Genomic DNA, 55,800 nt, shown 5'->3' with positions numbered 1-55,800 from the left:
TTGAGGTTGCCCAGCGCATTGCCGATGCCGCGGCGCACCGGGTCGGGCGTGACCTGCTTGTAGCCACGAGCCGCCGGGCTCAGAACGTAGAAATCCAGGGTGTCGTTGAACACATAGACCTGGCGGTTGACCGGCTCGAGCGGATCCCAGGGGTCCTCTGGCGGCGAGTGGGCGCAGCCGGCGCTCAGACCCACGACCAGCATCAGAAACACGCATCTTGTCCGGGCAGTCATAAGGGCCTCTCGTTATAAAATCGGCGCCGCCAGCCGGCGCTGCGCCTACTTGTTGCCACGATAGAATGCGAACAACTCGCCGAAGTCGCGGCTCGGCACGAAATCGAAGGTGCGCTCGAACCGACTGCCGTCGAGCACCACCGCGTACTTGAAGAAGTCCGTCAGATACGCCGGGAAAGAGAACCGGCCCAGCAGGCCCGCCAGAGTGCGCGGCAACACCGGCGGCAGCGAGGGCATGAACAGCCGCCGGCAACCCGCCAGCTCCAGCGCATCCTGATAAGCGACGTAGTCATCCGGCGCCACATTGTAGACACCCGGGCGGTTGCCCTTGAGGGCGGCTACCACCGCGTCGGCCAGATCTTCCACATGAATGAATTGCATCAGCGGCGAGAAACCGCTCAGGCAGGGCGCCACCGACTGGCCCAGCAGCCGGCTGATGGCGTTGGACACGCCCGGGCCGGCCACATTGCAGGGCCGCAGCAGCGTCATGTGCAGCTCCGGATGCTTGTAGAGATAGATGTTGGCGAGGTTCTCCAGTTCCACCGCGTCGATCAGCTGGCGATGCAGATTGGCCGCCTGCAGCGGGAAGTCTTCGTCGATCAGCGACGGGTTGTTCGGCTCGGCCCCGTATACGTGGTAGGTGGACAGCACCGTCACCTGCTCCACCCCGTACTTGAGGGCGAAACGAAACAACCGGTCGGTACCCACCACGTTGGCGGAGAAACGCCGGCCGGCGTTGAGCTGACTCGACTGGATGCGCCCCAGGTGCAGGATGGCGTCGAACTGGTGTTCGCGGAACACGTCCTCGAAGGTGCGCTTGTTGAAATCGACCTCGTAGTCAACGGACTCCGGGTGCATGCTGTGCAGGCCGCGGAAATCCACCCCGATCACGTCGTAGTCGCCGCGCAGGCGGTCCATCACCTGCTTGGCCAGAGCCCCGGCCGCGCCGGTGACCATCACCTTGCCGCGACGGCCGGCGGCCGGGACCGGCCGGCTGGCGGCCGCCGGCTGACGCCGGGCCGGGGCCTTGCGCCGGACACTGTTGCGGGCGGGTTTGTTCTTGCTGTCTGCCATGACGGTTATCGCTGCTGACGGCGGGCGGCCAGCCCCTGCTCGAGCAGATCGCGGATGGCGTCCTTGACCTGTTCGACCCGGCGCTCGACCTCGCCTTCGTTGCGGGCATCGTTGGCAAATTCCATCGGCGCCCCGAAACTGAGCGTGATCTTGGCCGGCAGCGGCAGCAGGGGGGCCAGCGGAAAATAGGGCACGTTGAGCATCTTCGCCAATGGCTTAATGTTGGTCAGCGAAGGCATGGTTTCCTCGGCCCCCACCACCGCCACCGGCACGATCGGCGTCTGATGTTCCATCGCCAGATGCATGAAGCCGTGACCGAAGCGCTGTAGCTGATAGCGCAGCCGATAGGGCTTGCCCGAACCGCGGATTCCCTCCGGAAACACGATAATTGCCTCCTCGCGTTCCAGCATCTTGGCGCAGTTGACGGGGTCGCCGACCACACCGCCGAGCTGATTGATCAGGTTGCCGAGAAACGGCACCGTCGGGAACCAGCGCTCGACCATGGTGCGCGGCAGTCGCGCACCGTTCTCGTTGGTGGCGATGGCATAGGCCATCATCACCCCGTCCAGGGGTAGCTGTCCGCTATGGTTGCCGATCAGCAGCAGGCGGCCGTCGGCGGGGATGTTCTCGAGCCCGCGCGCCTCGACTCGGAAGTAATCCTCGTACAGCCAGCGGATGGCGGAAAAGGCAATCTTGGCGGTATCCAGATTCAGGCCCCAGGGGTCGTACCCGCAGGAACCAACATTCTGGCGCGGCAGCGCGTCGATCATGGCGTCAATTTCCGGCGACACCGCGCGCGGCTTGATGTAGTTGCGGAATCGCATCCGGGTTTCGTCCCCTGCTACTGACCACCCGGCACGGCCGGGCGCAACTGCTATGATCGCCAACCGATCTGGCACTCGAGCTTAGCACGGCATGGCGCAGCCCCCGGAATCCCAGGCGGTCCGACGACTGGCCGTCGACATGATCCACCCGGGCACCTTCCAGGCCCGCCGCCGCTTCTCGGAAACCGCCCTGGCGGAGCTGGCCCACTCCATCGGCGAGTCCGGGGTGGTGCAGCCGGTGGTGGTGCGCACGCGCGGCGACGACAACTACGAGCTGCTGGCCGGCGAGCGCCGCTGGAGGGCCGCTCAGCTGGCCGGCCTGCACGACCTCCCGGCGGTGGTCCGTGACGACCTCACTGACGCCGAAGCCGCCATCCTGGGCCTGATCGAGAACCTGCAGCGGGAATCGCTGGGACCCATGGAAACCGCCCGCGGTCTGGAAAGCCTGTGCCGCGAACACGGCCTCACCCATGACGGCGCAGCCGAACGCATCGGCAAATCACGCGCCTACGTCACCAACTACCTGCGCCTGCTCAAGCTTGAAGTAAGCGTCCAGAGCGCCATCGACGACGGCGAACTGACGCTGGGCCACGCCAAGATCCTGGCCGGCATTCCCCCGGCGGAACAACCAGTGTTTGCCCGCCACGCAGTGCGCCGGCGGCTGTCGGTGCGGGCACTGGAGACCGCCTGGCGACGCTCGCAGGCCCGCGACGACCAGCAGGTGGCCGGGGATGCCGGGGCCAGCCGCGAAATGGCGGAACTGGAGCGGGCCCTGTCCGAGCATCTGGGCAACGCCGTGCACATCCGCTACGACCCCGACCGCCGCAAGGGCGAAGTGCGGGTGACATTCCACGATCTGGACGAATTCGACGGGCTGCTGCAGCGCTGGGGCTTCGCGAAGGAGTGACCCCGACACCGTAAGCGCTCATTCACAGTACAGATTACCGTAGGTCATTTTTTGACGCTATTATCATCCATCCATAAGGCATTGCTTATGATCTGCAGTGGCATAAAAATAGATGCGCAAAGCCAAGTATTATTCCGTTACAGTCAAGCTCCCTTCTGGAAAGCATGCGGCTGTGTTTGGCCACCTCGGCGAGCCCTGTCCCACGCTGACAGAATTCGCCCGAATCAGTCAGCGCCACGTCACTCTAAGCTCCAGCAAGGTCTATCTCGCACACCTTCTCCGCTTCGCTAACTGGCTAGTAGAGTCAGAGAACCTCGACGTCGGCGCCTTAAGACCCTTACCAAAACAGCGTCTTCGACAATTAGTTGAAAATTTCTTGCGGGAAAGCTTTAGCTGCCGCATCCGGGATGGCCTTGGTGGCCGCAAGCTCGTGGTTTCGAGGGCATCCAACCAATCTGGCGTATCCACCGCTCTCGCCGCATTAAAACTGTTTTTCCGCTTGGGCTATAAGCAGGCGTGGGTTAGGTCAGACAACCCCCTCGGCCTAGTCACCATCGGGAACGATCAAAAAACAGCGATCTCCGACTACGAATGCATCCCTTCTTCAAAGGGAAGCATGCCCCAAAAGAGTGGCGTGGTGCCGCCACCGGTGAAACGACACACACTCACTGCCTCGTACTTGGTAGTTCAGGGCAAAGACTGGGTTCCGCAGATACTCGATGATGATGACTTTCCGTCTCGGATTTACTCTGCGGGCGAATCCTATGGGTGGAACTTGCGGGACCGACTGGTTACCCGTTTGCTGTTCGAAAGCGGCGCCCGAGTATCGGAAATTTGCTCACTCACGATAAGTGACTGGTCAATATCCGAATATCGGACTGAAGCCAGTTGCAAGAACAAAGGCTCTGGCAATGTTCGGGATAAGTGGATCCGCTTTAGCCATCAGACAGAGCGACTAATGACTAAATACATAAAGCAGGAACGCGCCTCGCTCTGCAATCAGGATGGCAGCCACCACTATAAGTTTTTAAAAACACTACCCTCTGAAGTTGCAAGAACAACACCGATATTTATAACTCGGCAAAAATCCGGATTAACGGCGGATACATATCGATCAACAACATGGTATCCCCTATGCCGCCATGCCGGCATCAAAGCACGAGTGCATCAAATCCGACATTGGTACGTTACTCGAGCAATCAATTTAATCTATCGAAGCAAGCTGAGCGAAACCGAAAGAGAAAGAAGGATTCAGCATTTAATTAGCTATATGGGCTGGCGTTCCGGCAAGAAAACCATGGAAGCGTATGAGCATTTTTTCAATGCAAGAGAGCATCATGAGTTGCAGGATGAATTGCATCGTGTGTTGAACGCCGTCCACTCAAGACCTGTTGAAGCACAAATTGGGAAGCCATCAAATACGACTGCGGGACTTCATTCCGACACTGAATGGGATTATCTAATGAAGCTAGCGGGTGAATAGACCCATGACAACACCCTTCACCCTTAGCGCGAAAAGAAATAATTACGACCTTGCCGACATGAACGGGCTATCTCCTTATATCTTTGAAGCGCCACAAACCGCTTTCGATTTAAGTCGCAGTAAGAAGTTACCGGGCCTTCACGCGAAGTCGATCACTTACTTGATCAAGCACATCAACGAGCAGCCCTGGGCGGACGCCTTGACGCTATGGGCACTGATTGTTTCCGCTCAGAACGTAGCACCCAGTAGTACCTACTCCACCCTTGGGCTGCTCAGCAAGCGTTTCCGGCTTTTTTTTGGTCACTCCCGATACTTGCCGCGACGGCTGACGTCTATGACAGATTTTCAGCCGGACGAGGTGCTTCCCGCATACGCGAGCGGATTGATCGGGCGGGACTCCGCCCGAACACGAACCGACTTTCTTTGGCGTTATCAAGCCGCCGCAACGAAAATGCACCGCTGGCATCAAGCTTTACCCTTCCACCTGAAACCCAATTACAGGCCGCTTTTACTACCTCTCGCCAACCTAACCTCTACCAAAATTTATTTAACTCAAAATAATCTAGACGCACATACAAGGCAGAAGCGCCGAGAGCACGTCGACGTTGTAATGCCTACATACTCAGAATTGAGGGCAGCAGCGTACCAGCGAACCAATGAGTTACAGCGCCTGCTGGGCATCTATCGCGACAACATTCATCTAGCAGAGAAATCTTTTTATAATTTCCCACCTTCTGTCGCATACGAAGAGCATGGCCGAACTATTCAATTACGCTTTTGGACGTGGCCGGCTTTCGTAATAAGACATAGCAATAAGTTCTCGGAAAAGATTCTTGATTTAGCTTGGGCGGCAGCTGCGGACAACGAATATGGGCAGCCGTTCGTCGAGGTATTACGTGACGAAGATCAGGCCGAGCCACCATTCTGGTTTTACGAACTCGCCGAAGCGGGATTGATCGGAGCTTCCAGAAACCCCAATTCAAATGCGGCCCGCAACCTTCTAAGAGATTGGGGCTATCCGGAGACGGCATTCACCACCACTCATAAGGGCCTCCTTTGCTTGAACAAGCCGACGCTACCCCAAGGAATAGCTGCCTCACGGCTAGCCAAGGCTGCCGACGGAGTATTGCTTGACCCGGAGAGTATGTATTTGAGCGCGCTCTTTGGGTTGTTAGCGCTAAATGTTGTCACGACCACAGGCGCGCGAATGTCGGAAGTTTTACAGGTAGCATTGGATCGAGACAGTCTTGTTCGGCTCAACTTTCGGGCGCCTACTGGCAAAAAAGGCACTACGAAAAAAGAGCGGTACATTCTACGTGTAACGCCCAAAGGCGCTAAGTCAGACGAGAAAGCCGATTACTTCATAGGGGACGATACAAAAAAATTGCTATACCGCGTTGCGAGAGCTTTAGCAGAAAATTATGAACTCCCAGCAGGGCAACCGTTGCCCGTAGTCCCTTTCTCAACATATTCCAGTCGATTTTCAGATTTTCTTCCAAGGCGCTATGTTTTCCAGCTACACGGCAGGCACTTGTCGCCGAGCACACTTCAATCTTGCTTGCGATTTATAACTCATGGATGCAGCGGCCGAGCCGTAGACGGCAGCGCAGTCAACATAACCGCCCACCTGCTTCGCCACGTTTTCGCGACTCATGCTGTACAGGTAGCTAAAATGCCTGTAGATGTCGTCGCGGAGCTACTCCACCAAAAAAATGTGGATGTGACCAAGTACTATTCAGGGCCCACGCGCTCGATGGTCGCGCAATCTGCCGACGAGTACTTGTCCAGTGTCGCCCTTGATCTGGATGTCGAAGAGAAGCTAACTCGCTCACCCGCTGAGCTTCAGGAATTGTATCAAGAAGCCCAGGGTAAAGCAGGCACCCTCAGCGAGGTCATCGGGGGAGTCTGTGTGAGCCACGGCTACTGCCAAACAAAGTTCGAGTGCATTGGTTGCGCAGGCAAAGTCCCCGACCCCACGAAGCGCTCGCAAGTCATTAGAAAACTGGACTGGGCAAAGGGTGAGGTCGGCTATGCTACCAACGAAGGCCTATTGCCGGAGGCAGCACGGATGCGACGCCTAGTAGAAGACTGCAAGCTAGAATTACGAGAGATGGATCTGATGGAGGAATGCGAATCGGATGAGAAAAATGAGCAACCTTCCATTAGCATCGATTATCGAACATGAAAGCCAGCAATACACAACAAAAGCCCTGGCTCACACCGATTTACCAGGCAAAGCGCGAGCGGACGGTTAGATTGGTCCGGCTCGCCATAGAGGAATTACAAAAGAAAAAACAACGCGTCACCCTGGCTGCGATCTGCTCGACATCAAAACATTTAGACAGTGAGCATAAAGGGATTAGTCAGTCAGCGATCATTACCAATGAAGATGCGCGACGTCTATTCGATCAAGCGAAGCACATTGGCCGCGTAAACAATCGTCGAGCGCGTAAAAGTGTATCTCGATCGAATCTGGCTCGCTTAGCAGTTGGACGAGATACCCCTGCCGCAAGGAGGCGGCTATTACGTCTGACGAAGAATGAGCTTGTGGATCGTTTAACGTTTATCGAATTAGAATATGCCGATTTACATGATCGCTACGCTCGACTAAGCCTAGGCTTGGTTGGAGAGCCAACACTTAGCGAAGACGGGTAGATAACGCCCTCCACAGGATCGGGGGACAAATTATGGGACAGGCTGTGGATAAATCCCGTCAGGCACAGCCGAGACGCCCCTCCGAGCCTAATTGGTCAGAAAATACACAGCATACTCCTGCCGTTCCTTGTGGATACGGAAGCCCGCAAGTGCAATCTGCTTATTTGTGAACGCAAATGGATTTGCGTAGTCTACCTTCGCAATGACTAGGGCCGTACGCCACTCTCGAAGCTATTTAAACGCTGTTCACTGGCTGGCAGCGTTCATGCTTGGCGTAAGCGCAATTGCTTGGGCTTGGCATGTGGACATACCGATTGCCACCGATGAAGCCGCGCAGGTTGCCAACGGCCATGCGCACGAAGATAACGGTGACGTGGTGGATCGCTGCGACCATTGCTGTCACGCCGGGGCCCATCTGGTGGCCTTGGCCCCCTCATTATTTGACGCCGATTTCGAGTCGACGACAGATCATCGTAGAACGAGCAATCCGGCGCTGACTACGCTCCAGACCGACCCGCCCTTCATACCTCCCATAGCCTGAGTCCCTTCGCGTCAATCGCGCGGGCTGATGCCTGCGCGCCTTTCCAAGCGATGAGGACTCGCAATGCGATTTTTCCTGTTGATCGGCGTGGCCGGACTCTGTCTGCCAGCCGGCGGCCATGCGGCTGAACGCGAACAACTGCCGCAGCCGTTAACCTTGAATCAGGCCCTGTCCTGGGCCGGCCAATACAACCCCACTTTGCGCGGTGCTCGCATCGAGCTTCGTCGCAGCGAGGGCGTGCTCGAGCACGCCGACGTGGCGGTGCCTTCCAATCCGCAACTGCAACTTGGCACAGCCGAGCGCGAAGGGCCCAGCGGCGCCACGTCGACGGACATCGATATCCGCCTATCCCAGACTTTCTGGATTGCAGGCCAGGGCGGTTTACGCGAGGACGCTGCGAAATCCCGCCTGTCGGGCGCGCAGTCGCGGCTGGATTTTCTCGGCAGCGCGACGTTCGCGCGGGTGCGCGCGGCTTTTTTACAGGCCTTGGTGGCCGAACGGGCGGTGGCTACCGCCGAGGACGTGCTGCAGGTCAACCGCGATCTGGAAAACTACGCTAAGCGTCGCCTGGAGGCCGGCAAGGCCACACGGCTGGAAGCCAACACCGCCCGCATCGGGCTGGGCCGCAGCCAAGCCCTGCTCGCGCAGGCCGAGAACCGACAGGCCCAGGCACGTCTGCAGTTGGCTGAGTTGCTCGCCGTCGACCCCGCAAAGTCGATTTCCCTGCAGGGCCGGCTAAACCCGGCGCCTCTAGAGCTGCCGAGTCAGGCGCAATTGCTGCAACGCGCGATTGCCAGACGTGGCGATCTGGCCGCTGCGGCAAGGGAAGTCAGCGCCTCGCAGGAGGAACTCAAGCTCGCGCATCGTCAGATCGTGCCCAACCTCACGGTGTTCGGCTTTTACGGTGAGGAGGAGACGAACGAGATAACCGGCGGCGGTGTGTCCTTCGAGCTGCCGCTACTGCACCGCTTTGGCGGCGAGCGCAAGCAGGCCCAGGCGGAGCTGGACGCCGCGCGTCTGGAGCGCGACGTCCTTCAACTGACCGTACGCAGCCAGGTGCTTTCCGCCGTAGCCGACTACGAGGCCGCGCGCCAGCGGGTCGCTGCACTGTCCGACGAAGTGGTCGATGCCGCCCGGCAGAACTTCGAACTGACTCAGCGTGCCTTCGAAGCCGGCGAACTCGGCGCCCCGGCCCTGACCGCCGCGCAGGACACACTGATCAACACCCGCCGCGACTATCTCGATGCACTGGAAGCGTTGGTTAACGCCGGCACCGATCTGGAACGTGCCACCGGAGGTCTGGTGGTGATGAGCAATACGAGCGCGGCCAATTCCGGCCCGCGGAAATAGACATCTCCCGGAGACTCAGATGCCAAACGTTCATTGGTTGAGAATTTTCTGCCTGCTCGCGGTAGCGACACCGCTTGCCGCCTGCAATCCGCTATCCGGTGACTCGGCAAATGCCGCCGACACCGGCAAGCAGCCGACATCCGATCATCAAGATGAAGGCCAGAATCACGGCAACTCGGAACACGAGGGCGAGCATGAAGGCGAACACACCGGGCAGACATCCGGCGATTCGCATGAGGAAGAGGGCGGTGGACACGACGAGCATGCCGGCGACAAGCGCCGCATCCATCTGACGTCGGATCAGCGCCAGCAGCTCGATCTGAAAATCAGTGCAGCCGGGGCCGGTTCGGCCACCGCCGTGGTGCAGGCGCCGGCTACCGCGCGCTTCGACGCCGACCGGGTCGCCCGGGTCGGTCCCCGCCTTGAGGCCAAGGTGGTCGAGGTCACGAAGGATCTCGGCGACACCGTTGCCGCCGGCGACACCGTCGCGATACTCGATTCGGTGGAACTCGGGCGAGCCAAGGCAAGCTACCTGACGGCACAAGCCCGTTTCGGCGCGGCACTCTCGGAATATCAGCGCGACAAGAAGCTGGCCGAGGACCAGATCACCAGCGAGGCCGAGCTGCTCGAATCGCGCGCCGACTACCAGCAGGCCAAGGCGGAACGCGATGCCGCCCGCGCCGAGCTGCGCCTGTACGGGCTCGACGACGGGGACATCGGCGCGATTTCAGTGGGCGGCGAACAGCCGCTGTCGCGTTATCAGCTGACCGCGCCCCTTGCCGGCACCATCCAGCGTCGGGACCTGGTGCCGGGGCAGACCGTATCCGCTCAGCAGACGCCTATCCACATCGTCAACAACGAAACCATGTGGGTAATGATCGAGGCGTTCGAGAAAGACCTGCCGCGGCTGGGCCTGGGCCAACAGGTGACACTGAGCGTGCGGGCGCTGCCCAACCAGACGTTTGAGGGCAAGACTGACTGGGTCTCACGCGAGCTGGACGAGCAATCACGCACGGTACGGGTACGCGCCGTGGTGCCCAACGACGACGGCAACCTGCGCGCCGGCATGTTCGGCACCGCCCGCATTCAGACCGATGCCGAGCAGCGCTTTGCGCTGGTGCCGGTCGACGCGGTCCAGACCGTCGAGGATGACTCGGTGGTATTCGTGCCCGGTGACGAGGATGGCGCTTTCAGGGCCGTCACGGTGACAACCGGTGACGAGGGCGGTGGTCAGGTGGAAATCCGCAGCGGACTCGCCGCGGGCGACCGGGTCGTTACCACCGGTGCCTTCGACCTCAAGTCCGCATTGACCGCCTCCGGCCGTAGCGCCGCGCACAGCCACTAATCTGGCAGGGAGCACATCATGATCGACGGACTCGTCCGTTACGCACTCAACAACCGCCTGCTGGTACTGGTCGCCGTCGCCGGCCTTGCCCTGGGCGGCTATCTGTCGCTCAAGCAACTGCCGGTGGATGCCTTCCCGGACGCTACGCCGACGCTGGTGCAGATCTATACCGCCAGCGAAGGCCTGTCGCCGGTGGATGTGGAGACGCTGATCTCCTATCCCATCGAGATCAGCATGTACGGCCTGCCGCAACTCGAGAAGGTGCAATCCACCTCGATATTCGGGCTGTCCCGGGTGGACGTTTATTTCGAGGACGGCACCGACATCTACTTTGCCCGGCGACTGGTGCTGGAGCGCCTGGCCGAGGCCCGCCGCGGTATTCCGCCGGGGTTGGGCGAGCCGCAACTCGGCCCGATCACCACCGGACTGGGCCGCATCATGCAGTACACCCTGGAAGGCGAGAACTACTCGCTGATGGAAAAGCGCACCTTTCAGGACTGGATAGTCAAGCCTCAGTTGCGCACGGTGCCGGGCGTGACCGGGGTGCTGTCCATCGGCGGATACGAGAAGCAATACCAGGTAAAGCTTGATCAGAATGCCCTGCTGGCGCGTGACCTGAGCGTGGCCGACGTGCGCGAGGCCCTGGCCGCCAACAACCGCAATGTGGGCGCATCGTTCATCAACCGCGGCGGCGAGGAGTACATCATCCGCGGCTACGGCTGGGTCGATTCCGGTGAGGCGGGGCTGGACGACCTGCGCGGCATCATCGTGGCCGAGCGCAACGGCAATCCGGTCTATGTTGGCGATATCGCGGAAGTGGGTTTCGGCGCCGCCATTCGGCGCGGCGCGCAGGTGGCCAACGGTGAAGAATCCGCCGGCGGCTATGTGTTCAAGTTGATCGACACCAATACGCAAAAAGTTCTCGCAGACGTCGAGGCGAAGGTCGCCGAAATCAATAAGTCTCTACCGGAAGGCTTACAAATATCGCCTTTCTATTCGCAGGGCAGTCTGGTTGAGCAAGCCATCGGCACGGTGCAGGGCGCTTTGTTAACAGGCTCACTGCTGGTGCTGGTGGTGTTGTACTTGTTCATGGGAAATCTGCGCTCGACCCTGATCGTGGTCGCGAGCCTGCCGCTCTCCGTTCTGGTCGCGTTCATTGCGATGAATATCGTCGGCCTATCCGCCAACCTGATGAGCCTCGGTGGCCTAGCCATTGCCATCGGCATGGTGGTAGACGGCTCGGTGGTCATTACCGAGAACATCTTTCGCCACCTAGAAACGCGATCCGCTCAAAACGTTTCCATGCTGCGCCTGGTCAGCGAGGCCTCGCGAGAGGTCGCACGGCCGATTGTGTTCGCGGTAAGCATCATCATCATCGTATTCCTGCCGCTGTTCACACTCCAGGGCGTGGAGGGAAAGCTCTTCTCGCCCATGGCCTACACCATCAGTTTTGCGTTGTTCGGCGCCTTGATTGTGGCGCTGACGCTGGCGCCGGTCATGGTCTCACTGTTGTTCAAAAAGGGGAGCGCGCACGGCGAGCCTAGGCTCGTGGGCTGGATCAAGGCAGGCTACCGGCCGATTCGCGATGCCGCGCTGCAATTTCCGGCGTTGGTGCTCGGCGTCACGGTGGTCCTGTTCAGCGCCAGCGTGCTGACCTTTCCAAGTTTGGGTACGGAATTCGTACCCACCCTGCGCGAGGGCACCATGATGGTTAGGTCCACCCTGCCAGCGGGTGCCAGTCTCGAGTCGGCCATTGAATACGGTAAGCGCATTCAGTCCGTAATCAAAGGCTTTCCCGAAGTAACCGGCACATACTCCCGGATCGGGCGCGCCGAGGTTGGCGGTGACCCCGAACCAGTCAACGTGGTCGCCACGGTCATTACTCTGAAACCCCTGGGCAAATGGAAATCAGGCCGAGATTACGAAGAACTGCAGTCGGCCATGGCCGAGCGGGTTTCGGCACAGATTCCGGGCTTAGCAAATAACTTCTCCCAGCCGATTCAGCTGCGCACCGACGAGCTTCTGTCCGGCGTACAAGCCCAGCTTGTCGCATCCATCTTTGGTGAAGACCTGGACAAGCTCTCCGAGGTGGGCGATCAGGTCGAAGCGCTGGCAAAGAACGTACCCGGTGCCACCGATGTGCGCAAGCAGCAGCAGGGTGGCAAGCGCCAGATAGTGGTCAAGCCGGACCGCGACGCTCTGTCACGCTACGGCATTTCCGTGGATAAGGTGATGGATACGCTTTCGGTAGGCGTCGGCGGCGATTCAGTCGGGCTGGTATTCGACGGCATTCGCCGCTTCGACATCTTCCTGCGGCTGCAGGAGGACCAGCGGGAGCGCCTGGATGTAATCCGGCAACTACCGTTGCAAACCACCGACGGTGCCACGATTCCGCTGTCGCGCGTGGCCGACGTGTCGATCTACACCGGGCCCAAGAAGATATCGCGCTCGAATGCCAGCCGCCGCATTTACGTGCAAATGAATGTGCGGGGACGTGACATGGGCGGCGTTGTCCAAGACTTACGTCAGCGCATTGCTGAAGAAATCGACATGCCGCCGGGCTATTTTGTTGAGTTCGGCGGCCAGTTCGAGAATCAGGAACGCGCGATGAAAAGGCTCACCCTGGTAGTGCCCACCACGCTGGGACTGATCTTTCTGCTGTTGTTTAGTGCTTTTAATAGTCTGCGCTACGCGACTCTAATTTTTCTCAACGTGCCTTTTGCAATAACCGGCGGCATCTTTGCACTCTGGATATCCGGACTCTATGTCTCGGTACCTGCAGCCGTTGGCTTCATCGCAGTATTCGGCGTAGCGGTGCTCAACGGCGTGGTTCTCGTCGAATACATCAACCAGCTTCGCAATGAGGGTATGGAGATGGAGGAGGCAGTTCGCACGGGCGCTGAACATCGCTTGCGGCCGGTATTGATGACTGCATTAACCAGCATTCTGGGCTTGCTGCCACTGCTCCTGGCCAATGGCATCGGCGCCAACGTGCAACGGCCGCTCGCCGCGGTGGTGGTTGGCGGACTCATTACATCCACTTTGCTGACATTGCTCGTGCTGCCGGCGGTTTATAAGTGGTTCGCCGAGCCGCGGCGTGAAGTCGAAATTTAAGGAGGGCAGGATCATGCAGGAAATTAAAGCTTATGTCCGGAAGAACATGCTTGATGCGGTACTTGACAGCCTCAACACGATCGAAGGTCTGCCGGGTATCGCGATCGTCGATGTCCAAGGCTTCGGGCACCACGCCGCAAAAGATGCCCCCCTGACCAAAACAGACATGGCCAAGCTGGAAATCGACGTGCCGGATGAGTTGGTCGCGCCCGTGGTAGAAACCATTCTTGCACAGGCCCGCACCGGGGAGGGCCATCCCGGCGACGGCAAGGTGTTCGTTACCGAGCTGCGCGAAGCCATCCGCATAGCTGACGGCGCGCGTGGCGATATGGCGGTACTGCGATGAGTGGAATCAATTACCGGTGGCACCTTCCGGCGTCGTTACTCAGCGCCATCTTCCGGCTGGCGGCGTGCTCGGTGGGGCAGGCGGCGCACATCTCCTTTCTGCCCATCCGGAAAGCAACTCTCTGCGGGCGATCCCAACGCCGCAAGAATGGAAGCAGCGGGGGAGTGGCGTGACGATACTGCCCCGCATTTCGGCAATGACCGCCAACATCACCTGTCACGTTATCGGCAAGTGTCGGTTTGGCCGCGACATAGATCAGTACAACGACGAACGCCTTGCTTTTCTTTGCAAAAATGATTGCGTCGTCGTAACCAGCTAATGCAGTTATCACCGAATACAAGGCAAAGCCTGGCTGGTCGTTTGGCGTATCCACTGCGCCAATTTGCTGCCTACGAGCCCTCCAGCGGTATCTTGTTGGTGGCGACCGCCATGGCAGCGCTTGCCTGGGCCAATGTCGAAGCCTTGCCCAGTTACGCCGGCTTCTGGAATACGGAACTGGCGATTCGTCTCGGCGACTGGTCCTTATCGTTGTCGGTGCATGATTGGATCGACGATGCGGTGATGACGGTCTTTTTCTTGCAGATCAGCCTGGAAGTTAAGCACGAGTTCGCCCGGGGGTCCCTGTCTTCTTGGCATACCGCGGTGCTGCCGCTGGCCGCGGCTGTGGGCGGCATGTTGGTGCCGGTAGCGATCTACTTGGCGTTCAACGCGAAGGGCGACGCGGCGACAGGCTGGGCGGTGCCTATGGCGACGGATGTGGCCTTCGCCATTGCGTTATTGAGTTTGTTGGGGCGGCGGGTGCCCGTCGGGCTGCGGGCACTTCTATTGGCATTGGCCGTGATCGACGATATCGGCACCATCCTCGTGATCGCGTTGTTCTACAGCAGCAAGATTGCTGCCGGCCCGTTGCTTGCCGCGGGCGGAGGTCTACTGCTGGTTTGGGGGATGCGATCGGCGGGGGTTCGGAGCTTCCTCCCGTACTGGCTAGCGGGCGCGGCAATCTGGCTGGCGATGGAAAAATCCGGCGTTCATCCCACGGTTGCGGGTGTACTGCTGGGTTTGATGACGCCGTTGTCGGTGCCTCGGCACAGGAAGGGACGAAGCCGAGAAGCGGCTGCGCGTATTCCGCACCTACTCCGCAGCCAGGATACGCCGAATTGGCGCCTGAAACGTGAGCTGGCAACCGCTGAGCGCGGGGCGTTGGCACCGTTGGATATCTTGCGTTACCAACTCGAGCCCTGGGTGCTCTACCTGATCATGCCGCTGTTCGCGCTGGCCAATGCCGGTGTTGAACTGGGAGCTGCCGATTTATCTGCTGATGGCAATTTCAGGATATTCGCCGGCGTCGCGCTCGGGTTGCTGGTGGGCAAACCGCTGGGAATCTTGGCCTTCGCCTGGCTGGCCAAGCAACTGGTTAATGCCAGCTTGCCGGCTGGCGTTTCCTGGCCGGCGATGGTTGGCCTGGGCTTGCTAGCAGGTGTCGGCTTCACGGTAGCCTTGTTCCTGACCAGCCTCGCATTTCCCGGGCAGTCGGCTGCTGTCGTGGCACGGCTTGGAATCCTGGCCGGCTCCCTTGCAGCAGCCGTTATCGGATTAGCTATTCTGTGGTGGACACTCCGCGTGCAAAGCCAGCCAGGTTCTGTCAGGGGCGATCGCACATCGACAACAGACTCCAATAACCATCGGAACGAGGAATTGGAGGCTTGAATTGGCATGGTCCAAAGTCGAATTTCGCACCCAGTACACCTGACTGTTCGTCGACAGGGCACGGTTTAGCGTGACCCGCCCGCCAACAGGATTCAGACGCCCGTATTTGCCGCAGCCCTGGAGTTGAACATGCGTAGTCGTATTCTTTCGCTGTTCGTTTGATACGTCGCAAGAAAGCTCGGCGGCAAGACCGTGATGGGCTCGTCCTCACGGGGCGGGGCCAGGGGTTTAAAAGGCCTAATCCGCCTGTGCCGTGGCGGCCATAATGTATCCATAGCGGTCGATGGTCCCCGCGGTCCGCGCCATCAGGTCAAGCCGGGCGTGTTCCCAATTGCCCGTTTGAGCGGCGGCGTAATCGTGCCGGTTGGGATCGCCTGCAGCCATCGTCATGTCTTCAAGAATTCCTAGAACCGGGCCGTGTTGCCTTGGCCGTTTGCCAAGGTGGTCATATGTTTCGGCTAAGCGCAATGGGCGGATGCTGAGCGTGATCGGGACGCTGACAAGCTTGTTGCCGATAAATTGAAACGACAAAAGGATCTCGCAGCCGATAGTGCTGAAGCCGCATGTTTCGGGGCTTGGCAGCGCGATGAATGAAATCGGCGCGATCCTTCATAGACGTGATTCGCCGCGGTGCAGCTTGATTACACATGAAACTGCACCTGTACAACTGGTATCGAGCACGCCCTGGCGATCTCTGGTCCTCGCCGCGCTCATAGCCGGGCATCGAGGACGTCGTCGATATCTGCCTTGAACGTATCGGGGTCAAGCGCTGGTAGCCGCTGCCAGCGGGCCAGCAGCGTCGTAGCCGGCAATGGGGCGCGCGCCAGGGGGCTGAGTTGGGTGATCGGCTCGCCGTTGCGAGTGACGGTCAATACTTCGCCTTGACTGACTCGCGCCAACACCTGTCCGCCCTGGTTGCGCAACTCTCGAATGGTGACATCGCGGTTCATGCCTTGAATGCATCACTCGTGAGACGCACCGACAATACCGAGTCTTCGGGCGCGGCTCGAGCGCAGCACGCTTGATGCACTAAGGGATTGTCGAGCCGGCCACCAATTCGTGACCCATGCCGCGGGCACCGCTGGATTTCCAACGTGACGTGGATCAAGCTGGGTAGTGTCTCCTGCAAGCGGGCTCGGTAGTGCTCCGGGGTCTTCGGGTCATCCGCCACCAGGGCAACGATGGCGGCGTGGATACCAGGTCCGATGGACCAAACGTGCAGGTCGCTGATGCGTTCGTCGGCGCGGACGCGGTCCTGGCCGAAGGCATGGCCATGTTGCCAGGCTTCGATGTTTTGCCTATGCATGATTGCCCGCCCCGTTTTGTGTTGTCGGCCCGCCCTGCACAATGGCGCCGAAGCGCGAATACAGCGCCGGCACCACCAGCATGTTCAGTGCGGTGGAGGACAGCAGGCCGAACAGGATCACCAGAGCCATGGGCGCCTGGATTTCGCTGCCGGGCTTGCCTAGGCTCAGCGCCAGCGGCACCAGCGCCAAGCCCGTGGCCAGAGCGGTCATCAGGATCGGGGCTAGCCGCTCGTGGGCGCCGCGACGGATGGCGTCCAGCGGCGTGGTTTCCGCGCCGGAGGCATATAGCCGCTGGATATGATCGACCATGATCACACCGTTGCGGGTGGCGATACCGAACAGGGTAATAAAGCCGATGATGGCGGCGATGGAAACCACCCCGCCAGCTAGGTAAACGCCAACCACACCACCGATCAGCGCCAGCGGCAGGTTGAGCATGACCAGCAGCGCATCGCGCGCGGAGGCCAGCGCCACCATGAGCAGAAGGAAGATGCCCAGGATGACCACGATGCTCAGAACCAGCAGCGTGCGGGTAGCCTCCTCGGCGCTTTCGAACTGACCACCGTATTCGATGTGGTAACCGGTGGGCAGATTCAGTTCGGTCTCAAGCTTGGTGCGGATGTCACCCACCACGCTGACCAGGTCGCGGCCGGCCACGTTGGCCGCCACCACCCGCTGGCGTTGCACGTTTTCGCGACTGATGTTGTTGGCGCCACGCTCTTTGCGTATATCCGCCAACGCGTGTAGTGGCACCCGCGCGCCTGATTCGGTGGTAATCAGCGTGGCGCGGATGGCGTCCAGGTCCTGCTTGAAGCGTGGCGGGTAGCGCACCACCAGGTCGAACGCGGCCTGGCCTTCCAGGATTTGCGAGACCTCATTGCCATTGAAGGCAGTCTCCAGAAATTCACCCGCCTCACCGACAGTCAGGCCGTAGCGCGCCAGCGCCTGGCGATCCCAGGTCACGTTCAGGAACGGCACTTCGGCGCGGCTGGCCAGCGACACATCCACCGCGCCGGGCACTTGCTTGGTCAGGCCTTCTGCCTGCTTGGCCAGGCGGTCCAGCTCGGCCAAATCATCGCCGAATATCTTGATGGCGATATTGGCCCGGGTGCCGGAGAGCATGTGGTCGATGCGGTGCGAGATCGGCTGGCCGATGATGATGTTGGCGCCGGCGATCGCGCCGAGTTCGTCGCGTAACTCGGCCATCATTGCCGCTTTTCCGCGCTCGGACAGCTCCAGGCTGACGTCGATTTCCGATGCGTAGACGGCTTGCGCGTGGGGGTCGAGTTCGGCGCGCCCGGTACGCCGCGCGGTGGCGACCACCTCCGGGGTGTCGAGCAATACCTTTTCCACCCGCTGGCCGATGGCGTCGGATTTCTCCAGCGACGTGCCCGGCAGCGTGACCACGGAAAGCGTCAGACTGCCTTCGTTGAACTCCGGCAGAAAGGATCGCCCGGCCAGGCCGAGCGCGATGGCGGCCACCACCAGCAGAGCCAGCGCCGCGGCCGCCACCAGCCACCAGAAGCGCAGCGCCGCCTCCAGCAAGGGCCGGTAGCCGCGCTTCAAGGCCGCGATCAGCCGGCTGTCGTGGGCGCCGGACACGGTCTTCGAGCCCGGCAGCAGGCTCAGGCTGAGTACCGGCGTGACGGTTAGCGCCACTACCAAAGATGCGCCCAGGGCCAGCACATAGGCCAGGCCCAGCGGTTGCAGTAGCCGGCCTTGCACGCCGGTCAGGAAAAACAGCGGCACGAACACCAGGACAATGATGAGCGTGGCGAAAACGATGGAGGACTCGATCTCGCGGGTGGCCTCGAACACTACGCGGTGGTTGGACTGGCGCTCGCTAGCGGCCAGAGCCTGGTTCTCGCGCAGGCGGCGTACGATGTTTTCCACCACGATGATGGCGTCGTCCACCAGCGCGCCCAGGGCGATGGCGATGCCGCCCAGGGTCATGGTATTGATGGTCGAACCCGTCGCGCGCAGCACCAGCAGGGTGGCGATGATCGATAGCGGCAACGCCAGCAGCGTGATGGTGGTGGCCCTGCCGCTGAGCAAAAAGATGAACACGATGGCGACCACCAGAATGGCGCCGTCGCGGATGGCCGCGGACAGGTTCTCGATGGCCAGGCCGATGAAATCCGCCTGCCGGAAGGCGTCCGTTTCGATGCGCATGCCTTCCGGCAGCGAGGCCTGGATTTCTTCGATGGCCGTATCCAGCCGCTCGGTCAGTTCCAGGGTATTGGCCTCGGGCTGTTTCTGGATCCCCAGGATGACCGCGTCCTGGCCGTTGTAGCTGCCGGTGCCACGCCGCGGCGCCGGGCCGATTTTCACAGAACCCAGGTCGCTGACCTTGACCGGCACGCCGTCACGCCGGGCTACCACGGTTTGCGCGATGTCCTCGATGTTTTCCACCCGGCCGCGGCCGTGGATCAGGAATTCCTGATCGTTTTCGGCGTAAAAGCCGCCGCCGGCGCTCTGATTGGTCGCACCCACGGCGTCGATCACTTTTTGGACAGCGATTCCATAGGCGGACAAACGCTCGGGCCGAAGCTGCACCTGGTATTGCTTGGTCAGCCCGCCGGTGGGGATCACCTGGGCCACGCCCCGTACCGCCAGCAGGCGCCGGCGCACCACCCAGTCGGCGGCGGTCTTGAGCGCCATCGGGTCGTGCTGGTCCGAGCGCAAGGCAATGAACATCACCTCGCCCATGATCGAAGTAATCGGCGCGAGCACCGGCGGCGGCACGTCCGGCGGCAACCGGCTGCGCGCGGTTTGCAGCCTCTCGGTGACGATTTGGCGGGCCTTGTAGATGTCGGTGTCCCAGTCGAACTCCACCGTAATCACCGCCAGACCCACCGTAGTATTGGAGCGCACCCGGCGCACCCCGGCGGCGCCGTTCATCGCGGTCTCTATGGGGAAGGTCACCAGCTTCTCGACTTCCTGCGGCGCCATGCCGTGGACTTCTGCGACGATGGTGACCGCCGGCGCCGTCAGATCGGGAAACACGTCCACCGGTGTTTGGAAGGCCTGCCAGCCGCCCCAGGCCAGCAGCAGGGCCGCGGCGGCCAGCACCAGCACACGGTTGCCCAGTGAGGCGCCAATAATGCGGTCAATCACGAACGACTCCCGGCGTTAATGCGCATGGCCGTGACCGGCCTCGGCCGGCGAGGCCGCGGCCAAACGCAGGTCGTAGGCGCCCGTGGTCACGACGCGTTCGCCGGCCTGCAAGCCGCTCTCCACGGCTACATATTCGGCGCCCCGCAGGCCAAGCCGCACCGCGCGCCGGGTGAAGGTTTCGCCGCCGGTCTGCACGAACACCACTGGCTGGCCGCCGTCGTCGATCACCGCCGAGCGCGGCACCGCCAGTGCCTCGACCGTCTCGCCGGTGTAGACGCGCGCGTCCAGGCCCTGGTTGAGCAGCGGGGTGGTATCGGTTTCGGTGAACTCGAAGATCACCGGTACGGTGCGGCTGACCGGGTCGATCACCCCGCCCGCGGTAATCAGCCGGGCGTTATCACCCACGCGCAGTACCCGGCGCTGGCCGCCCAGTTCGAACCACGCCCCGGTGGGCTGGCGCAGCCGGTCGGCGTCAGCCTCCGGGACGCGCGCCTCCAGCCAGCGCTGGTCGCCGCCGGCGATTTGCATCAGCACCTGGTCGGGAGAGACGAATTCGCCCGGCGCCACCGCAACCGCGACGATGCGTCCGGCGATCGGCGCGATGACGGGCACGCCGGCATCCTCGGCGCCGCCCTGGTACTGGTGCAGGCGCGCTCGCGCGGCGTCGTGTTCGGCGTGGGCCACGGCCGCGGCATTTTCCGCCTCGCGCACGCGGTAGGCAGCTACCGCGCCGTCGTCCAGCAAACCGCGCAGGCGTTCAAGGTTTTCGCGGGCCAGGCGGTATTCGGCCCGGGCGCGCTCCACTGCCAGCCGCAGACTAGACAAGTCCACGCCGCCGGCCAGGCGGGCGCGCAGGGTGCCCAGGCGCTGGCCTTTTTCGACCTCGGTACCGACTACCGGGAACTGCTCGCCGAAGGCCGCGAACAGGCCTTCCGCCGGGGCGCGCACTCGCGCGCTGCGATCGCCCGGCGGACGCAGCTCGGCGGTGGCGTAGACCGAGGCGCGTAGCCGGCGTTGGGCGACCCCCTCGGTACCGAACGTCCCCTGCCATTGCTGTTCTTTCAAATAGCTGATTTCGCCGCCGGCTTCTTCCGGGGATGGCTGCGCGGCATGGGCGTCGGCATAGACCGTGACTTCACCGAGTTCGTGTGTGGTCTCCAGGCCGGGTGCGGCCACCCGCAGACTCAGCCGGTAAATACCGGGCTCGCGCGGGCGCACGGCCGGCGTGAATATGCCCGGCCGCGCCGGGGCCTCCACCACGAAGCGGGCGCGGGTTTTGCCGTTCTGGGTCAATAGCACGCTCAGTGTGCCTTCGCGCACGGGGCTGTAATCGGCCAGCCGGGTCACATGCGCGGCAAAGCGCGAATCCTGTCCGGCAACCAGCACCGGAAACTCCACGAATAATTCGCTTTGCTCGGTGTAGTGGGTGAACACACGCGTGGGTCGCTCGCCATCATGATCGCGATGCTCGGCGTGCTCGCCGCCGTCCTGCGGCGCCCAGCCGCAAGCCGAAAGGCCTAGCAGCAGCGCCAGACTGAGGAGCGCGGGCTTAATGGCTGTGGCCATGGTCGTCGTCGTGCGCGTGGTCGCTCGGGGTTTCGGCAGCCGTGTCGGCGGACGGGTCTTTGTCTTGCTGGGCGGAAGCGGGGCTTTCTTCGTCGCCGTAGTAGGCCTTGGTTTCGGGCGCGGTCTGCTGCTCGCCGTGGGGCTCGTGCGAGGAGCCTTCCGCATGGTCGTGGCCGAGATCTTCGCCCTGCGCGCTGTGGGTATCGCTGCCGCAGGCGGATAACGCCAACAGGGCAGTAGCCAGGGCGATCGGTACTAGCTTGTGAGCATGTTTCATGGTTGCGGTACTCCGTGGGTGAGTGCTTGTAAATCGATATGGGCATCGCGCGCCTGCTTTTGCAGTTTCAGCACGCGTAGCTCGGCCTCCAGGGCGCTTTCGTAGGCGTCGACCACTTCCAGCACGCCGACCTCGGCGCCGCGGTAGCCGGATTCGGCGGCGCGCAGCAGTTTTCGGGTCGAGGCGGCGTTGCTTAGCCGGTAGGCCTCGGTGCTTTCGAGCAGCGCCCGCAGTTGCAGCCAGCGGCCGCGAATGTCGCCGCGCAGTTCGGCCAGGGCCAGGCGATACTCGGCCTCGCTGGCTTGGGCCGCGGCCTTGGCACTGGCGCGTTTGCCCTGATTGCGATCGAACAGCGGGATGCGCATGCTCAGCCCGATGAGGTTACCGTCGAAGCTGCGGCCGAATTCTTCTTGTTCCTTGTAGCCCACGCCGAGGGTGACGTCCGGAATAGCGGCGCGCCCCTCGGCCTGGGCCGTTAACGCACTGGCGCGGGCCTGGGCTTGCAGTTGCTGTAACCGGGGCAGAGCGTCGATGGCGTCGAGCAGGCTATCCAGCGCCGCTGGCGGAGCCGGTGCCAGTTCGCCCGCCAGCCGTTGGGGCGGTACATCGTTCGACGGGTCTCCAAGCAACGCGGTCAGGCGGGCCAGCGAGCGCTCACGCTCGGCCTTCAGCCTGGCCGCGCGCGCGCCGAGCGCGTCGGCGGCGCGTTCCAGCCGGACAACGTCGTATTGTGCCGCCTGTCCGGCTTGTTTCTGCCGGCGAACCCGGTCGACCAGCTCGGCCAGGCGCTCGCGGCGGGCAGCGACGGCCTCAACTTGCCGCTGGCGGTACAGGCTGTCGAAGAATAGCCGCCGCACGCGGGTGCGGATGTCCATGCGGGTGGCGCCGGCGGCAAAACCGGTGGCCTCCAGCCGGGCCTGGGCCGCCTCGCGCCGCAGGCCCCGTTCGCCTGAAACGTCGAATTCCTGATATAGCCAGTAAAAACGCTCGCGCGAGGTGGTTTCGGCCAGATCAGTGCTTTCCTGGGACAGCTCGATCGTTGGGTTGGACCAGAGCCCTGCGGTGGTCAGCTCGCCCTCGGCTTGCTGCCGGCGGCTGTCGAGCAACCGGGTAACGTTGTCGCGTTCCAGCGCGCGTTTTTCGGCTTGTTCGAGGCTCAGCGTCCCGGCCGCGGCGACCGGCGTCGCCATACTCAGCGCGAAAGCGGCTATCGCCAGCCGCTGTGCGCTGACGTGAATGGGTCTGGTAAAAATCATAAACCGGTGGCGGGGAGCAGATGCTCCATCCAGTGATGTACGGCCGGGCCGGCCAAGGCCAACGCGCCCAAAGCAACGCCGAATACACCCATCAGGGAAAGCGCCGGCGCGGGACCTGAACCGGCGGGCGGGTTGAGCAAGGCACGCACCCGCGCATCCAGTTGACCGACCACCAGATGACAGGCGGGGATCATCAAACGACGCTGGTGCTCTTTTTGCAGGCGCGCGACTCGAATCAGGCAGTCCGCTACGGCCAGCCCGTCTCCGATCTGCCGCGCGACGGACGCGTCGCAGCGCTGTTCCGCCGCAAGCTGCCAGGCCCGCCGGAGGGCGCCGCCGATCATTGGAACATGCAACCTGGACAGGCTGTTGATCAGCGCCGTGGCTAGCATATCGTGACGCCGCACATGGACTTCTTCATGGGCCAGGACGATAGCCAGACTGGATTCGTCCAGTTGCTGTTTGAGTCCCTTGCTGATGTACGTGTGCCCGCGGAATAGACCTGCCGCAAAAGCCAACGGCTCGTTTATGGGCAGGAGAAAATAACGGCCGTCGGCCTGCCCGTCGGCCAAGTGCTGCATCAAGCGCAATCGGTGCTGCGCAGCAATCAGGCGAGCGATCTTGTAGCTGCCGGCGAGCAGCACTGAACCGAGCAACAGCAAAACTGTCAACGTCAACCAGGCTGGTAACGCAATCTGCGGTGCGTGCCACTGACATAGCGCGCCGTGGGTCTCGGGGTGGGCGCTGCAATGGGCCAGCAGCTCGTTACCCGAAAACAGCGAAATAGGCGCTGACATGGATAGCATCAGTGCCAGCGTGGCAATGACGGGACAAAGCAGTAACGCGGTCAACCAGCGCTGCCGCGCCGCGGGCGGGCAGGCACCAATCCAACGCCGGCTGCCGAAATAAAGCAACGCAGCCAGCACAGCCCCGATAGCTATGCCGGCGCAAGCAAGCGCCGCATAGATCGCGATGCTCTCGACGCTGCCCGGTATCGCCAGATCATTCATCCTGGCCAGCCTCCGAGTCACGCTGGCGACGCTGAGCGTCTATCAGCTGTTGCAGGCGCTCCAGATTGGCCGGGTCATCGCGTTCGGCCAACTCCACAAAAGAAGCCATCAATGCACCGCTATCGCGGGCGCCCAACGTGTCCGCGATCTGTCCCATGGTCTGCACCAGTAGCGCTTCGCGCCCGACGATTGGGCTGTAGATATAGGCACGGCTGCGTTTTTCGCGGCTGAGCAATTGTTTGCGGTAGAGTCGCTCTAGCGTGGACTGAACGGTATTCAAACTCCGCCGGCTGTCTTTACCCACCACCTCGTAAACGGCCTTCACTTCGGCCGGACCCGCGTCCCAGAGGCATTCCATGACCTCAAGTTCCAACTCGCCCAAAGGCAGATGAATTTCTTTGCTGCGCATCACGTTACCGATTTACATTGCGGCTCGCAGTGTGCTCATGCGAAAACCGACTGTCAATCGGATTTAGGGCTTGAGTCCATCCATTGCTTTGACGCGAAGCCGTGGTCTTGCGGTTGACCCGCCTGGGGATGATGGTTCATATGTGAACATATCTTCATATATTTATTGAGTCATGCCCGGCATTCATCTGGAACCCGATCAAGCCACCGAACTCGCTGAGGTGTTCCACCTGCTCGGCGAGCCCAACCGTCTGCGGCTGGTATGCAGCTGCCTCGATGAACCGGTCAGCGTGCATGACTTGGCCGAGCAACTGGGAATTTCATCGTCGCTGGTCAGCCACCACCTGCGGTTACTGAAAGCAGCGCGGTTGATGCGCGCGGAGAAACGGGGCCGGCAGGTGTTCTACCAGGCGGCCGATGAGCACGTGCGCCGCATGCTGCGCGATATGACAGATCACCTGGACGAAGAGTAGTCATGGCCTGGAGCAAAGCCGAATTCCGCGAGCAGTACAGCAAGCTGGCAAGCATCTACGACCCCGGCATGTGGCTGTATCGGGCCGTCGGCCTGCGCATCTCCGCCTACCGGCAGGCGGCGGTCGAGGCGTTGCGCTTGCAGCCGGGCGACACCGTGGTCGATCTGGGCTGCGGCACCGGCCTGAATTTACCGTACCTGCATGCGGCAGTGGGCGACTCCGGCCGCATCATCGGTGTCGATCTCACACCCGAGATGCTGGAACGGGCCGAGCACCGCGCACGCAAGGCCGGCTGGACAAACGTGGAATTGGTGGAAGCGGACATGTCCGCATACCGGTATCCGGCAGATGCGCAGGGCCTGCTGGCCACCCTCGCGCTGGCGACCGTGCCGGACTACGACGACATCCTGGCCCGGGCGGCATTGGAGCTGCCCGCCGGCGCGCGCATCGCCAACTTCGAGCTGCAATGGCCCGAACGCTGGCCGACCTGGCTGGCGCGATTCGCCGCATGGCTTAACCGGCCGGCCGGAGTCACCCCGGATATCGTGGATCGCCGGCCCGCCGACGCCATCGCGCGGCACTTCGTTGAGGTCGAGGCCCGAGAAGTCTATTTCGGCGCTGGGATCATTTGTTCGGGTACCGTGCCAAGGAGTTAAACATGTCTGAGCACAATCATAGCCACGGCAGCGGCAAGACGCTGGCGTTCGCACTGGTATTCACCACCGGCTTCGCCATTGTCGAACTGGTGGGCGGCCTGTGGTCGGGCTCCCTGGCGCTGCTCTCCGACGCCGGACACATGCTCACGGACTCCCTGTCCCTGGGCGTGGGCGCTTTCGCCGCCTGGCTGGCGACCAAGCCGGCCTCGCGCAAGCACTCCTTCGGCTTGCAGCGGGCCGAGGTGCTCGGGGCCTTGTTCAACGTCATCTTCATGTTCGCGGTAGTCGCGTATATCGTCTACGAGGCCATCCGCCGCATGGCCGATCCGCCCGAAGTGATCGGCGGCGCGGTATTGCTGATCGGCGGCCTCGGTCTGCTGGTGAACATCACCGTGGCCTGGGTGCTGATGCGCGGCGAGCAGACCATGAACGTGCGCGGTGCGCTGTTGCACGTGATGGGTGATTTGCTCGGTTCGGTCGCGGCGCTGGCCGCCGGTGCAATCATTTATTTGGGCGGACCGCTGATCGTCGACCCGTTGCTGTCGCTGTTCGTCAGCCTGCTGATTCTGGCCTCGGCCGGGCGTTTGCTGCGCGAAGTCACGCGCGTATTGATGGAGGGGGTGCCGCGGGATGTCGATGCCAGCGAGGTCGCCAGCGTACTGATCGAGGTGACGGGCGTGCGTGCCGTGCACGACATGCACATCTGGACCTTGTCATCCAAAACTTATGCGCTGGCCGCGCATGTCGATCTGGACGCCATGGCCGAGTGGCAACAGGCCCTGCCACAGTTGCAAATGTTGCTGCGGGAACGCTTCGATATTACGCATAGCACCTTGCAACCGGAGGACGAGTCGATTCGAAAGACCTGCGACGCAGCGATTAATTGCGGTGCTCCAAACTCAAAGTCGTCATGAATCAAGTTCGATCTGCGCAATATATCAGCGAATTCTCCGTCCCCAAGATGGATTGCCCCTCCGAGGAGGCCATGATCCGAATGGCACTGGATCGAATGACCGGCTTACGTGGCCTCGCATTCGATCTGGGCGAGCATCAGATCCAGGTGCTGCACGACGCGGGCTTGGGCGAAATTGCACCCAAACTCGAACCCTTGGGCCTGGGGGCGCGCCTGCTGCATACGCGAGATGCGGACGACGACGATCTACAAGCGATGCAACAGAGCGGCGAGGCGGATGCGCAGGAGTCCAGCACGCTGAAATTACTGTTAGCCATCAACGGCTTAATGTTCCTCGCCGAATTCGCACTCGGGTGGCTAGCTAAATCCGCCGGCCTGCTCGCCGATTCGCTGGACATGTTCGCCGATGCCTCAGTCTACGGCGTAGCCCTATATGCCGTGGGTCGGCGCATGCAACTGAAAAACCGCGCAGTGCACTTGGCCGGCTGCCTACAACTGCTAATGGCCTTGGGCGTGATCTTTGAGGTTGGCCGCCGATTTATATTCGGCAGCAATCCTGAATCCTTGTTGATGATCACGGTCGGTGCGGCCGCGCTGGCTGCCAACGTAACCTGCCTACTTCTGATTTACCGCCACCGCCACGGCGGCTCGCACATGAAGGCTAGTTGGATATTCTCGGCCAACGATGTGATCGCGAATCTTGGTCTGATGGTCGCCGCAGTGCTGGTGGCCTGGACCGGATCGCGTTATCCGGACTTATTTATCGGCACCATCATTGGTATCGTGGTGTTACATGGCGCCTGGCGGATACTGAAATTACGAAACTGATAACTATGGTCAAGAATAATCTTTACCCAGGCAATTCACGGACGCTTTTTCCTAAAGTGGATGAGTACAACGATAGCCGGCGTAGTCCTGCCGGCGGCGGTCTTCGCTGCCTGATTTGGTGGTGGCTTGCGCCGCGTGGGGCCTCAGCGTGTTTATCCTTTTATCAGCCCATCGGGTTCCGCGCTGAACTCAGTGCTTCAGCGTCTGCGTTGCGGCATAGGACGTAAGTACGGCTCCCTCACTAAACACGCCCGAAGCGGGCACGTAGCTGGTCCCTCTCAGCGTGCAATCCATGCTCTCTGTTTGCGCAAAAATTCACGGCCTTTGGGCCGAGTCTAACAAAAAGTGTGCAATACAAAACATCAATAAAATTATTTTGTTATAGTTCTTTTTCTGCTCTCGCTAAAAAATTCGACTGGATAAGCCTGTGGATAACCGTGGGGAGGCTGGCGCCAGCCACCGTGGGGACGGCGGCGAGAACGGTTTGGGCAGTCTTTAACCAGCGACCGGGCGGCAGCCCAGCAGGATGTCGCGGTGGCGCAGGTCAACCAGGGTCGCCGCACCGCCCTCGATCACCGCATCGGGCTGCGGATGCTGCATTTCCGCGGCGATGACGGCCAGGTGCTCGCGTCCCGATCGCTCGGGCTCAGATTCGATCAGCTGCAGCAGGCGCGCGGTCACCGGGTTGATCTTGAGGAAGTGCACCCGCTCCTCGCGGGTCCGGTCCCGGTAGACCACCAGGCAGGTGGGCTGAGCCGGCGCTTCGGTGGGCGGGTCGGCGGGATCGATATCGTGCACCGGGTACTGATAGGCCAGGTTGTACACCAGCGGCGAGATCATCGGCGCCCCGTCCAGTAGATCGCCGTTGGGATCCACCCCGGCCATATCCGGCTCCACGTCCAGCACGTAGAGCATCATCTCGACCCACTCGTAGTGGGCCAGCTCCAGCATGAACGGGGGATCCACCGGCCTCGGCTGGTGTTCGTTCTGCAAGAACGCCAGAAACTCCTCGGCGGCCTGGAAGAACTGCGGCTTGTGGCAGTGATGGTTGACGAAGAACTCGCGCACCAACGCATGCCAGTCGGCATCCGCGTAATAGGCCCGCAGTACCGGAAAGGCGTTGCTGAAATAGCCTTCCAGATTGTTGTAGACCAGCCGCTTGTACACCGCCATGCGTTCGGCGGCCACGTCATCCGGGGCCGGCGCGCCAGCCGGATTGCGGATGTGGGCGGTGAAATCGTACTGCAGCTGCTGGAAGCGCGGCAGCGAATCGGAACCGAGTACGGCGTTGCTCATGGTCGCTTCAGGTGCCGACCGCGGCGACGCGCGGCTGATGCCGCGCCTGGATGACCTTGATCTGGTCGACTTCCCCGAGCAGCTCGGGCAGCGGCGGCAGATTGAAGTCCCGCTCCAGCAGGGTCGGGAACACGCCGAACCGGGCATAGGCCTTGTCCAGCAGGTCCCACACCGGGTCGATCACGTCGGCCCCGTGGGTGTCCACACACAGGCCCGGCCCCTCTTCATGGTGGCCGGCGATGTGGCAGTAGGCGATCCGGTGTCCCGGAATGGCATCCAGGAACTCGATCGGGTCATAGCCGAAATTCACGCTGTTGACGTAAATGTTGTTCACGTCCAGCAGCAGGTCGCAGTCGGCGCGTTCCAGCACCGCACACACGAAATCGATCTCGCTCATCTGTGCGCCCGGGGTGGCGTAGCAGGACACGTTCTCCACCGCGATGCGTCGTCCCAGAATATCCTGGGCGCGGGCGATGCGGGTGGACACGTAGTCCACGGCCTCCTCGGTGAACGGGATCGGCAGCAGGTCATAGAGCGTGCCATCGTCGCCGCAATAGGACAGATGCTCGGAGTAGTAGCGCACGCCGTGGGTGTCGAGAAAATCCCGCACCTGGCGCAGGAAGGTCTCGTCCAGCGGTGCCGGACCGCCCAGCGACAGCGACAGCCCGTGCGAGACGAATGGATAAGCCTCCGTGAACGCACGGAATTTCTTCGCCCGCGCCCCGCCGATGCCGATCCAGTTCTCCGGAGCGACCTCGAGAAAGTCCAGTTGCGCCGGCGGCTGGTCCGCGAGCGGGCCCATCAGGGCCCGCCGCAGACCCAGACCGGCGCCATGAACGACGTAGTCCTGGGTCGTGGTCATGACGTCAGTCCTTTGGGCAATCAGCCCTTGGCGCCACCGCAGCTACCTTCGCCGCAGTTGCCTTCACCGTCTTTTTCACCGCAATTGCCTTCGCCGTCCTTCTCGCCGCAGTTGCCTTCACCGCAGTTGCCTTCGGCAAGCTGGGTGTAGCTGCTCGGTGCCTTCAGTTCTTCCACCTGGAAGGGATTGCTGTCAGCACTGGCAACACCAGCAAACGAGGACGCCGCGAATGCGGTGCCAAGCGCAATGGCCAACGGCTTGCTATCAAACTTCTTCGCCATGATGAGTTACCTCCTATGGATTGGGGCCTTGCCCCGAGTGGTTCGACACCCGACAGGGGTGCCGTTATCGACATCGTCTTCAAACCATACGACCGCCGGGCGGCCGTTTCCATTACAGCGGCACCGCATCGAGTCAATCTGTTGCGGATACCACATTACTACCGCCCCAGCCGTTCGGCCAACAGCGATTCGAACCCGGCCACGCTGAACTGCGGCAGCGAACAGTGCTGATCGGCACAGTAGAACGCGACGGGTTTTTCGAGATCGGGATAGGTCACGTCCGGGTTGGGCAACACGCCACGGTCCCGGTTCCACCATTCCACCCGGGGATACCGGCCGGGAACCTCCAGGGCGCGGCGGAACAGCCTGCGCGCCTCGGCGCTGTCCGTCCGCGAAACCACCGTGACATGCACCGGGTCAGGGCCTCGCGCTGGTCGGCATCGGGCCGGCGCCCCGGCGATCCGGGGCACGTCATTGGCCGGTTCACGGCCGTCCGCGGCCAGCCAAACCTGCGCCGGCCAGCGCCAGGCCCGGTAGCGGTTGGCCAGATCCGGCATGGCGTCGTGGTTGACCCGCACCGCCACCACCTGCTCGTTGAGCAGTTCCGCCACCGCGGGGTCGCCGAGGGTGTTGCGCTGCATTACATGGCACCAGTGGCACCACACCGCTTCCAGGTACAGATACATCGGCTTGTTCTGAGCCCGCGCCTGCTCGAAGGCGACGTCTGCCCCAACCTGCCAGTCGATCGCGTCATCCGTCTGCGGCGCTGCCCAGGCGGTTGCCCCCAGCAGCAGCATCGCCCCGCTAATTGCCCGCCCGATAGCCATTCCGGCTCCGTGGCATGTGGTAATCCGGTCTACGCGGGAGCCGCCGTGACGGATGCGGCGACCGCAGGGCGGGGGCCCCTCGTCAGTGACCGAAGCCGAAACGCAGACCGGCACCGAACACGGTCTGTTCCACCTCGGTGGTGGCACCGGCGCCTTCGATTTCGGCATCGGTGTAGCGGCTGTGCAGCAGCAGCGCCACCGCCGGGGACAGGCGGTAAAGCAGGTCGAGCGACCAGGACTGGCCATCGAAGTCTGCGCCGTTGCCATCGGTGGCGAAGGCCTTCACCGCGGGCGCGATCTCGAAACCGGCCACGCGGTAACGGGCCCCGAGGGTGGCGCCGGGGCCGTCGAAGATAGCGCCAAGGGTGACGCGCTCGTAACTGGCGCGACCGAACAGATCGAGTTCCCCGGCACCCAGCGCGAACGCCCCGCGCAGGCCCGGGCCCACGCTGTACCAGTCGCCGGCCGCATCCTCGGCCTGGCCGGCAGTGTCCACGTGCAGCGTATCCACCCCGGCCTCGACGAAGGCGAGTTCACCCAGGGCAGCGGAGCCGCGCACCCGCAGGCCGCGATCGATATCGGCTCGTGTCTGCGTGCCACCCTGGCGCGTCTCGACCTCGTCACCGAACAGATAGACGAACTCGACGAAATCGAACGGGTCGGCATCTGCCGGCTGCGCGTCGTCGCCACCACGCGCGATCAGGCCGCGGGGATCGGTGCCGTAGTTCCAGCGCACGCCCAGCAGCCAGCGACGATACTCGATGTCCGAACCGCCGGCGGTCAGCACCGCATCCTCATCCTCGATTTCGCCGGCGCGGTAGCCGGCGGTGAGCATCCACTCGGGCGTCAGCGCCAGCCGCGCCGCCACCTCGATCGATCGGTCTTCCAGAGGCGCTTCGCCGGTGCCGGGGCCGGCGAGACCACCTACCCGGCCAGCTTCTCCGGTCACCGCCAGCTCGAGCCGGTCGGCCAGCAACCAGCGCAGGCCGACGGCCGCACCGTAGCCATCGAACGTGAGACCGGCCACGCTGTCGCGCCGCAGGTCCAACCGCGCCCAGGGAGCTATCACGGTATTGCCGACAGGCAAGTCGACGGTCACCCCGGGCCCGATGGCCAGCCGGTCATAGGCGGCATCGGCCGCACCGAGCTCGACGTCGGCGGCCTCGAATCCGGCCTGGAAGAAGATGTTATCGCCCAGCCCCAGCGACGCATTGATATCCAGGCCATCAGCGTCGGCATCGGGCCCGAAATCGGGCTCCAGCTCGCCGCCAACCAGGGCCTGCGTTTCCAGATAACTCCAGGCGGGACCGTCAGCCGCCACCGGGGCGGCGACGAACATGACAACAAGCAATGCCGGCAGGCGATACATGCGCGAGGACTCCACGCTGGGAACGGTCGCCCGGCGGCAATGCGCCGCCGGACTCAGGGGTTGAGTTCGGGAATGTGCAGCAGCGATTCCTGCTTCGCGTAGAACCGCGCCAGGGCCTTCAGCTGCGCATCGGTCATGCCCTGTACCTGCCCGGCCATGATCGCGTTGTTGCGATCACCGTCACGGTAGGCCTTCAGCGCATGCACGAGATAGCTCTCGTACTGCCCGGCGATGGTGGGGTACATCGGCGTCTGCGACACCCCCGCCTTGCCGTGGCAGCTGGCGCATACCTGGGCCTTTTCCTTGACCCATTCGGCGCCGTGCGGCGGGGCGGGTTCGCCCTCTTCGGCCGCCATGGCGGGAATAGCCGGCGCCAGCGTCGCGGCAACAAAAAACGTCATCAAGTACTTGCGCATCACCGCTACCACCTTGTTCATTCGCCGGGCGATTCGGACAGGTAGGCGGCGATGTCCGCCATGTCCTGATCGGAGAGACTGGACGCCTGCGCATTCATGGTCGGGTGATTCCGCTGACCATCACGGTAGGCCTTGAGGGCCGACTCGATGTAGTCGGCATGCTGTCCACCCAGGCGGGGGACGGCAAACGTCGGATAGACGTTGCTGTAATCCTTGATGCCGTGGCAGCCCATGCAAGTGCTGGCCTTGATCCGCCCGGCCTCGGGGTCCCCCTCCTGCGCCGCAGCCGGCCCCGCGAACCCGACGGCCGCAAGAACGCCAGCGGCGCCGATGCGCCAGATCTTCTTCATTCACCCTCTCCGATTTATGCTGCGCCCGGTCGCGACGCGGGCCTAATGCTGTTCAAAAACGCCGCCCGAGTCAATTCGCGCCGGCACCACCGGCCACGCGGCCGGGGCGCGGCATGACAGTGATCAGGGAGTCCGGTCGTCGCCCGGATCCCGACGGACCGGGTCGGTCACCGTGGCCACACTGGCCGAAAAGTTAAACGGTCCGCTGACGGCTCCGACAGGCAAGTCGCGATCGTCGAACTGCAGCAGCGCCAGTTGGGCGCTGCCGCCATCGGGCCCGGCGCCCCGATCCATCCAGACGCCCACCCGGGGTTCGCCCGGCGCGGCCGCCTGCAGTGGCCCGCACAGCTGCCGGACCCGCTCCGGCAGCAGCGAGGCGGCACCATTGGCCAGCGGTTCGGTCGAGGCCCGCACGTCGATCCAGGTGCGCAGGCGGCGCTCGCCCGCCGGCAACGGCAGTCGCGTGATGCCTTCACGCAGCAGCGCCCCGGCTGCCTTGCGGCCGTACCCGACCAGGCCCGATCCGCGCGGCTGCGAGGCCGCCAGAGCCGTGCGCGGCTGCGATTCGCTGCCGCGGCGCCACCAGCCATCGAACTGCGCCTGCACCCGCAGGCTTTCGCCCCGGGCATGGCGGCTGGCGGTTACCGCCACGCTGGCACGGCAAAGGGGCGCCCCGCCCCAGGGATTGGGCACGGCGAAATCCAGCTGCGTGCGGCGCGGCGCATCGACCAACGCCGGCGGTGCGGCCCGCACACGGCGGGACAGGTTTCGGAATTGACCCCAGAGCGACATAGCGTTCGAATCGGTCGCGGTATTCATCCGGCATTATAAACGGGCATCGCCATGAGCACGCACATCTGTCGACAATTCCGTGTAACCGGCCGGGTACAGGGCGTGTTCTTCCGTGCCAGCGCCCGGCAGGAGGCTAAGCGGCTGGGCCTGACCGGTCACGCGCGCAATGAACCCGACGGCTCGGTAACCGGCCTGATCTGTGGCGATCGGGAGGCAATAGCCGCATTCGAGGCCTGGCTCTGGCAGGGCCCCGATGCCGCACTTGTCAGCCGGGTCGAGCTGAGTGACAGCGATGCGGACCCGCCGACGGATTTCGGAACCGGCTGATCAAAAAAGCCCGGCTCCGGAGGGGGGCCAGAGACCGGGCAGCAGGGCAGGCTAGGAGGAATCGTGCCAGCCGGTTGTCACCGGCTCAGCGAGTAGTCGTTTTTGTTGCGCACTATGATGACGTCAGCCGACTATTTTTCAAATGAATTGTCAGTAACGATCCAATAGCAAACGACTATAATTGCCTGTACAGCTCGGCCCGCAGCCGTTAAGCTCGCGCGGCTTTTTCCCAGCAGGTTCCCATGTCTACTGCCGACCAGGTCGCCAAGCGCCGGACGTTCGCGATCATTTCCCATCCGGACGCGGGCAAGACCACGCTCACGGAGAAGCTGCTGCTGTTCGGCGGCGCGATCCAGCTGGCCGGCACCGTCAAGGGCCGCAAGGCTGCCCGCCATGCCACCTCGGACTGGATGGCGATGGAGCAGCAGCGCGGCATTTCGGTGACCACCTCGGTGATGCAGTTCCCGTACGCCGAACGCATCATGAATCTGCTCGACACCCCGGGCCACGAGGATTTCTCCGAGGACACCTACCGCACGCTCACCGCGGTCGATTCGGCCCTGATGGTGATCGACGCCGCCCGCGGCGTGGAACCGCGCACCATCAAGCTGATGGAGGTCACGCGCCTGCGCACCACCCCCATCTGCACCTTCATCAACAAGCTGGACCGCGACGGCCGGCCGCCGCTGGAGCTGCTCGACGAGATCGAGGACATCCTCAAGATACGCTGCGCGCCGATCACCTGGCCGATCGGCATGGGTCGGCAGTTCCGCGGCGTCTACCACCTGCTGGAGGACAAGGTTCATCTCTATCACGGCGAGGACAACGAGGCCGGTGGGCAGGAAGAGACGATCGCGGGGCTTGACGACCCGCGGCTGGCCGAGATCGCCGGCCAGGATCTCGACACTCTGCGCGAGGAAGTGGAACTGGTGCAGGCCGCCGGCCACGGCTTCGATCTGGACGAATACCGCGCCGGCCGGCTGACCCCGGTGTTCTTCGGCTCGGCGATCAACAACTTCGGCCTGCAGTCACTACTGGACGCGTTCGTGGAGTGGGCCCCACCGCCCCAGCCCCGCGAGGCGCAGTCGCGCGTGGTCGAGCCTTCCGAGGAAAAGCTTTCCGGCTTCGTGTTCAAGATCCAGGCGAACATGGACCCGCAGCACCGCGACCGCATCGCCTTCCTGCGCCTGTGTTCCGGCCGCTATACCAAGGGCATGAAGATGCGCCACCTGCGGGCCGGCAAGGAAATCCGCGTGAATGACGCCATCACCTTCATGGCCAATCGGCGGGGGGCCGCCGACGACGCCTGGGCCGGCGACATCATCGGCATCCACAACCACGGCACCATTGCCATCGGCGACTGTTTCTCCGAGGGTGAGGACCTGCGTTTCTCCGGCATTCCCAACTTCGCACCTGAGCTGTTCCAGCGGGTGGTATTGCGCGACCCGCTCAAGGCCAAGGCGCTCAACAAGGGGGTGGACCAGCTCTGCGAGGAAGGTGCCACCCAGGTGTTCCGGCCGCTGCACAACAACGACGTGATCCTGGGCGCGGTGGGCGTGCTGCAGTTCGACGTGGTGGCCGAGCGGCTGCGCACTGAATACGGGGTATCGGCAACCTTCGAGGCGATCGATGTCTACACCGCCCGCTGGATCTACGCCGACGACGAGCGTGAACTCAAGCGCTTTGCCGATCGCAACACCCCGGGCGTGGCCCGCGACCACGGCGGGGCGCTGGTCTATCTGGCCAACTCGCGGGTCAAGCTGGACCTCACCCGGGAGCGCTGGCCGGATATCCGCTTCGAAAGCGTGCGGGAGCAGTACGCCGAATAAGCCCCTTATCCCTTCCGGGAGTGTCGCCTTGCGGCGTCATGGGCAGACCCGCGCGGCTGGCCTAGAATCGGGACACCGAACCAAACCCGCGGCGCGCCGTCCAAGCCGTGAAACGACGCAAGAGGTCGCACCATGAATAAGCTTTGCACCGCCGCCCTGGCCGGCAGCCTGATGCTGTTCCATGCCGTTGCCGGGGCCGGCATCAGTGAGAACGAGCAGGTCGACGAGGCCACCGGCGTCCTCAGTGACCTGGTCAACATCCCCGAGAATGCCATTCCGCCGGTCCTGCTCAACAAGGCCTACGGGATTGCCGTGATCCCGAGCGTGCTCAAGGTAGGGCTGATCATCGCCGGCCGGCGCGGCAGCGGCGTGGTCTCGGTGCGGGGCGAAAACGGCAAGTGGAGCAACCCGGCCTTCATCAATCTCACCGGGGGTTCACTGGGCTGGCAGATCGGCGCCTCCAGCACCGACGTGATCCTGATCTTCAAGTCCCGCCGCAGCATCGACCGCATCGCCCGCGGCGACTTCACCCTGGGCGGCGATGCTTCGGTGGCTGCCGGCCCGGTCGGGCGCAGCGCCAGTGCCGCCACCAACATCAGCTTCGATGCCGAGGTCTACTCTTACTCCCGTTCGCGCGGGCTGTTCGCGGGGATCTCGCTGGAAGGCGCGGCCTTGTCCATGGACCACGCCGCCAACCAGGACTTCTACGACGAAGCCGGCATCACGCCCTATGAAATCCTGGACAACACGGATGATGCGGGCATACCGGAACCCGGCCGCAAGTTCGTGCGCACCCTCAGCCAGTATCTCCCCCGCCCGCAGGAGTAATCGGCAGACACAGGCCGATCCGCCGGCGTGATTCGAGGGCTGGGACGCCGCCTGCGGCGCTGGCTGCTCACCGGGCTGCTGGTTGCCCTGGCCGCGCCGGCGCTGGCGGTGCTGCTGCTGCGCTGGGTCGACCCCCCGACTTCCGCTTTCATGCTGCAGGCCCAGTGGCAACAATCCGGGGCAGCGACCGGCATCGACCAGCGCTGGGCCGATCTGGCCGACATCGCCCCGGCACTGCCGCTGGCGGTGGTGGCGGCCGAGGACCAGACCTTCCCCGACCATCACGGCTTCGTCTGGGACGCCATCGGCGAGGCACTGGAGAACAATCTCGCCGGCGGCAACATGCGCGGCGCCAGCTCCATCACCCAGCAGGTGGCCAAGAACCTGTTCCTGACGCCGTCACGCAGCTACCTGCGCAAGGCGGTGGAAGCCTACATAACCGTGTGGATCGAGTGGCTCTGGCCCAAACGGCGCATCCTCGAGGTGTACCTGAACATCGCCCAGTTCGGCGATAGCGTCTTCGGCGCCGAGGCTGCGGCCCGGCGCTTCTTCGGGGTCGGCGCCGCCGGCTTGAGCGCCGGCCAGGCGGCCCTGCTGGCCGGCGTACTGCCCGACCCGCGGGACCTGGATGCCGCCTCGCCCGGCCCCTACCTGCTTGAGCGTCAGCGCTGGATCCACAGTCAGATGCGTCAACTCGGGCCCGGCTATCTCGGCCCGATCCTCGCGCGTTGAGCTGAACGGCCGGCCTTCGCGGCCCGCCATATTGGTGGTAACTTCAGGCGACAAGACCAGAACCGGCCGAAAGCAGCCGGACGAGGGTAGCGGCGATGGTGGGGAGAATCCTGATGGTGGCCATGGCCGCCGTACTGACGGCATGTGGCGGCGGTGGCGGCGACGGCGGACCGGCGCTGGGCGTGCCGGACGGCGGTAGTGACGGGGGCGGCACACCAGACCCCTCGGGCCGCGAATTCATGATCGAAACGGGCCCCGACGCCACCCGGGACGCGCTGTCGGCTTTCATCCAGGCTGGCCCCGGCGACGTGATCCGCTTCGACTGCGGCTTCTTCGCGATGGATACCGGCCTGGTGCTGCAGAACAGCGAAAACGTCACCATCACCGGCTGTGGCCGCAACCGTACGGTACTGTCGTTCGCCAACAGCGACACCGCGGAAGGCATTCTCGCCATCAACATCCGCGGTCTGACCATCCAGGACCTCACCGTCACCGACACCCCCGGCGACGGCGTCAAGGTGATCGGCTCGGATTTCGTGACCTACCGCAACATGCGGGCGATGTGGTCGTCCGCCGACAACCCGGTCACGGCCGCCAATTTCGAGTCGGCGGTGCAGATCGCCTGCCCGGCCCAGCCGCTGACGGCGATCAACCGGGCGGACTACCGGACCAGCCCGGACAATGGCCGGTACGCCATCTACCCGGTGCTGTCGAACAACGTGCTGATCGAGAATTCGGAGGCCATCGGCGCGTCCGATGCCGGTCTCTACGTCGGCCAGAGCAACGACGTGATCATCCGCAACTCGCGGGCCGCCTTCAACGTGGCCGGCTACGAGATCGAGAACACCGACCGGGCCGACATGTACGGCAACCTCGCCGAGTGCAATACCGGCGGCTTCCTGATATTCGATCTGCCCGGTCTGTCCCAGTATGGCGATGGCACCCGCGTGTTCGACAACGTCGCCCGCAACAACAACACCGACAACTTCGCCGCCGGCGGCATCGTGCGCTCGGTACCGCGCGGCACCGGTGCCCTGATCCTGGCCTACGACCGGGTGGAGATTTTCGACAACGAGTTCCGCGACCACGACACCGCCAGCGTGATCATCGCCAGCCACGAACTCATCGGCCCGCCCGGAGACCGCCGGCTGGACATGTATGCCGAGGGCATTCACATCCACGACAACCTCATGATCAACGCCGGCGGCAACCCGCCACTACCCGACCAGACCGTTCTGGAAGGCAGTCAGGACAGCCTGCTGCCAACCCTGGTGCGTCTGAAGAATGGCGGTTTCGGGGCCCATATCGTCTGGGACGGCCTCTACGACGACAGTGATCAGGACGATGCCGAACATCAGGCCCGCGGCGGCAACGGCGAATGCCCCTACCCGACCGCCGCCGACGGCAATCCGGTACCGGCCGACGAGCGCGGCGAACCGCAGTACGCCGGCGCCGACCCGAATCCCACCTGCCGCTACAACGATTACAAGTTCGACGACAGCCCGGACGGGACTCGGGAACGGCCGGCGATGTTCATCTGCATCGAGGAAGGCAGCAATGACCGGCAGGCCAATCCCCTGGTGCCCTTCTTCACCAATTTCCGCGGCCTCGAGGGCCTGGAGGCGCTGGACCTGCTGGGAGACCCAACCCAATTGGCGGACCCGGCATTCCTGGGCTCGCTCACCGGCACCGTGCCGGCGCTGATTCCGGACCGCGATGTCTCGCCCCATCAGTGCCTGGCTGCCTATGGTGAAACCCTGCCGCCGCTGCCACCCGCCGAAGTGGCGAGATTCACCCCCAGCGGCGATGCGCAAACGCCGCCGGACGAGGACGTCGTGCGCGCAGCCTGCGAAGCCGAGCCCGCCGCCGGACAGATCAACCGGGGGGCCGTGGGCTTCAACTGCCCGCGGCTGGATCAGTACCACCTGTTCGCCGACCCCGAGGATCCGCTGTCCGATCCGAACGGCCGCGGCACGCCGTTCGACCTCAACACCCGCCTGTTCGCCGACTACTCGCGCAAGCGCCGGGTGGTATTCATGCCCGAAGGTACCTCCGCGCAGTACCGCAGCGGCGCCGACGGCGCCAACGCCACCTACGTGTTCCCGGTGGGTACGGTCATCGCCAAGACCTTCTTCTTTCCCGACCAGTCTAACGGTACCCGGCAGGTGGTGGAAACCCGGTTGCTGATCAAGCGGGTCAACGACAGTGGCCAGGCCCGGTGGGACGGCCTGCCCTACATCTGGGAAGCCACCGCCACCGGCGGGCGCGTGGCCCGGCTGCAGCTCGGCGGCGGTGAAACGCCTGCCAGCTGGCATTACACCAACGAACGCTCCGGCGAGCTGCATAGCGGCAGCACCAACAGCTATCGGGTTCCGCACGCCAACCAGTGCGTGACCTGCCACGGCAACGACGACCGCACCGCCGGCTCGCCGCCCATCGGGCCCAAGCCGCGCAACCTCAACAAGTCCTTCGATTACCCGGCGGCGGGCCGGATGAACCAGATTGCCTACTGGATCGATAACGGCCTGCTCGCCGGCGCGCCCAACCCGCAGACCGACACCGCCGGCATTGCCACCAACCTCCCGCGCCTGCCGGCCTTCGACGATGCCGCCGACGGCAACCTGGAGTCACGCGTGCGCGCCTATCTGGAGGTCAACTGTGCGCACTGCCACAACCCGGCGGGCATTGCCTCGAATACGGGGTTGTTCCTGGATGCGCTGCGCGAGGTGGATGCCAGTTACGGCATCTGCAAGACGCCGACCGCCGCGGGCGGCGGGGCCGGCGGCCGCGAGTTCGACATCGTGCCGGGCGACGCCGACGGCTCCATCCTGCCCTTCCGCATGAACATCGCCGGCAACCCTGAAATACAGATGCCTCCGATCTCGCGCAGCGTCATCCACACCCAGGGTGTGGCCGCGGTGCGCGACTGGATCGACAACGTGGTGGATGACGGTTACGACAATGCCGAATCCTGCGGCGGTGGCGGCCTGCTCGACGGTCTGCTGCGCCGGGCGCACTGACCGCGTGGAACGCACCGAACGCGTCTGAAATGGTTGAGCGGAATCTCCTGTCGGAGGTTCCGCTGGCGCCGGTTTCGGGCGGGACAAGCTGTCCCTGGTCGATCGGCACTGCGCCCGCTGCCGGTAAAGCGTCATCCGGCGTTCGCGGGTAGACTTAGCGGTGAATTACGCCACGATAGCCATTCGCTGTCGCGTATAACGCCGTGATCGGCGCCCGGTTCTGCGAAAATCCACCGGCCGCGCTTTCGCCACCCGCCAGTTCCATGATTGTTGCCAGCGAATTCCATCCCGCGTTCTGGTTGCGAGGCCCCCACCGGCAGACTCTGTTCGCCGCCCGCTGCCGCCCCACCCCTGCGCTGATCGTCGACCACGAGATCTGGAACCTGACGGACGGTGATTTCATCGATCTGGCCTGGCTGCCGGACCGGGGCCAACCGCCGGACACCCCGCTGGTGGTGGTGCTGCACGGGCTGACCGGCTCGATCGATTCCAGCTACGCCCGTGGGCTGCTTCGGCAGGTGCGTGCTCGTGGCTGGCGGGGGCTGCTGATGCATTTCCGCGGCGCCGGGCCGCGGCCCAACCGGCTGCCGCAGGGCTACCATTCGGGGGATACCGGGGACCTGGGCCGACTGCTGACGCGACTTCGCGATCGTTTTCCGTGTGCCCCGCTGTTCGCGGCGGGCTACTCGCTGGGCGGCAACGTGCTGCTGAAATATCTGGGCGAACAGGGTAACGCCGCACCGCTGAACGCGGCGGTGGCGGTTTCCGTGCCGTTCGACCTGGACCGTTGCGCCACCGCCATCAACCACGGCCTGTCGCGGGCCTATCAGGCCCATCTGCTCACCCACATGCGTGCCGAGATTCAGCGCAAGGCCGACACCGTGGCCGACGCGCTGACGCTGCCCGATCTGCACACCCTGCGTGATTTCCGCGCCTTCGACGATGTCGTGACCGCGCCCCTCAACGGGTTTGCCGATGCAGCGGACTACTACGCCCGCTGCAGCAGCCGCCCCTTTCTGCGCCACATCCGGGTGCCCACCCTGATCCTGCATGCCGCCGACGACCCCTTCATGCATCCGGACGTGGTGCCGCGGGCTGATGAACTGGCGCCCTGCGTGCGCCTCGAATTATCGACGCATGGCGGGCATGTCGGGTTCGTGGCCGGCGATCGCCTCGGCCGGCCCCGATACTGGCTGGAGGAACGCATTCCGCGTTATCTCGACACGGTACTGGCCGGTAGCGGCCTGCCCGCGGCCAGCCGGGCGGGCGTCCCCGCGTGAAACGGCTGTCCGTGATCATTCCGGTCCTCGACGAGGCCGGGCAACTGCCGGCCCTGTTCGATGCCCTGGCTGCCCAGCGCGGGGTGGACCTGGAGATCATCGTGGCCGACGGGGGCTCGCACGATGCCAGCCGCCTGATTGCGGCCCGGCGCGGCGCGGAAGTGATTGCTGCCGAAACCGGGCGGGCCCGGCAGATGAATGCCGGGGCCGCGCGGGCGCATCACGACTGGCTGCTGTTCCTGCACGCGGACAGCCATCCCACCGGGGGCGATCAGCTGGCCGAGGCGGTGGTCATCCTCGAAGGCGAGCCGCCCCATACGGCCGGGCATTTCGCCCTTCGCTTCCAGCGCAAAAAGCGGGGGCACGGCTTCCTGTACCGATACATGGAAGCCAAGAGCGCCAGCAATCGTCCCTACACGATCAATGGCGACCAGGGCCTGCTGATCCGTCGCGACTGGTTCCGGGAACTGGGCGGTTTCGACCCCGCACTGCCGTTTCTCGAGGACCAGCGCATGGCCGCCGCCATCCACACGCAGGGACGCTGGCTGCGGCTACCCGGCCGGCTGACGACCTCGGCGCGCCGGTTCGAAAGTGAAGGATCGCGCCAGCGCTATCGGCTGATGGCCATGATCATGGTGGCTCACGTCACCGGGCTGACGGGCTTTTTCGAGGCGGCACCGGATGTCTATCGCCAACAGCGCGACACCGGCCGGTTGCTGCTTACGCCCTATTTCCGACTGCTACGCCGACAGGTCGGGCAGCTGGACCCGGACAGCCAGCGGGCATTCCGACAACAGCTGGGGCGGTTCGCTGTCGATCAGGCCTGGCAGATTTTCTTCGCGGTGGACGTCCTGGCCGAACCGCTACTCCGCGGCCAGCGACCCGCCACCACACTGCATGACCGGCTGCTCGCGCCGCTGCTGCAGCATCCGATCGCCGCCGCACTGGCGGCACGGCTGGTCATCACGGTCAGCCTGACCGTGATTGCGCCCTGGTATCGATGGCGCGAACGGCGGGCCCTGCGCAGGGCCAGGCCCGCCTGACGCAGAGACGTCGTCAGCCGCGCGGGCCGAAAAGCAGCCAGGCGATCAGACCAACCACCGGCAACACGATGATTGCCACCACCCAGATGATCTTCACCACGGGTTCGGCCCCGCTTTTAACCACTTGCAGGATCGCCCAGATACAGGCGACGAGAATGACCAGACCAAGAAGACCACCGATTGCTTCCATGTTCGGACTCCGATAGCCAGCACGCCGGGTTGGGCGAACCGGAGAGAATAACGGGTATCGAGCAAAGACGGCCGGTACGGCCGTCAGGCGGGATCAAAGCGGCGGTTTGCGGCCGCGCACGAGGTGGAATATCACGCTCACCACAAAGAGCGCGAGGAAAACAACGAAAAGGATTTTCGCGATGTCGGTGGCTGCCGCCGCGATGCCGCCGAAGCCGAACACCGCAGCCACGATGGCGACGATGAAGAACGTAATGGCCCAACCGAGCATAGTTGCTCACTCCTGTAGCGGTCGGCCCTCCCCTCGACACCGATTCTACGCATCCACCGTCACACGGGGAAGCTGCCCTGATCAGTCTGTCTCGGGACAGAGCTCGGCCACCTGTTCCTCGGCCCGGACGATGACATCCACGCGCTCCTCGGCATCCAGCTCGCGCGGCTCACCCTCGGGTCCGGTGGTGGTCAGGCGCGAGGCGTCACGATAAGCCTGCAGGCGCTTGCGTGCCTTGTCGCATTCCTCGTCGCGCACGCGTTCGGCCCGTCGGGCGCGGGCTTCGGCAGCATCCTGCGGACCGGCGTCGCCGGAAGTGTCCCGGTCCGCCGGACGCGATGGCCCGGCAGGCGTCGACTGCAGGCGTTCCGCGGCACGGCCGGTTGCCGGGCGGTCGCCGTAATGGACCCGGCCCTGGTCGTCCACCCAGCGATAGATTTCGGCCGACACGAAGCCGGTAGACAAAACCAGCCCGGTGCCCAGCATCAGCATTGCAACGGCACGTAATCCGCGCATGCTCAGTACCCCGTGATCAACCGCATGCTCAGGCGTTTCATCGCGAACGGCAACCACTGCCCCGACACGAACAGCAGCTTGTACAGCAGCCCCACCGGCAGGTGCAGCCGACGCCGGCCGGTGGCTGCCCGCCAGATGACCCGGGCCACGCCCTCCGGGGTCAGACTGATGCCCAGACGCTGCATGCTGGTGGTTTCGCCAACATTGTCGAGCATGGGACTGCGAACAAACGAGGGCCAGACGGCGCATACATGGATATCGGCCGCCGCCCATTCCAGATTGAGCGCCTCGGTCAGCCCGCGCACCGCGAACTTGCTGGCCGAATAGCTGGCGAACTCCGGCACCCCGAAATCGGCGGACGCCGAGGCCAGATTGATCAGCCGTGCCCCCGGCGTTTTCGCCAGATGCGGATAAGCGGCATGGGCCACCCGCATCACGCCGGTCACGTTGACGTCGACAATGGCCGCGTGGCGATCCGGTTCGATCTCGGCAAACTGTCCGATCGACAGGATGCCGGCATTGTTCAGTACAACGTCCAGGCGGCCCGCCTGTCCGGCGAATCCGTCGACTGTAGTCTGCACCTCGGCGCCCCGGGTGACATCCATGGCCCCGGTGACCAGATTGTCTCCGGCCTCCGCAGCCAGGCTGTCGAGCCCGGGCCCCGGCAGATCAAACGCCCCCACCCGCCAGCCGGCCCGGGCGAAGTGCAGGGCCGTCGCGCGGCCGATGCCCGATGCAGCCCCGGTGATCAGAATGCTGGGTTGGTTCATGGTTGTCGTGTTCTCCCGTCGTGTCTATACGCCAAGGATAACCGCTTCCCGGCAGACGTTACCGGAGACGGTCCAGGCGCAGACGCTGACGCTCGTCGAACAAGCGCCAGGTGCCCAGCCATACCGCCGCGAGGGTGCCAAAACCAGTACCCCCGGCAATCAGGAACATGATTAGAATCTGGTACTTGACCGCTTCCCATGGCGGTGCACCGGCCAGGATCTGGCCGGTCATCATGCCCGGCAGGCTGACGATGCCGGCCGCGGCCATGGCATTGAGCATGGGGATCATCCCGGCCCGGACCGCTTCCCGACGCACACCCTCGATGGCAGCAGCTGCGCTGTGACCCAGCGCCAGCCGCGCCTCGATGGCAGTGCGCTGCTGCCCGGCCCCGCTGGTGAGCCGATCCATGCCCAGGGCCACCCCGGTCATGGTATTGCCCAGCAGCATCCCCAGCAGCGGAATGGCGTACTGCGGCGCGTGCCAGGGTTCGGGCTGGATCACGACGGTCAATGCCAGCACCGCGGTCACGAACGACGACAGGAACATCGCCAGCGTGCCCCCGGCAAAGCTCCAGCCACCGGTAAAGCGCCGGGCCTGGCGGGCCGAGGCCTCGCGGCCGGCCAGCAGCAGCATGGCCAGGGCAATGCCACCGACCCAGACGAAGCTGCCCCGTGCGAACACGGTTTCCAGCACCAGCCCGACCAGCGCCAGCTGCACCACGGTGCGTGCCGCTGCCACCAGCAGCGGCCGGGCCAGTTCCAGCCGCATCGGCCAGGCGGTTGCGGCCAGAGCCAGCACCAGCAATCCGGCCAGGGCCAGATCCCACGGGGTCAGGGCAATCAACTCCACGAGAATCGACCTGCGCTGTCCAGACGGGCGATAGCGTCGGCCACCCGGGCCAGCCGGTGGCGGTCATGATCGACCCAGATGACGGCCATGCCGTCCTGCCGACAGGCCGCCAATCGCCCGATGACTACCTCGATCAGATCAGCGTCAAGATGACTGACCGGTTCGTCCAGCAGCAGCACGGCCGGGGCCGCTGCCAGATGCCGGAGCAGCGCCAGACGCTGGCGCTCGCCGGCCGAGAGCCGTTCCACGGACCACTCGCGAACGGCCGGGGATAACCCGAACTCGTCGAGATCGGCATCGCGGACCGGTTCGATATGCGCCCCGACGCGGGCGTCCCACCAGCCGGATTCCGCGGCCACGAAGCCGACGTCGCGTCGCCAGACCGGCCCCGGCATGGCGCTCGCGGGCCGCCCGTCGAGCCGGCACTCGCCGTCATGGGGCTCGAGATCGGCGATCGCCCGCAGCAGGCGGGTCTTGCCCGCACCGGACGGTCCGGTCAGCCCGAGGCATGCGCCCGCCGCGAGTTCGAATGCGGCCGGGCCGATCCCGCCGACCGACAGGCCGGAGGCGGCGAGTCTCGGCCCGGGCATCGATCGGTTACAGCGCTTCGGTATCCGTTTCGCCGGTACGGATGCGAATCACCTGCTCCAGCGGCGACACGAAGATCTTGCCGTCGCCGATCTGGCCAGTCTTGGCGGCGTCGGTGATAGCCTCGACCACCCGATCGACCTGATCGTCGGCAATCGCCACTTCCAGCTTGACCTTGGGCAGGAAATCCACCGCGTACTCGGCCCCGCGATAGAGCTCGGTATGCCCCTTCTGGCGCCCGAAACCCTTGACCTCGGTCATCGTGGTGCCGTGTACGCCGACTTCGGCCAGCGCCTCGCGCACGTCATCAAGCCGGAACGGCTTGATCACTGCCGTGACCATTTTCATCGTGTCGTCTCCCCTGAGTTGGTGAAATGCAGTGTACTACCGGCGGCACCCGGTGGTGAAAGCCGCGGGGTGCCACGTACGCATCGGGCAACGGTGCCGGGCGGCGCCCGACACCGCCACGTCATTACAGGTCGTAGCCGCGCTCTTCGTGCTCGGCGATGTCCAGGCCCATGGTTTCCTGCTCCTCGGTCACCCGCAGGCCGGTGGTCACCTCGAGCAGCTTGAGAATGACAAACGTCAGTACCGCGGTGTAGACCAGCGTTGCCATCACCCCGACGAACTGCACCCAGAGCTGGCCGCCCATCGACTCGATGCCGTCCGCGAAACCCTGGCCGGAGAACACGCCCAGCTGGGTGGAGGCGAACACGCCGACCAGCAGGGTACCGAGCATGCCGCCGACGCCGTGGACCGGAAACACGTCCAGGCTGTCATCGACCTTGAGCACCCGCTCCAGGAAGTTGGTAGCGGTGAAACAGAGCACGCCGGCCGACAGGCCTATGACCAGCGCACCGGCCGGCCCGACAAAGCCGGAAGCCGGGGTGATGGTACCCAGACCCGCCACCATGCCGGTGACGATACCCAGCACACTGGGTTTGCCGTAACGCAGCCACTCGGCAATCATCCAGGCCAGCGAGCCGGCGGCGGCGGAAATGTGGGTCACCAGAATCGCCATGCCGGCGCTGCCGTCGGCGGCCAGCGCCGAGCCGCCGTTGAAGCCGAACCAGCCCACCCACAGCATGCCGGCGCCGGTCACCGTCATGGTCAGGTTATGCGGGGGCATGGCCACCTTCTGGAAGCCGCGGCGCGGCCCCAGTACCAGGGCCGCCACCAGCGCCGCCACACCGGCGGTGATGTGGACTACGGTGCCGCCGGCAAAGTCCAGCAGGCCCATGTCGCCGAGCCAGCCACCGCCCCACACCCAGTGGGTCACCGGCAGGTACACCAGCGTCAGCCACAGCACGGTGAAGCCCAGCAGGGCGGAAAAGCGGAACCGCTCGGCAAAACCGCCCACCACCAGCGCGGGGGTAATCACCGCGAAGGTGAGCTGGAACATGGCGAACACGCTTTCCGGAATGGTGCCGGACGCGCTGTCCACGGTGACGCCGCTCAGGAACACCCTGGACAGGTCGCCGATCCAGTTGTTGCCCTCGGAAAAGGCCAGGCTGTAACCGTAGGCAAACCAGATAATGGTGGCCACGCAGCAGATGGCGAAACACTGCATGAGCACGGACAGCACGTTGTGCACCCGCACCAGGCCGGCATAGAACAGGCTCAGGCCCGGCAGGGTCATGAACAGCACCAGGGCGGTGGCGGTCATGATCCAGGCGGTGTCGGCGCCGTTGATGGATTGCGCGAACGCACTCAGGGGGGCCAGCGCCAGCAGGGCGCCAGCCGTTATCGGCATGGTCTTCATCGGGCTTCCTCTCTCTTTCGATTATTGCTTGTGAACGGCGCACTTCGAGGTGCACTCGTCTGCTTGTTCGGAGATGACCGTCAGGTCACTCCTTTATAACGACAAAACGCGCCCCGGGGAAAACCCCGGGGCGCGCTGCCGTCGTCTTCAGGTAACGGCGGCGGGCGGTTTAGACACCGCTGCGCTGGCTACCGCCGGACGTGAACTCCGGATAGGCTTCCATGCCGCACTCGGAATAATCCAGACCTTCGTCCTCTTCCTCTTCGGTGACGCGAATACCCATCACGGCCTTGAGGATGCCCCAGACGATCATGCTGGCGATGAAGGTCCAGGCGAAGATCGACACGATGCCCACGATCTGGGAGACGAAATCCGCGTCTCCGTTGGTCAGAGGCACCACGAGCACGCCGAAGATGCCGGCGACACCGTGCACCGAGATCGCACCCACCGGGTCATCGATCTTGGCCTTGTCCAGACCCACGATCGAGAACACCACGATGATGCCGCCCACGACACCGATGATGGTGGCGATCAGGGGCGTCGGCGACAGCGGCGAGGCCGTGATCGACACCAGACCAGCCAGAGCACCGTTCAGAGCCATGGACAGGTCGGCCTTGCCGAACATCGCCTTGGCGGTGAGCAGCGCGGCGACCACGCCGCCCGCGGCGGCCATGTTGGTATTCACGAACACCCGGGCCACGTTGTTGGCCGAATCAACGCTGGAAACAGCCAGCTCCGATCCGCCATTGAAGCCGAACCAACCCAGCCAGAGAATGAACGTACCCAGCGTGGCCAGTGGCAGATTGGCGCCCGGGATGGCGCGAATCGACCCGTCCGGCCGGTACTTGCCCTTGCGCGGGCCCAGGATCAGGACACCCGCCAGGGCGGCCACTGCACCACACAAGTGCACGGTGCCGGAGCCGGCGTAGTCGAAGTAGCTGAAACTGCTGGTCAGGAACCCGCCGCCCCAGTTCCAGTAACCCTGGATAGGATAGATGATGCTGGTAAGCACCACCGCGAAGGCGAGAAACGAGAAAAGCTTCATGCGTTCGGCCACCGCACCCGACACGATGGACATGGCCGTGGCCACGAACACCACCTGGAACATGAAGTCCGACAGGTTCGAGTAGTACGGCGCGCCCTCCTCACCGGAGGTGACCGATTCGACCGAGTTGTCCGCGGCGCTGAGGATGAAATCCACGCCCGGGATGAAGCTGCTGATAGTAGTACCCGGATACATCAGGTTGTAGCCCAGGATCAGGTACATGATGCAGGCCACCGAGTACAGACCGACGTTCTTGGTCAGGATCTCGGTGGTGTTCTTGGCGCGGACCAGACCCGCTTCCAGCATGGTGAAACCGGCCGCCATCCACATGACGAAGGCGCCCATCACCAGGAAGTAGAAGGTATCTAGTGCGTATCTGACTTCGATATCCACGTGTTGTCTCCCTCGAAACGGATTTGGTTAAAGTGCTTCGCCGCCGGTCTCGCCGGTACGAATGCGGACGGCCTGCTCGAGGTCGGACACGAAGATCTTGCCGTCGCCGATCTTGCCGGTGTGCGCGGCCTTGGAAATGGCTTCCAGGGCGGCGTCCAGGCCGGAATCGTCGATGGCGACCTCGATCTTGACCTTGGGCAGGAAATCCACCACATACTCGGCACCGCGGTAGAGTTCCGTGTGGCCCTTCTGGCGACCGAAGCCCTTGACCTCGGTCACAGTGATGCCCTGCACGCCGACTTCGGATAGCGCTTCGCGCACCTCGTCGAGCTTGAAGGGCTTGATCACAGCTGCAATAAGTTTCATCTGATTAGACTCCTGTAACGCTGATTGCGGCGGCCGCGCCCGAATCCCCATTGATTGACGGCACGCCTGCGGCTGCGTCGTCGGTTAAAGCATTGCGCGTGCCAACTTGAGAAAATCACGCCCAGACAAATAGTTATAATCTCACCGCCAATGTCGCTGCCGGCCTTCAGGGCAGCCTTGCACTACAACGGTGCAGAGAGCCGCTTTGCCGCTGGCCCCAGTTGCGGCACTCTCCTCGTTTACGCCCGAGTCGCAGGAAACCACCACGTGATCGACGCCCGCCGTCTGGAGGAACTGGCCCAACGCCTGGCCGGCGTGATGCCGCCGGCGCTCGGCCCCATTCGCACCGAAATCGAACAGAACCTGCGGGCAGTGCTGCAGAGCCAGCTGCCCCGGCTGGAACTGGTCGGGCGCGAGGAATTCGAGGCCGCTCGCAGCCAGCTGGTGCAAGCACGCGAGCGCATCGCCGAGCTGGAAGCACAGGTTGCCGAGCTCGAGGCACAACGCCGCGGCTGATCCGGCATGGCGCTGGCGACGGTCTACAGCCGGGCCCGGACCGGCATTCACGCGCCGCTGGTGCGGGTGGAAGTGGATATCGCCGGCGGCCTGCCCGGCATCTCGCTGGTGGGACTGCCGGAGACCGAGGTCAAGGAAAGCCGCGACCGGGTGCGGGCGGCCATCGTCAACAGCGGCTTCCAGTTCCCGCCCCGCCGCACCACCGTGAACCTGGCCCCGGCCGATCTGCCCAAGGAAGGCGGCCGGTTCGACCTGGCCATCGCGCTGGGCGTGCTGGCGGCCTCCGGCCAGATGCCCACCGACGTGCTGGCGGGCCGGGAATTCATCGGCGAACTGTCGCTGTCCGGTGCCCTGCGTCCGGTGCGCGGCGCCCTGCCCGCCGCCATTGCAGCCGCCGAATCGGAGCGGGAGCTGATTCTCCCGGGCGACAACGCCGCCGAAGCCGGCCTGGCGCGCGCGGCCACCACCCGCGTGGCCGACCATCTGGCCGACGTGGTCGCCGCCCTGGCCGGGGACACGCCGCTGGCCGTCCCGTCATCCACCCGCCCCGCTACCGACGCCGCCGATATACCGAACCTCGCCGACGTACAGGGCCAGCACCAGGCCCGGCGCGCACTGGAGATCGCGGCGGTGGGCGGCCATTCGCTGTTGATGAGCGGGCCGCCGGGTAGCGGCAAGACCATGCTGGCTTCACGCTTGCCCGGGATCCTGCCGCCCATGACCGAAACCGAGGCCCTGGAGGCCGCGGCCATCACCTCGATCGCCTCGCCCGAGGCCGATCCCGCTGCCCAATGGGCCCGGCGGCCATTCCGGGCACCTCACCACACGGCCTCGGCGGTGGCACTGGTCGGCGGCGGCTCCAATCCGCGACCCGGCGAAATCAGCCTGGCCCATCAGGGGGTGCTGTTTCTAGATGAACTGCCGGAGTTCGACCGGCGGGTACTCGAAGTGCTGCGTGAACCGCTGGAATCCGGGCGCATCACCATTTCCCGGGCCGCCCGCCAGGCCGACTTTCCGGCCCGCTTCCAGTTGGTGGCGGCGATGAATCCCTGCCCCTGCGGTTATCTGGGCGATCCCTCGGGCCGTTGTCACTGCAGCGCCGACCGGGTGGCCCGCTACCGGCAGCGCCTGTCCGGGCCGCTGCTGGACCGCATCGATATGCAGTTGGCGGTGGCGCGGGTGGAGACCGATCTGCTCGACCGGCCGGATGCCGGACCAGACCCCAGCGCCGCGGTGCGCGAGCGGGTACTGGCCGCCCGTGACTTCGCCCGCGGCCAGGGCCGGGACCAGCCCAACGCCCACCTGGACGAAGCCGGCCTGCGCGACCTGGCCCGCCTGACCCGGCCGGGGCGGCAACTGCTCGGTCAGGCCATGAACCAGCTGGGCCTTTCAGCCCGGGCCCGCGGCCGCATCGTCAAACTGGCCCGCTCGATTGCCGACCTCGCTGGCCAGCCGGATATCGAACCGTCAGCGGTGGCCGAAGCCGTGGGCCTGCGGCAACTCGACCGCCAGACGTGAAAAGGGCCGCCCGAAGGCGGCCCTCTCCCGGTCACCCGAATGGCTCGGGATCTAGAGATCGAAACCGTAGCTACCGTCGACCACCAGCTTGGGATCGTCGTCGACGCCAGGCGCTTCAATGTCGGTCATCACCAGAGCGAAACTCATGCCGAAACCGTTGTCCAGCGCAGCCGAGACACCCAGGTTGTACTCCATGTAGCTGTCATCGTTGGGGCCGGCAAATGCATCGTTACCACTTCCGCCGTTGTACCCAACAGCAGCATCGAACGAAAGCTTGTCGGTCATCGGGGTACTGAACGACGCGTACACGCCGTAGGCACCGCCGGCATCGTCGGTCGGATCCGGCGTGTCAGGATCACTGGCCGCAAAGTAGTCGCTCGGTGCGTAGTAGGCCGAGAGACCAACCGGGCCGAAACCAAGCGAGCCGTAGATTTCAAAGGTGTTGTTGGTCGGTGTGGCGCTGCCGGCTTCATCCTCTTCCGGGTACCAGTAGTACAGCACGCCGACGTCGTAGCCGAGGCCGCCAGCGGACTCACCAGCATAGCCTGCATAGATATCCACTTCGGAGCTGGACCCACTGGCACTGGCGAAGCCAACCGTGGCGGCCCAGGTACCAACGTAGAAACCGGAATCGAAGCCGTAGTCCAGGCCGCCGTAGCCAGCTGCGCCCGGACCCTGCTCGATGCCTCGGAACAGGTACTGGCTCATCACGCCAACGCTCCCCGTCAACGATCCGGCCATCGCCGGCGCGCTTACCAGCGCCGAGCTCCCCACCAGACCGGCAACCGCCAAATACTTGAAACTCTTCATTACGCTCGTACTCCCGTAGTTAGAAATCATTCCACGCCGACCGGCAGCTCCGACTGCCGTCCGGTCCCCCGACATCAGGTTCGGGTGTTCCGTATGCTTGCCGGCAGTGCCGAGCCAGGCCGCCTTCGTAACAGCGGCTTGGCCGGCCGGGCAGTCTCGAGCCGATCGCCAGGCGGCCGGTTCGAGTCCGGAATGGTTCCTGCAACGCTCATGCCAAGGCGACTGCCGAGCCTCGGCATTCGCGCTGGAAATATAATTTACGATTCTCTAACAAGGAGTTACGCATGCTGCGCTGCGCCATCTCATTGTTCGCCCTGGGCTTTCTACTGCCTCTCACCGGGGTCGCCGCCAGTACCTGCGAGGAAAGTCTGGCGGCCATCGAGTCCGCCAGCCGTGCTGCCCAGAACACGCTGCTGGTCGCCCGTGCCCGGGACGAAAACCCTGTAATGACGGGCGATATTGCCGCCCTGGATCAGGCCATGGCCGATGCCCGCGCCGCCTGCAGCGGCCCGGCAGCCAGTACCGTGCCCGATGGCGAGGCCGGCACTGCAGCGGCGCCCCGGAATGAAGCAGAGCCTGATACGAACGCACAAAAAGGGGGCAAACGCCTCGATCGCGCCCAGCGGGGGTACTGAGGCGGTTCTGGTAAGGCCCCGATGCGGTTAGACTCCGCGCCGCCATGAGCCGCGTTCAACTCAATCCACCACAACGCGCCGCCGTCGAGCATCTCGACGGCCCGCTATTGGTGCTGGCTGGTGCGGGGTCCGGCAAGACGGGCGTGATTACCCACAAGATCGCGCACCTGATCGCCAGCGGCTACCAGGCCGAACGCATCGCCGCGGTCACCTTCACCAACAAGGCGGCGCGGGAGATGGCCGCGCGCGTGGGGCAACTGGTAGGCCGTCAGCGCGCCGGCGGCCTGCAGATCAGCACCTTCCACAGCCTGGGCCTGAGGCTGTTGCGAGAGGAACGCGACACTGCCGGGCTGAAACGCGGCTTTTCCATCTTCGATGCCGATGACGCGGACAAGCTGCTGGCCGACCTGCTCGGCCGCGATGCGGAGCTGCGCAAACTGGCCCGCATCACCGTCAGCCGCTGGAAATCGGCGCTGATCTCACCGACCCGAGCGGCGGCCGAGGCCGAGGACGACCGCGAGGCCAGCCTGGCCCGCGCCTACTCTGAGTACCAGCGACACCTCGGCGCCTACAACGCGGTGGACTTCGACGATCTGCTCTACCGCCCGGTCGAGCTGCTCCGCGATAATCCGGCGCTGGCGGAACGCTGGCAGAACCGCTTCGGCTATCTGCTGGTGGACGAATACCAGGACACCAACGGCGCCCAGTACGAACTGTTTCGCCGACTCACCGGTCCGCGCGCGGCCTTCACCGTGGTGGGCGACGACGACCAGTCGATCTACGCCTGGCGCGGCGCGCGGCCCGGCAACATCGCCGACCTGTCGCGCGACTTCCCGCATCTGACGGTAATCAAGCTGGAACAGAACTACCGCTCCTGCGGCCATATCCTCACCGCGGCCAACCGGCTGATCCAGGGCAACGAACGGGTCTACGACAAGAACCTCTGGAGTGCCCTGGGCGCGGGCGACCGCGTGCGTATCCTGGCCTGCGATGACGAGGCCGACGAGGCCGACCGCGTGGTCAGTGAAATGGTTTCGCACCGCCTGCGCACAGGCGGCCAGCCGGGCGATTACGCGGTGCTCTACCGCAGCAACCAGCAGGCCCGGGCCTTCGAGCGCGTTCTGCGCGAACGCAACGTGGCCTACCGCGTGTCCGGCGGGCGCTCGTTCTTCGACCGCGGCGAAATCCGCGACGTCATCGCCTATTTACGGCTGCTGACCAACCCCGACGACGATGCCGCGTTCCTGCGCATCGTCAACCTGCCGCGGCGGGAAATCGGCCCGGCCACGCTGGAACAGCTCGGCCGCTACGCCGGCGAGCGGGGGCTGCCACTGTTCGCCGCCGCCCGCGGCATCGGCCTGAGCGGCCGGCTGGGCGAGCGCAGCACCCGCCGGCTGGGGGATTTCGTCGAATGGATCGCCGATCTGATGATGCGCAGCGAGTCGGAAGCACCCGACAGCCTGGTGCGGCAGATGCTCGCCGACATCGACTACCGGGCCTGGCTGCGGGATACCGCCGCCAACCGCCAGCAGGGCGAGCGGCGGGCCGAAAACGTGGACGAATTCGTCGCCTGGCTGGGCCGCCACAGCGAGGACGACCGCGGCCAGCCGGCGAACCTGGAAACGCTGGTCGGCAAACTCGGGCTGATGGACCTGATGGAACGCGAAGACCGCCAGGACGCCACGCAGGTCCAGCTTTCCACCCTGCATGCCGCCAAGGGCCTGGAGTTTCCGCACGTGTTCCTGGCCGGCATCGAGGAAGGCCTGCTGCCGCACCAGAACAGCCTGGACGAGGACAACGTGGAAGAAGAACGCCGGCTGATGTACGTCGGCATCACCCGTGCCCGCCGGTCACTGACCCTCAGCTACTGCCGCCAGCGCCGACGCGGCCGCGACCTGGTGGACTGCCAGCCCAGCCGGTTCCTCGAGGAACTGCCCGTCGACGAACTGGACTGGCCCGGCAAGCGCCGCGACAACGACGACCCGGAGGCCCGTCAGGCCCGGGGCCGCGCCCATCTCGCTGGCCTCAGGGCACTGCTCGACAGCGAGTGACGCGCCCGGGCGGCGGTGCTAGGGCGTTGCTGAAAAAGGCCATCCTGGCCTTGTTTCAGCGTCGCTGCACGCAAACGCGGTTTGCGCTTGCTCCCAAAATCAAGCGCTTCCAGCGCATGATTTTGGCGGTACGTCCTTGTACCGCGCGGGACCTGCCGAAAAACGGGGTTTTTCAGCAGCCCCCTAGACGCCCGATTCCTCGAGAATGTAATCCACCAGTTCCTTCACGCGATCATCGGATAGATCGGCCTTGCCGCCTTTCGCCGGCATGCCCTTGAAGCCGTTGATGGCGTGGTCATAGAGCGTGTCCCGCCCCTTGTCATCCAGCCGCGCCTGCCAAGGACCGGCTTCGCCGGTCTTGGGGGCGCCCGCCATGCCGGTGCCGTGACAGGCCGCGCAGACCTGCTTGTAGGTGTCCTCGAGCGACGCACTCTCGTCCCCGCCGTCACCGCCGCTCCCGGAGGCCGGGCTGGCCGCAACCTGCTGCAGGTTGTCCGCGTCGGTTACCACCTGGAAATCGGGCTGGGTGCGCTCGGCGATACGTTCCTTGCGGACGTCGCTGAGTTCGCCATCCCCGCCGGTGATCATGACCGCGGCAATAATGATCAGAAACGTGATGCCCACCAGCACGCCAAGCACGCCGAGGAAGGTTCGCACGAACGTGCGGTCGTGGTCTGCGCTCATGAGGTCGACCTCTGGAGATTCCTGTCAACTGGATGGCGACGATTATACCGCGCCCGACTTCCGCCCGCCGACGATAATTGGCGCCGGACGCATCTAACGCACTACAATGTGCGCCGCGCGCCCGTAGCTCAGCTGGATAGAGCGCAGGCCTCCGAAGCCTGAGGTCGCAGGTTCGAATCCTGCCGGGCGCACCA

The 55,800-nt window shown here is 64.0% G+C and carries 57 protein-coding genes and 1 tRNA gene (1 of these 58 only partly in view); 26 read left to right on the top strand and 32 right to left on the bottom strand.

Annotated elements, in window-relative coordinates; all coding sequences use genetic code 11:
• The 3 genes from RM532_RS12470 to RM532_RS12460 all read right to left on the bottom strand — a co-directional run.
• Positions 1-203, bottom strand: partial view of an MlaA family lipoprotein gene (locus RM532_RS12470; protein ID WP_311653717.1) — the 5' portion only. Its footprint begins 472 nt before the window's first position; 203 of the gene's 675 nt are visible here — the first part of the coding sequence; its start codon is at positions 201-203; its stop codon lies off the left edge, out of view.
• 75 nt (positions 204-278) lie between these two features.
• On the bottom strand, positions 279-1,307 hold the full coding sequence (locus RM532_RS12465) for an NAD-dependent epimerase/dehydratase family protein (RefSeq protein WP_311653663.1): 1,029 nt from the start codon (positions 1,305-1,307) through the stop codon (positions 279-281).
• A gap of 5 nt (positions 1,308-1,312) precedes the next feature.
• Complete coding sequence (locus RM532_RS12460; RefSeq protein WP_311653662.1) at positions 1,313-2,131, bottom strand: lysophospholipid acyltransferase family protein; 819 nt, start codon at positions 2,129-2,131, stop codon at positions 1,313-1,315.
• A gap of 91 nt (positions 2,132-2,222) precedes the next feature.
• Here RM532_RS12460 and RM532_RS12455 point away from each other — a divergent pair, with 91 nt between their 5' ends.
• The 8 genes from RM532_RS12455 to RM532_RS12420 all read left to right on the top strand — a co-directional run bounded on the left by RM532_RS12455 (position 2,223) and on the right by RM532_RS12420 (position 13,872).
• A complete protein-coding gene (locus RM532_RS12455) occupies positions 2,223-3,038 on the top strand; it encodes a ParB/RepB/Spo0J family partition protein (RefSeq protein ID WP_311653661.1) in 816 nt (271 codons plus the stop codon).
• A 112-nt stretch (positions 3,039-3,150) separates the two neighbouring features.
• Entirely contained in the window at positions 3,151-4,521 is a 1,371-nt protein-coding gene (locus RM532_RS12450) for a tyrosine-type recombinase/integrase (RefSeq protein ID WP_311653660.1), read from the top strand.
• A gap of 4 nt (positions 4,522-4,525) precedes the next feature.
• Complete coding sequence (locus tag RM532_RS12445) at positions 4,526-6,706, top strand: site-specific integrase (protein ID WP_311653659.1); 2,181 nt, start codon at positions 4,526-4,528, stop codon at positions 6,704-6,706.
• Positions 6,703-7,176, top strand: coding sequence for a hypothetical protein (locus RM532_RS12440; protein WP_311653658.1), 474 nt, complete (start codon positions 6,703-6,705; stop codon positions 7,174-7,176). The genes RM532_RS12445 and RM532_RS12440 overlap by 4 nt, the downstream gene beginning before the upstream one ends.
• A 604-nt stretch (positions 7,177-7,780) precedes the next feature.
• On the top strand, positions 7,781-9,067 hold the full coding sequence (locus RM532_RS12435; protein ID WP_311653657.1) for a TolC family protein: 1,287 nt from the start codon (positions 7,781-7,783) through the stop codon (positions 9,065-9,067).
• Between the two features lie 19 nt (positions 9,068-9,086).
• Positions 9,087-10,412: an efflux RND transporter periplasmic adaptor subunit gene (locus RM532_RS12430; protein WP_311653656.1), complete on the top strand. Its 1,326-nt coding sequence runs from the start codon at positions 9,087-9,089 to the stop codon at positions 10,410-10,412.
• Positions 10,413-10,430: 18 nt separating this feature from the next.
• The gene (locus RM532_RS12425) at positions 10,431-13,526 is read left to right on the top strand and encodes an efflux RND transporter permease subunit (RefSeq protein ID WP_311653655.1); all 3,096 of its coding nucleotides are present in this window, start codon (positions 10,431-10,433) and stop codon (positions 13,524-13,526) included.
• A 13-nt stretch (positions 13,527-13,539) separates the two neighbouring features.
• On the top strand, positions 13,540-13,872 hold the full coding sequence (locus RM532_RS12420; RefSeq protein WP_311653654.1) for a P-II family nitrogen regulator: 333 nt from the start codon (positions 13,540-13,542) through the stop codon (positions 13,870-13,872).
• A 10-nt stretch (positions 13,873-13,882) separates the two neighbouring features.
• Here RM532_RS12420 and RM532_RS12415 read toward each other — a convergent pair whose 3' ends face one another.
• Entirely contained in the window at positions 13,883-14,245 is a 363-nt protein-coding gene (locus RM532_RS12415) for a hypothetical protein (RefSeq protein ID WP_311653718.1), read from the bottom strand.
• Between RM532_RS12415 and nhaA the strand changes: the two genes are divergently transcribed.
• Complete coding sequence (nhaA, locus tag RM532_RS12410; RefSeq protein ID WP_311653653.1) at positions 14,191-15,579, top strand: Na+/H+ antiporter NhaA; 1,389 nt, start codon at positions 14,191-14,193, stop codon at positions 15,577-15,579. The two genes, RM532_RS12415 and nhaA, sit on opposite strands and share 55 nt — an antisense overlap.
• 195 nt (positions 15,580-15,774) lie before the next feature.
• On the top strand, positions 15,775-15,987 hold the full coding sequence (locus tag RM532_RS16070; protein WP_423246900.1) for a DUF374 domain-containing protein: 213 nt from the start codon (positions 15,775-15,777) through the stop codon (positions 15,985-15,987).
• Between the two features lie 302 nt (positions 15,988-16,289).
• Here RM532_RS16070 and RM532_RS12400 read toward each other — a convergent pair whose 3' ends face one another.
• Genes RM532_RS12400 through RM532_RS12365 form a run of 8 tightly spaced genes read right to left on the bottom strand, consistent with a single transcriptional unit; the run spans position 16,290 to position 24,521 of the window.
• Positions 16,290-16,529 (bottom strand): type II toxin-antitoxin system Phd/YefM family antitoxin, encoded by a 240-nt coding sequence (locus RM532_RS12400; RefSeq protein ID WP_311653651.1) that lies wholly within the window; start codon positions 16,527-16,529, stop codon positions 16,290-16,292.
• Positions 16,526-16,885: a hypothetical protein gene (locus RM532_RS12395; protein ID WP_311653650.1), complete on the bottom strand. Its 360-nt coding sequence runs from the start codon at positions 16,883-16,885 to the stop codon at positions 16,526-16,528. Before RM532_RS12395 ends, RM532_RS12400 begins: the two co-directional genes overlap by 4 nt.
• Positions 16,878-20,003, bottom strand: coding sequence for an efflux RND transporter permease subunit (locus RM532_RS12390; protein WP_311653649.1), 3,126 nt, complete (start codon positions 20,001-20,003; stop codon positions 16,878-16,880). The genes RM532_RS12395 and RM532_RS12390 overlap by 8 nt, the downstream gene beginning before the upstream one ends.
• A gap of 15 nt (positions 20,004-20,018) precedes the next feature.
• Positions 20,019-21,569 carry an efflux RND transporter periplasmic adaptor subunit gene (locus RM532_RS12385; protein WP_311653648.1) on the bottom strand — a complete coding sequence of 517 codons (1,551 nt, stop codon included), beginning with the start codon at positions 21,567-21,569 and terminating at the stop codon, positions 20,019-20,021.
• Positions 21,553-21,846, bottom strand: a complete 294-nt coding sequence (locus RM532_RS12380) for a hypothetical protein (RefSeq protein WP_311653647.1) — start codon at positions 21,844-21,846, stop codon at positions 21,553-21,555. The genes RM532_RS12385 and RM532_RS12380 overlap by 17 nt, the downstream gene beginning before the upstream one ends.
• On the bottom strand, positions 21,843-23,102 hold the full coding sequence (locus RM532_RS12375) for a TolC family protein (RefSeq protein WP_311653646.1): 1,260 nt from the start codon (positions 23,100-23,102) through the stop codon (positions 21,843-21,845). Before RM532_RS12375 ends, RM532_RS12380 begins: the two co-directional genes overlap by 4 nt.
• Complete coding sequence (locus RM532_RS12370) at positions 23,099-24,112, bottom strand: M56 family metallopeptidase (RefSeq protein WP_311653645.1); 1,014 nt, start codon at positions 24,110-24,112, stop codon at positions 23,099-23,101. Before RM532_RS12370 ends, RM532_RS12375 begins: the two co-directional genes overlap by 4 nt.
• Positions 24,105-24,521, bottom strand: coding sequence for a BlaI/MecI/CopY family transcriptional regulator (locus tag RM532_RS12365; RefSeq protein WP_311653644.1), 417 nt, complete (start codon positions 24,519-24,521; stop codon positions 24,105-24,107). The genes RM532_RS12370 and RM532_RS12365 overlap by 8 nt, the downstream gene beginning before the upstream one ends.
• 172 nt (positions 24,522-24,693) lie before the next feature.
• Between RM532_RS12365 and RM532_RS12360 the strand changes: the two genes are divergently transcribed.
• The 4 genes from RM532_RS12360 to RM532_RS12345 are packed head-to-tail and all read left to right on the top strand — an operon-like array spanning position 24,694 to position 27,390.
• Positions 24,694-24,993: an ArsR/SmtB family transcription factor gene (locus RM532_RS12360; protein WP_311653643.1), complete on the top strand. Its 300-nt coding sequence runs from the start codon at positions 24,694-24,696 to the stop codon at positions 24,991-24,993.
• A 2-nt stretch (positions 24,994-24,995) separates the two neighbouring features.
• Positions 24,996-25,649: a class I SAM-dependent methyltransferase gene (locus tag RM532_RS12355; protein WP_311653642.1), complete on the top strand. Its 654-nt coding sequence runs from the start codon at positions 24,996-24,998 to the stop codon at positions 25,647-25,649.
• Between the two features lie 2 nt (positions 25,650-25,651).
• Positions 25,652-26,563 carry a cation diffusion facilitator family transporter gene (locus tag RM532_RS12350; RefSeq protein WP_311653641.1) on the top strand — a complete coding sequence of 304 codons (912 nt, stop codon included), beginning with the start codon at positions 25,652-25,654 and terminating at the stop codon, positions 26,561-26,563.
• Complete coding sequence (locus RM532_RS12345) at positions 26,560-27,390, top strand: cation efflux transmembrane domain-containing protein (protein ID WP_311653640.1); 831 nt, start codon at positions 26,560-26,562, stop codon at positions 27,388-27,390. The genes RM532_RS12350 and RM532_RS12345 overlap by 4 nt, the downstream gene beginning before the upstream one ends.
• 495 nt (positions 27,391-27,885) lie before the next feature.
• Here RM532_RS12345 and RM532_RS12340 read toward each other — a convergent pair whose 3' ends face one another.
• The 8 genes from RM532_RS12340 to RM532_RS12305 form a co-directional block, all read right to left on the bottom strand.
• Entirely contained in the window at positions 27,886-28,686 is an 801-nt protein-coding gene (locus RM532_RS12340; RefSeq protein ID WP_311653639.1) for an HvfC family RiPP maturation protein, read from the bottom strand.
• A 7-nt stretch (positions 28,687-28,693) separates the two neighbouring features.
• Entirely contained in the window at positions 28,694-29,548 is an 855-nt protein-coding gene (locus RM532_RS12335) for an HvfB family MNIO-type RiPP peptide maturase (protein WP_311653638.1), read from the bottom strand.
• 20 nt (positions 29,549-29,568) lie between these two features.
• Positions 29,569-29,829, bottom strand: coding sequence for a hypothetical protein (locus RM532_RS12330; RefSeq protein WP_311653637.1), 261 nt, complete (start codon positions 29,827-29,829; stop codon positions 29,569-29,571).
• A gap of 158 nt (positions 29,830-29,987) precedes the next feature.
• The gene (locus tag RM532_RS12325; protein WP_311653636.1) at positions 29,988-30,656 is read right to left on the bottom strand and encodes a DUF255 domain-containing protein; all 669 of its coding nucleotides are present in this window, start codon (positions 30,654-30,656) and stop codon (positions 29,988-29,990) included.
• A gap of 82 nt (positions 30,657-30,738) precedes the next feature.
• Positions 30,739-32,025, bottom strand: coding sequence for a TonB-dependent receptor (locus RM532_RS12320; protein WP_311653635.1), 1,287 nt, complete (start codon positions 32,023-32,025; stop codon positions 30,739-30,741).
• Positions 32,026-32,078: 53 nt separating this feature from the next.
• Positions 32,079-32,462: a c-type cytochrome gene (locus RM532_RS12315; protein ID WP_311653634.1), complete on the bottom strand. Its 384-nt coding sequence runs from the start codon at positions 32,460-32,462 to the stop codon at positions 32,079-32,081.
• Positions 32,459-32,791: a c-type cytochrome gene (locus RM532_RS12310; protein WP_311653633.1), complete on the bottom strand. Its 333-nt coding sequence runs from the start codon at positions 32,789-32,791 to the stop codon at positions 32,459-32,461. Before RM532_RS12310 ends, RM532_RS12315 begins: the two co-directional genes overlap by 4 nt.
• A gap of 123 nt (positions 32,792-32,914) precedes the next feature.
• Positions 32,915-33,583 (bottom strand): hypothetical protein, encoded by a 669-nt coding sequence (locus tag RM532_RS12305; RefSeq protein WP_311653632.1) that lies wholly within the window; start codon positions 33,581-33,583, stop codon positions 32,915-32,917.
• A gap of 51 nt (positions 33,584-33,634) precedes the next feature.
• On the opposite strand from RM532_RS12305, the gene RM532_RS12300 reads away from it, so the two are divergent.
• The 7 genes from RM532_RS12300 (at position 33,635) to RM532_RS12270 (ending at position 42,642) form a co-directional block, all read left to right on the top strand.
• Positions 33,635-33,910 carry an acylphosphatase gene (locus RM532_RS12300; RefSeq protein ID WP_311653631.1) on the top strand — a complete coding sequence of 92 codons (276 nt, stop codon included), beginning with the start codon at positions 33,635-33,637 and terminating at the stop codon, positions 33,908-33,910.
• A gap of 242 nt (positions 33,911-34,152) precedes the next feature.
• Positions 34,153-35,739 carry a peptide chain release factor 3 gene (locus RM532_RS12295; protein ID WP_311653630.1) on the top strand — a complete coding sequence of 529 codons (1,587 nt, stop codon included), beginning with the start codon at positions 34,153-34,155 and terminating at the stop codon, positions 35,737-35,739.
• 132 nt (positions 35,740-35,871) lie between these two features.
• Entirely contained in the window at positions 35,872-36,567 is a 696-nt protein-coding gene (locus RM532_RS12290) for a lipid-binding SYLF domain-containing protein (RefSeq protein ID WP_311653629.1), read from the top strand.
• Between the two features lie 27 nt (positions 36,568-36,594).
• Positions 36,595-37,299: a monofunctional biosynthetic peptidoglycan transglycosylase gene (gene mtgA, locus RM532_RS12285; RefSeq protein ID WP_311653628.1), complete on the top strand. Its 705-nt coding sequence runs from the start codon at positions 36,595-36,597 to the stop codon at positions 37,297-37,299.
• A gap of 95 nt (positions 37,300-37,394) precedes the next feature.
• Positions 37,395-40,319 carry a parallel beta-helix domain-containing protein gene (locus RM532_RS12280; protein WP_311653627.1) on the top strand — a complete coding sequence of 975 codons (2,925 nt, stop codon included), beginning with the start codon at positions 37,395-37,397 and terminating at the stop codon, positions 40,317-40,319.
• Positions 40,320-40,582: 263 nt separating this feature from the next.
• Positions 40,583-41,599, top strand: coding sequence for a hydrolase (locus tag RM532_RS12275; RefSeq protein ID WP_311653626.1), 1,017 nt, complete (start codon positions 40,583-40,585; stop codon positions 41,597-41,599).
• Positions 41,596-42,642, top strand: a complete 1,047-nt coding sequence (locus tag RM532_RS12270) for a TIGR04283 family arsenosugar biosynthesis glycosyltransferase (protein ID WP_311653625.1) — start codon at positions 41,596-41,598, stop codon at positions 42,640-42,642. The genes RM532_RS12275 and RM532_RS12270 overlap by 4 nt, the downstream gene beginning before the upstream one ends.
• Positions 42,643-42,655: 13 nt before the next feature.
• Here RM532_RS12270 and RM532_RS12265 read toward each other — a convergent pair whose 3' ends face one another.
• The 10 genes from RM532_RS12265 to glnK (RM532_RS12220) all read right to left on the bottom strand — a co-directional run bounded on the left by RM532_RS12265 (position 42,656) and on the right by glnK (RM532_RS12220) (position 49,392).
• A complete protein-coding gene (locus RM532_RS12265; protein ID WP_311653624.1) occupies positions 42,656-42,832 on the bottom strand; it encodes a PLDc N-terminal domain-containing protein in 177 nt (58 codons plus the stop codon).
• A 93-nt stretch (positions 42,833-42,925) separates the two neighbouring features.
• Complete coding sequence (locus RM532_RS12260) at positions 42,926-43,102, bottom strand: DUF1328 domain-containing protein (RefSeq protein ID WP_311653623.1); 177 nt, start codon at positions 43,100-43,102, stop codon at positions 42,926-42,928.
• A gap of 81 nt (positions 43,103-43,183) precedes the next feature.
• Complete coding sequence (locus tag RM532_RS12255) at positions 43,184-43,618, bottom strand: DUF4124 domain-containing protein (RefSeq protein WP_311653622.1); 435 nt, start codon at positions 43,616-43,618, stop codon at positions 43,184-43,186.
• A gap of 2 nt (positions 43,619-43,620) precedes the next feature.
• A complete protein-coding gene (locus RM532_RS12250) occupies positions 43,621-44,388 on the bottom strand; it encodes an SDR family oxidoreductase (RefSeq protein WP_311653621.1) in 768 nt (255 codons plus the stop codon).
• A 58-nt stretch (positions 44,389-44,446) separates the two neighbouring features.
• Positions 44,447-45,238, bottom strand: coding sequence for an ABC transporter permease (locus RM532_RS12245; protein WP_311653620.1), 792 nt, complete (start codon positions 45,236-45,238; stop codon positions 44,447-44,449).
• Positions 45,229-45,828, bottom strand: coding sequence for an ABC transporter ATP-binding protein (locus RM532_RS12240; RefSeq protein WP_311653619.1), 600 nt, complete (start codon positions 45,826-45,828; stop codon positions 45,229-45,231). Before RM532_RS12240 ends, RM532_RS12245 begins: the two co-directional genes overlap by 10 nt.
• A 7-nt stretch (positions 45,829-45,835) precedes the next feature.
• The gene (gene glnK, locus RM532_RS12235; RefSeq protein WP_311653618.1) at positions 45,836-46,174 is read right to left on the bottom strand and encodes a P-II family nitrogen regulator; all 339 of its coding nucleotides are present in this window, start codon (positions 46,172-46,174) and stop codon (positions 45,836-45,838) included.
• A gap of 124 nt (positions 46,175-46,298) precedes the next feature.
• On the bottom strand, positions 46,299-47,579 hold the full coding sequence (locus RM532_RS12230; protein ID WP_311653617.1) for an ammonium transporter: 1,281 nt from the start codon (positions 47,577-47,579) through the stop codon (positions 46,299-46,301).
• A gap of 178 nt (positions 47,580-47,757) precedes the next feature.
• Positions 47,758-48,978 carry an ammonium transporter gene (locus tag RM532_RS12225; protein WP_349255319.1) on the bottom strand — a complete coding sequence of 407 codons (1,221 nt, stop codon included), beginning with the start codon at positions 48,976-48,978 and terminating at the stop codon, positions 47,758-47,760.
• A gap of 75 nt (positions 48,979-49,053) precedes the next feature.
• Positions 49,054-49,392 (bottom strand): P-II family nitrogen regulator, encoded by a 339-nt coding sequence (gene glnK, locus RM532_RS12220; protein WP_311653615.1) that lies wholly within the window; start codon positions 49,390-49,392, stop codon positions 49,054-49,056.
• Positions 49,393-49,659: 267 nt separating this feature from the next.
• Here glnK (RM532_RS12220) and RM532_RS12215 point away from each other — a divergent pair, with 267 nt between their 5' ends.
• The gene (locus tag RM532_RS12215; RefSeq protein WP_311653614.1) at positions 49,660-49,908 is read left to right on the top strand and encodes an accessory factor UbiK family protein; all 249 of its coding nucleotides are present in this window, start codon (positions 49,660-49,662) and stop codon (positions 49,906-49,908) included.
• A 6-nt stretch (positions 49,909-49,914) separates the two neighbouring features.
• Positions 49,915-51,426, top strand: coding sequence for a YifB family Mg chelatase-like AAA ATPase (locus RM532_RS12210; RefSeq protein WP_311653613.1), 1,512 nt, complete (start codon positions 49,915-49,917; stop codon positions 51,424-51,426).
• Positions 51,427-51,477: 51 nt separating this feature from the next.
• On the opposite strand, the gene RM532_RS12205 is transcribed toward RM532_RS12210, so the two are convergent.
• A complete protein-coding gene (locus RM532_RS12205; protein WP_311653612.1) occupies positions 51,478-52,236 on the bottom strand; it encodes a TorF family putative porin in 759 nt (252 codons plus the stop codon).
• A gap of 284 nt (positions 52,237-52,520) precedes the next feature.
• Between RM532_RS12205 and RM532_RS12200 the strand changes: the two genes are divergently transcribed.
• Positions 52,521-52,871, top strand: a complete 351-nt coding sequence (locus RM532_RS12200) for a hypothetical protein (protein ID WP_311653611.1) — start codon at positions 52,521-52,523, stop codon at positions 52,869-52,871.
• 44 nt (positions 52,872-52,915) lie between these two features.
• Positions 52,916-54,922: a UvrD-helicase domain-containing protein gene (locus RM532_RS12195; protein WP_311653610.1), complete on the top strand. Its 2,007-nt coding sequence runs from the start codon at positions 52,916-52,918 to the stop codon at positions 54,920-54,922.
• Between the two features lie 183 nt (positions 54,923-55,105).
• Here the strand turns inward: RM532_RS12195 and RM532_RS12190 are convergent, their stop codons facing one another.
• The gene (locus RM532_RS12190; RefSeq protein ID WP_311653609.1) at positions 55,106-55,606 is read right to left on the bottom strand and encodes a c-type cytochrome; all 501 of its coding nucleotides are present in this window, start codon (positions 55,604-55,606) and stop codon (positions 55,106-55,108) included.
• Between the two features lie 117 nt (positions 55,607-55,723).
• On the opposite strand from RM532_RS12190, the gene RM532_RS12185 reads away from it, so the two are divergent.
• Positions 55,724-55,800: transfer RNA gene (locus RM532_RS12185), tRNA-Arg, on the top strand.

The sequence above is a fragment of the Spectribacter hydrogenoxidans genome (genome assembly GCF_031846275.1).
Taxonomy (GTDB): domain Bacteria; phylum Pseudomonadota; class Gammaproteobacteria; order Nevskiales; family Salinisphaeraceae; genus Spectribacter; species Spectribacter hydrogenoxidans.
Note: the sequence above shows the minus strand (reverse complement) of the source record. Positions and strands in the feature narration are given on the sequence as shown.

Coding starts and splice junctions, on each gene's coding strand:
- RM532_RS12335 (WP_311653638.1), bottom strand. CDS start 29,548: ATGACCACGACCCAGGACTACGTCGTTCATGGCGCCGGTCTGGGTCTG.
- RM532_RS12385 (WP_311653648.1), bottom strand. CDS start 21,569: ATGGCCACAGCCATTAAGCCCGCGCTCCTCAGTCTGGCGCTGCTGCTA.
- RM532_RS12315 (WP_311653634.1), bottom strand. CDS start 32,462: ATGAACAAGGTGGTAGCGGTGATGCGCAAGTACTTGATGACGTTTTTT.
- RM532_RS12465 (WP_311653663.1), bottom strand. CDS start 1,307: ATGGCAGACAGCAAGAACAAACCCGCCCGCAACAGTGTCCGGCGCAAG.
- RM532_RS12250 (WP_311653621.1), bottom strand. CDS start 44,388: ATGAACCAACCCAGCATTCTGATCACCGGGGCTGCATCGGGCATCGGC.
- RM532_RS12290 (WP_311653629.1), top strand. CDS start 35,872: ATGAATAAGCTTTGCACCGCCGCCCTGGCCGGCAGCCTGATGCTGTTC.
- RM532_RS12280 (WP_311653627.1), top strand. CDS start 37,395: ATGGTGGGGAGAATCCTGATGGTGGCCATGGCCGCCGTACTGACGGCA.
- RM532_RS12200 (WP_311653611.1), top strand. CDS start 52,521: ATGCTGCGCTGCGCCATCTCATTGTTCGCCCTGGGCTTTCTACTGCCT.
- RM532_RS12400 (WP_311653651.1), bottom strand. CDS start 16,529: ATGAACCGCGATGTCACCATTCGAGAGTTGCGCAACCAGGGCGGACAG.
- RM532_RS12260 (WP_311653623.1), bottom strand. CDS start 43,102: ATGCTCGGTTGGGCCATTACGTTCTTCATCGTCGCCATCGTGGCTGCG.
- RM532_RS12365 (WP_311653644.1), bottom strand. CDS start 24,521: ATGCGCAGCAAAGAAATTCATCTGCCTTTGGGCGAGTTGGAACTTGAG.
- RM532_RS12190 (WP_311653609.1), bottom strand. CDS start 55,606: ATGAGCGCAGACCACGACCGCACGTTCGTGCGAACCTTCCTCGGCGTG.
- RM532_RS12460 (WP_311653662.1), bottom strand. CDS start 2,131: ATGCGATTCCGCAACTACATCAAGCCGCGCGCGGTGTCGCCGGAAATT.
- RM532_RS12340 (WP_311653639.1), bottom strand. CDS start 28,686: ATGAGCAACGCCGTACTCGGTTCCGATTCGCTGCCGCGCTTCCAGCAG.
- RM532_RS12310 (WP_311653633.1), bottom strand. CDS start 32,791: ATGAAGAAGATCTGGCGCATCGGCGCCGCTGGCGTTCTTGCGGCCGTC.
- RM532_RS12435 (WP_311653657.1), top strand. CDS start 7,781: ATGCGATTTTTCCTGTTGATCGGCGTGGCCGGACTCTGTCTGCCAGCC.
- RM532_RS12210 (WP_311653613.1), top strand. CDS start 49,915: ATGGCGCTGGCGACGGTCTACAGCCGGGCCCGGACCGGCATTCACGCG.
- RM532_RS12195 (WP_311653610.1), top strand. CDS start 52,916: ATGAGCCGCGTTCAACTCAATCCACCACAACGCGCCGCCGTCGAGCAT.
- RM532_RS12370 (WP_311653645.1), bottom strand. CDS start 24,112: ATGAATGATCTGGCGATACCGGGCAGCGTCGAGAGCATCGCGATCTAT.
- RM532_RS12440 (WP_311653658.1), top strand. CDS start 6,703: ATGAAAGCCAGCAATACACAACAAAAGCCCTGGCTCACACCGATTTAC.
- RM532_RS12265 (WP_311653624.1), bottom strand. CDS start 42,832: ATGGAAGCAATCGGTGGTCTTCTTGGTCTGGTCATTCTCGTCGCCTGT.
- RM532_RS12395 (WP_311653650.1), bottom strand. CDS start 16,885: ATGCATAGGCAAAACATCGAAGCCTGGCAACATGGCCATGCCTTCGGC.
- RM532_RS12255 (WP_311653622.1), bottom strand. CDS start 43,618: ATGCGCGGATTACGTGCCGTTGCAATGCTGATGCTGGGCACCGGGCTG.
- RM532_RS12425 (WP_311653655.1), top strand. CDS start 10,431: ATGATCGACGGACTCGTCCGTTACGCACTCAACAACCGCCTGCTGGTA.
- RM532_RS12455 (WP_311653661.1), top strand. CDS start 2,223: ATGGCGCAGCCCCCGGAATCCCAGGCGGTCCGACGACTGGCCGTCGAC.
- glnK (WP_311653615.1), bottom strand. CDS start 49,392: ATGAAACTTATTGCAGCTGTGATCAAGCCCTTCAAGCTCGACGAGGTG.
- RM532_RS12330 (WP_311653637.1), bottom strand. CDS start 29,829: ATGGCGAAGAAGTTTGATAGCAAGCCGTTGGCCATTGCGCTTGGCACC.
- RM532_RS12300 (WP_311653631.1), top strand. CDS start 33,635: ATGAGCACGCACATCTGTCGACAATTCCGTGTAACCGGCCGGGTACAG.
- RM532_RS12325 (WP_311653636.1), bottom strand. CDS start 30,656: ATGGCTATCGGGCGGGCAATTAGCGGGGCGATGCTGCTGCTGGGGGCA.
- RM532_RS12450 (WP_311653660.1), top strand. CDS start 3,151: ATGCGCAAAGCCAAGTATTATTCCGTTACAGTCAAGCTCCCTTCTGGA.
- RM532_RS12430 (WP_311653656.1), top strand. CDS start 9,087: ATGCCAAACGTTCATTGGTTGAGAATTTTCTGCCTGCTCGCGGTAGCG.
- glnK (WP_311653618.1), bottom strand. CDS start 46,174: ATGAAAATGGTCACGGCAGTGATCAAGCCGTTCCGGCTTGATGACGTG.
- nhaA (WP_311653653.1), top strand. CDS start 14,191: ATGCAGTTATCACCGAATACAAGGCAAAGCCTGGCTGGTCGTTTGGCG.
- RM532_RS12355 (WP_311653642.1), top strand. CDS start 24,996: ATGGCCTGGAGCAAAGCCGAATTCCGCGAGCAGTACAGCAAGCTGGCA.
- RM532_RS12320 (WP_311653635.1), bottom strand. CDS start 32,025: ATGTATCGCCTGCCGGCATTGCTTGTTGTCATGTTCGTCGCCGCCCCG.
- RM532_RS12360 (WP_311653643.1), top strand. CDS start 24,694: ATGCCCGGCATTCATCTGGAACCCGATCAAGCCACCGAACTCGCTGAG.
- RM532_RS12230 (WP_311653617.1), bottom strand. CDS start 47,579: ATGCCGATAACGGCTGGCGCCCTGCTGGCGCTGGCCCCCCTGAGTGCG.
- RM532_RS12205 (WP_311653612.1), bottom strand. CDS start 52,236: ATGAAGAGTTTCAAGTATTTGGCGGTTGCCGGTCTGGTGGGGAGCTCG.
- RM532_RS16070 (WP_423246900.1), top strand. CDS start 15,775: ATGGGCTCGTCCTCACGGGGCGGGGCCAGGGGTTTAAAAGGCCTAATC.
- RM532_RS12350 (WP_311653641.1), top strand. CDS start 25,652: ATGTCTGAGCACAATCATAGCCACGGCAGCGGCAAGACGCTGGCGTTC.
- RM532_RS12380 (WP_311653647.1), bottom strand. CDS start 21,846: ATGAAACATGCTCACAAGCTAGTACCGATCGCCCTGGCTACTGCCCTG.
- RM532_RS12375 (WP_311653646.1), bottom strand. CDS start 23,102: ATGATTTTTACCAGACCCATTCACGTCAGCGCACAGCGGCTGGCGATA.
- RM532_RS12445 (WP_311653659.1), top strand. CDS start 4,526: ATGACAACACCCTTCACCCTTAGCGCGAAAAGAAATAATTACGACCTT.
- RM532_RS12225 (WP_349255319.1), bottom strand. CDS start 48,978: ATGGGCGCCTTCGTCATGTGGATGGCGGCCGGTTTCACCATGCTGGAA.
- RM532_RS12295 (WP_311653630.1), top strand. CDS start 34,153: ATGTCTACTGCCGACCAGGTCGCCAAGCGCCGGACGTTCGCGATCATT.
- RM532_RS12275 (WP_311653626.1), top strand. CDS start 40,583: ATGATTGTTGCCAGCGAATTCCATCCCGCGTTCTGGTTGCGAGGCCCC.
- RM532_RS12240 (WP_311653619.1), bottom strand. CDS start 45,828: ATGCCCGGGCCGAGACTCGCCGCCTCCGGCCTGTCGGTCGGCGGGATC.
- RM532_RS12345 (WP_311653640.1), top strand. CDS start 26,560: ATGAATCAAGTTCGATCTGCGCAATATATCAGCGAATTCTCCGTCCCC.
- RM532_RS12305 (WP_311653632.1), bottom strand. CDS start 33,583: ATGTCGCTCTGGGGTCAATTCCGAAACCTGTCCCGCCGTGTGCGGGCC.
- RM532_RS12420 (WP_311653654.1), top strand. CDS start 13,540: ATGCAGGAAATTAAAGCTTATGTCCGGAAGAACATGCTTGATGCGGTA.